Origin of the sequence: Janthinobacterium sp. SUN100 (assembly GCF_030397705.1) — a bacterium.
Lineage (GTDB): Bacteria > Pseudomonadota > Gammaproteobacteria > Burkholderiales > Burkholderiaceae_D > Janthinobacterium > Janthinobacterium kumbetense.
In genome coordinates this window covers 397104-454250 of the sequence record NZ_JAPUBU010000002.1, presented here as the reverse complement: position 1 = coordinate 454250, position 57147 = coordinate 397104, and the positions used below count along the sequence as shown (strand labels likewise).

The following is a 57147-nucleotide window of genomic DNA, read 5'->3' as shown; positions in this document are numbered from 1 at the left end:
TTTTCAAGGCCCCCGTGGCACTATTGGCTTAACTCTTCCCCGGCGCCACGACCGCCAGGAATATGGTTTCATGCAGTCCGTGTTGTTATTAAACAAGAGGAGACATCATGCAATTGACCACCGTATTCCTGCGCCAAGCCGCAGCCGTGATCGCGGGCAGCCTGCTGGCCGCCAGCGCGTTTGCGCAATCCGTCTCGTTCGTCGAGCCCGTCGATGGCGCGACAGTGAGCAGCCCGTTCAAAGTGAAATTTGCCGTCAGCGGCATGGACGTCAAGCCGGCCGGCGACATGACGGCCAAGACGGGCCACCATCATTTGCTCATCAATATGGGGCCGATGAAGGCGGGCGAGATGATACCCATGGACGATAAACATTTGCACTTCGGCAAAGGACAGACGGAAACGGACGTCACCTTGCCGCCGGGCCAGTACACCCTGACGATGCAGTTCGCCAACGGCGCGCACCAGTCGTATGGGCCGGAGTTGAGTAAAAGCATCAAGGTGACGGTCAAGTAAGCCAGGCAAATAAGCCAGGCAAATTCATCTGTTTCAGTAAAGGCCAGGTTCCAGCGATGGGGCCTGGCCTTTTTCATATTGTTGCCTCTTGTCATTATTGTGTCATATAGTCGGCGTATGCTGGCCGGTGGCCTAACTTTTGATGAGCGGATATGACGAAACAATTCTCCCTTTCCCGGCAACTGGCGCAGGCGCTGCTGTTGGTGGCTGGCGTGGCGGCGAGCCAGGTGCATGCGGCCAAGGCCGTTCCTGCTGTTTCTGCCGGTGCGGCGCAGCCGAAGCTGGTGGTGGTGCTGGTAGTGGACGGCTTGCCGCAAGAGCAGGTGACGCGCTACCGCGACCAGTTCGGCCAGGGCGGTTTCCGCCGCCTGCTGGAGCAGGGCGCCTGGTTCAGCGATGCGCACCAGGCGCATGGCATCACGGTCACGGCCATCGGCCACTCGGCCGTGCTGTCGGGCGCTTACCCTTACCAGCATGGCGTGATCGGCAATAACTGGATCGATCCCGTCACGAAAAAATCCGTGTACTGCACCGAAGACGGCAATTTCCATTACATCGGCGAAGACACGCAGCCCGACGACGGCACGGCGCCGACCAAGCTGCGCGTGAGCACCCTGGGCGACGAGTTGCGCTATTCCACGGGCGACAAGGCGAAGGTCGTCACGGTGTCGGGCAAGGACCGGGGCGCCATCCTGCTGGCCGGGAAAACGGGTACGGCGTATATGTACATGGAAAAGACGGGCAATTTTGCCAGCAGCACCTACTATATGCAGCAGCACCCGCAATGGGTGCAGCGCTACCAGGCCGCCAAACCGCAGGACCGTTATTATGGCAAGAGCTGGACGCCGCTGCTGGCCGATTCTGCCTATGCGCGCGATGCCCGCGATGATCTGGTGCCGGCCAAGCCGGGCACGCGCAACACCTTCCCGTTTGCCTATTACAGCGACAGCGGCAAGCTCGATGGCGAGTACTACAGCCGCCTGAAGGCCGGTCCCTTCCTCGATGAACTGACCCTGGAATTCGCCCGCGCCGCCATCGATGGCGAAAACCTGGGCCACAACCCGGCCGGCGTGCCCGATATCCTGGGCGTGAGCCTGTCCGCGCACGATTACGTGAATCACGCCTACGGCCCGGAAAGCAAGATGTCGCACGACCACCTGCAGCGCCTGGACCGCATGCTGGCCGGCTTCTTTGCCGACCTCGATAAAAAAGTCGGCATGGACAACGTGCTGGTGGTGCTGACGGCTGACCATGGTTTTGCCAACGTGCCGGAATTTGCCGAAACGCGGGGCTTCTCGGCCAAACGCATCGACGGCGCCAAACTGGTCGATGCCTTGAACCAGCACCTGGCGACTAACCTGGGTATCGATAAACTGGTGACGACGTCGTCGCTGCCGAATATCTACCTCGATTACGCGCTGGCGGAGAAGGGCGGCGTCAATCGCGCCGCCCTGGAAGACGCGGCGGCCCGCTTCCTGCTGCAGCAGGACGGCCTGGCGCAAGTCTACACGCGCACGCAGATGGAAACGGGCGCCGTTGCCACGCGCATGGACACCCTGATGCGCCGCGCCTGGAACCGCCAGCTGTCGGGCGACCTGATGGTCGTGACAAAGCCGGCCTGGTACTTCGGCAAGGGCGCGGGCGGCACTTCGCACGGCACGCCGTACACCTATGACACCAACGTGCCGCTGATGGTGTTCGGCCCCCGCTGGATCAAGCCGGGCGCCTATGGCCAGTATGCGGAAGTGGTCGATATCGCGCCGACCCTGGCGCACCTGCTGCGCATACGCCAGCCGTCGGCGTCGGAAGGGCGGGTGTTGATGGAGGTGGTGCGGTAGTTCAGGCATAGAGGTGTATCGTTGATGTAAAGGCCAGGCTTGCGTTTTCACGGAAGCCTGTTTTTTTTATTGATTTAAGAGTTGTAAGTCGACAAATATCAATAGGCACGCAAAGTTCTTGACGGATAGTGAAATTTCTTTATTTCACGATGAGGACGTCAATGAACAGTTCACTATTCAAATGTTGTTGTATGGCATTGATGTGGATTTTGCTGCCGGGGTGCGTCGTGCCACACTTCGATCATGCCTCATATGACTATTATTATGCCGTTCCCTTGAAGGCCGACAAGCCGTGGCTAAGTCTGAGCAACGGGCTTGATCTGCATGCCTATAACAAATGTGAACATAGTGAAGTGCCGCCAAAATGTGACCCGCCGGGTTTTTGGGTGATGGAGCGACCGCAGAAGCCGGATTGGCATGAGATAGGTCGCTACAGAGTGAGCGTGTGGCATCCCGGCAAGTTGCAGTTTCAACCAATGCTTTCGGCCTATGCCAACACGACGTATCGTGCAGTTAGTCTTGTTAAAGAAGAATCACGCAAAATATATTTGCTTCGGCCTGGGTTTGGCGGTGACGAGCGCCGATCACTGGAAGGAAACGACGCTGGTGTTGTTGCAATCGATTTGCGGCCAAACGCATTATGTAGCACGGATGAGCCTGTACCACGCCTTATTGTCTTTGATGCCGATAATATATGGGTATTTGCGGAGTATGAATCAGACTGCCGAAAGGATCTGCAGGCCGATTTCGCCCCGCTTGATATATTGAACTTTGAGGACAGCGATCAGTTTAATGCTATTTTGCGTAAACCGATGAAACTGTTTTACCTCAGCTCCAGCGTGGTAGGTCAGTCAGATTTTGGTCAACCGCGCACGGTTTTACGGGATGCTGATCTCCCGAATGAAAGTACGCGCAAGACCGTGCGCTTGTCCGAGGTCGTCCGATTACAGAGCACGATGTTCCGGCTTGAGACCACACCGGCGCCACCTCTGTTGCCAGTACCGGATTATCCCAATTTTTATTGTCACTACTCAGATACGGTTATTGGTTTGAGAATGATATTTTTTGATGGTGAGAAACCATACCCCGACCTTAAATATTGTCGGCCATTTCGCGGGAAATGACATAGGCTGCGTGCTTTACAGTAGCCAATCAATCGGCAGCACCGACAGTATCGCCACCCCCAGGCGCTTCCACACGCTGGCGCCCGGCTCCGTGTCGTAGCGCGTGCTGGCGCCGCTGGCGTCGCGGGCGATCCAGTACAGCGCGCCGTCGTCGCCCAGCAGTACCTGGTAGGCGCGCCGCGGGATGGTGGTGCGCATGGCTTGCCCCAGCTGGCTGGCCAGCGCGGGGCTGTCGATGACGAGGCCCATTTCCGTGTTCAACTCGATCGAGCGCGGGTCGAAGTTGAACGAGCCGACAAAGATGCGCCGGTCGTCGACGGCAAAGGTCTTCGCATGCAGGCTCGATGCGGAGCTGCCGAAGCGGCCCGGCTGTTCGCGCGCATCGCCGGCTTCCCACGAGCGGCGCGACTCGTACAGCAGCACACCCGCTTCCAGCAGCGGTTTTCTCCACTTCGCATAGCCCGCATGCACGGCCGCCACGTCGGTCGCTTCCAGCGCATTCGTCAGGATGCGCACGCCCACGCCTTTTCTTGCCAGGTCGGCAAAGGCCTGGGTGCCGGCTTTGCCGGGCACGAAATACGGCGACACCAGGTCCACTTCCTTTTCCGGCACGCCCAGCAGGTTTTTCAGGTTGTCCGCCACGCCCGTGCCTGGCCGGGCCTTGTCCAGCACCTTGGCCGGGTCGTCGCTGACCATGCGCGTCCTGGCCCATTCGAAGGGCAGGGTGCGCTCCATCATCTGCCGGACGAAGGGCGAGGTGCGCAGCGCCTGCACGTATTCCTCGGCTGCCTTGGTATCGTCGATGCGGTCCGCCTCGGCGGCGATGGTGGCCGCGTCGCCCTCGACAGGGCTGGTCAGCAGCAGGCTGGCGGGGTAGGCCGAGGCGCTGTTCCAGTAGCGGTCGAAATCGCGCGAAACGTCGTCGACGACGGGGCCGACGGCCAGCACGTCAAGGTCGGCGAACAGCACGTCGCCGGCCGCGCCAAAATATTCGTCGCCCACATTGCGCCCGCCGACGATGGTGGCCTGGTTATCGGCCGTGAACGATTTGTTGTGCATGCGCCGGTTGAGGCGGGAAAAATCGGTGGCAAAGGCCAGTGCGCGCGGCGCGCGGGGCATAAAGGGGTTGAACAGGCGGATTTCCAGGTTGTGCTGTTTGCCCAGCATCGCCAGGGTCTGGTCCAGGCCCGCCGTGTTGTTATCGTCGAGCAGCAGGCGCACGCGCACGCCACGCTCGGCCGCCTGGCGCAGGGCGTCGAACAGCAGGGTGCCCGTGATGTCCTTGTGCCAGATGTAGTACTGCACGTCCAGGCTGCGCTGGGCGGCGGCGGCCAGCAGGGCGCGCGCGGCAAAGGCGTCGCGTCCATCGGCAAGCGGGTAAATGCCGGACACGCCGGGATGCTGCGCCACCATGGGCGCAATGGCCGTGGCCAGCTGGGTGTGCTTTGTGTCGGCGATGACGCTGGATGCCACGCGGCCTTCCAGCGAAGGCAGCGAGGCGCAGCCGGCGAGGACGGCGGACAGCAGCAGTGGCAGCAGCAGCCGGGTGGCGCTGTGGAAGGGAAGTGCTTGGGCGGGCATGGCGGGCTTTCATCGGGTTGCCCCGATGTTAGCAGATGCGCATGCCCGCACGGGGCAAGGTGTTACAACTGTTCCAGCGCGATCAGCTCGGCCACCGTCTGGCGGCGGCGGATCAGGCGGGATTGTTCTCCGTCGACCAGGTATTCGGCCGCATGGGGGCGGCTGTTGTAGTTCGACGACATCGACGCGCCATACGCACCGGCGCCTTCGAAGACGACGTAGTCGCCCACCTGCGCTGCCGGTAGCAGCCGGGTTTCCACCACGCCGCCGTCGCGCTGGGTGAAGACGTCGCCCGATTCGCACAGGGGGCCGCCGACCACGGTGGCGCGCTGTGTGTCCAGTGCGCGGCCGTCATGCGCGATGACCGACATTTCATGGTAGCTGCCGTACATGGCAGGGCGCATCAGTTCATTGAAACCCGTATCGAGCAAGGTGAAGTGGTTGCCGCCCATTTGCTTGGTGGCGCGCACTTCGGCCACCAGCAAGCCCGCGTCGGCCACGAGGAAGCGGCCCGGTTCGATTTCCAGGTGCACGGGATGGCCCAGGTGCGCCTCGATCTGCTTGCGCGCCGCATTCCACAGCTGGAAGTAGTGGTCCGTGTCGACGGGTTGCTCGCCTTCGCGGTAGGGCACGGACAGGCCGCCGCCCGTGGAAATGGCTTCGATGTCGTGGCCCATGTTTTTCACCAGGTCGACCATGGTGCCGCAGACGGTTTCCAGGTGGCTGTAGTCGACGCCGGAGCCGATGTGCATGTGCAGGCCCACCAGGTGCAGGCCATGCGCGCGGATGACGGCCAGCGCCTCCGGCAGCTCGTCGTGCCAGATGCCATGCTTGCTGTTTTCGCCGCCCGTATTGGTCTTGTTGCTGTGGCCATGGCCATAGCCGGGATTGATGCGCAGCCAGACGCGGTGGCCGGGCGACACTGGGCCCAGCTGGCGCAGCATGTCGACGGAGCCGCAATTGACTTCGATCTTTGCCGCCGCCACGCGCGCCAGGGTGGCGCGGTCGAACAGGTCGCAGGTGAAGACCACGCCGGCGGCGCCATTCGTTTGCGCCGGCGCAAAGCCTGCCTGCAGCGCGCGCTCGATCTCGCCCAGCGAAACGGCGTCCACGTGCACGCCCGCTTCGCGCATCAGGGTCAGCAGGTGGATGTTCGAATTGGCTTTTTGTGCGAAGCGCACCGTGTCGAACTGCGCCAGCTGCGCGATGCGCGCGCGGATGGTGGCCGCGTCATACACCCACAGGGGCGTGCCGTGTTCCTGGGCGAGTTGGGCGAGGGTCTGGTCGGTGACGGGCTTCATCGTGTGCTTTCGGTGGAATGAGGAGATAGCGCATGATGGCTGATTGTACTTCGACTATAAAATATCTATTTGGGCCTACCTTATTCATTTATGATATGACCATGACTATCTCCCTGCGCCATATCGAGGTCTTTCGCGCCATCATGACGACGGGCAGCGTGACGGCCGCCGCCGCCATGCTGCATACGTCGCAGCCCACCGTCAGCCGCGAGCTGGCGCGCCTGGAACACTTGACAGGCCTGACCCTGTTCGAGCGCGAGCGGGGGCGGCTGCGCCCCACGGCCCAGGCGCTGCAGCTGTTCGAGGAAGTGCAGCGCGCGTATTTCGGCCTGGAGCGCATCGTCAGCACGGCGGCGGCCTTGCGCCAGTTCGACCAGGGGCAGCTGTCGATCGCCTGTCTGCCCGTGTTTTCCCAGTCGCTGCTGCCGCAGGCGTGCAAGCGTTTCGTCGCCGATTTTCCCAAGGTGAGCATCAGCATCACGCCGCAGGAGTCGCCGCTGCTGGAAGAGTGGCTGTCGGCGCAGCGCCACGATATCGGCCTGACGGAAGTGGGCAATGCGCCGCCGGGCACGGCGCTCGATACCTTGATGTCCGTCGACGAAGTGTGCGTGCTGCCCGACGGCCATGCGCTCGCCGGCAAGGCCGTGCTGCAGCCGGCGGACTTCGCGGGCCAGCCTTTCATCAGCCTGGCCGCCGTCGACCCCTACCGTCAGCAGATCGATGCCATCTTTGCGCAGGCGGGCGTGGAGCGGCGCATGGCGCTCGACACGCACAGCGCCGCCTCCGTGTGCGCGATGGTGCGCGAAGGCGTGGGGCTGGCCATCGTCAATCCGCTCACGGCCCTCGATTATGCGGGGCAGGGCTTGCAGATCCGCCGCTTCGGCGTTTCCTTGCCGTTCACGGTGAATCTCGTGAAACCTTTGCACCGGCCCCTGTCGCAACTCGTCGCCCTGTTCGAGCAGGCGTTGCATGCGCAGGCGGCGGAGGTGAAAAGGCGCTTGCTGCAGCTGTGACGGTGCTTGTGGAGCGGCGGCGGTCAACAGAGTAAAATGGCGTTTTACTTATTCAAGCCTGATTACTTCGATGACCACAACCGCTACTCCTGTCCGTACCCGTTTCGCTCCCAGCCCGACTGGCTATCTGCACCTGGGCGGCGCCCGCACCGCTTTGTACAGCTGGGCGTATGCCCGCCACTTCGGCGGCACCTTCGTGCTGCGCATCGAAGACACGGACGTGGAGCGTTCCACGCCGGAAGCCGTGCAAGCCATCATCGAAGGCATGAAGTGGCTGGGCCTGGACCACGACGAAGGCCCGTTCTACCAGATGCAGCGCATGGACCGCTACCGCGAAGTGGTGGCGCAGATGCTGGCCGAAGGCACTGCATATCACTGCTACTCGTCGCCGGAAGAAGTCGAAGCGATGCGCGAGCGCATGCGCGCCGCCGGTGAAAAGCCGCGCTACGACGGCACCTGGCGCCCGGAGCCGGGCAAGACCCTGCCGGCCGTACCGGCCGACCGCAAGCCCGTCGTGCGTTTCAAGAACCCGCTCGACGGCGACGTGACGTGGGACGACGTGGTCAAGGGCACGATCACGATTTCCAACCGCGAGCTGGACGACCTGGTGATCGCCCGCCCTGACGGCACGCCGACATACAACTTCTGCGTGGCCGTCGATGACTGGGACATGCAGATCACGCACGTGATCCGCGGCGACGACCATGTCAACAACACCCCGCGCCAGATCAACATCCTGCGCGCCATCGGCGCACCGCTGCCGCTGTATGGCCACCTGCCGATGATCCTGGGCGCGGACGGTGAAAAGCTGTCGAAGCGCCATGGCGCCGTCAGCGTGATGGATTACCCGGCGCAGGGCTTCCTGCCGGAAGCGATGCTGAACTACCTGGCGCGCCTGGGCTGGAGCCATGGCGACGATGAAGTGTTCTCGACCGAGCAGTTCTGCGAGTGGTTCAACCTGAACCACCTGTCGAAATCGGCGGCCCAGTTCAATAATGAAAAACTGGCCTGGCTGAACAACCACTATATCAAGCAGGCCGACAATACCCGCCTGGCCGACCTGGCGCGTCCGCAAATGGTCGCCGCCGGCGCCGTCTTCGAAGGCGCGCCGGACCTGGCGCAAGTGCTGGGCATGATGAAAGAGCGCGCCAACACCGTCAATGAGCTGGCTGCCGCCTCGATGCTGTTCTTTCGCGAACCGCAGCCGGAAGCGGAACTGGTTACGCAGCACATCACGGATGCCATCAAGCCCGTGCTGGCGCAGTTTGCCGAGCGTATCGCCACGGTGGAGTGGAGCAAGGAAGCCGTCGCCGCCATGATCAAGGAAGTGCTGGCTGCGAACACCATCAAGATGCCGCTGCTGGCCATGCCCTTGCGTTTGATCTTGACGGGCCAGCTGCAGACGCCTGCCATCGACCAGGTGGTGGTGATGTTCGGCCGCGAGACCGTGCTGGCGCGCCTGGCAAAGTGGCTGTAATCGCCGCGCCGAATTGAGCGTGTAAATACGGTGCGGAAACCTCCCCTATGAAAAGTTGCTCATAGACGAAAAAGGGTATTTGCAGAGTGAAACTTCTTTGCTATACTCTTGTTTCTGCACCAACGGGGGTATAGCTCAGCTGGGAGAGCGCTTGCATGGCATGCAAGAGGTCAGCGGTTCGATCCCGCTTACCTCCACCAGCAGCAAAACCGCAGTCAGGTTTTGTTAGTCGTTGAAGTGGTGCAGATATTGTTTGGAAGTTCCGCGGTCCCCATCGTCTAGAGGCCTAGGACATCACCCTTTCACGGTGAGTACAGGGGTTCGAATCCCCTTGGGGACGCCAGGTAGTTGTGGTATAGTAGTGGCAGTTGTTTGTACTGATTGTTGTAAGTTCAGGCCCGTAAAAAGCGGAATCTGGATGGAAAGCAAGTAGTGGAACAAAGTCGCCAAGTGCGGCTTTTATTATTTCTGCGCCCGGGGGGTATAGCTCAGCTGGGAGAGCGCTTGCATGGCATGCAAGAGGTCAGCGGTTCGATCCCGCTTACCTCCACCAACAGCGCAGAAGTAAGGTGGTAAAACTGTAGTACCGAGGTCCCCATCGTCTAGAGGCCTAGGACATCACCCTTTCACGGTGAGTACAGGGGTTCGAATCCCCTTGGGGACGCCAGTTCAGTCTGGTGTTGTAGTTGTAAAGAAGTAGCAGTGTTTCTGCGCCCGGGGGGTATAGCTCAGCTGGGAGAGCGCTTGCATGGCATGCAAGAGGTCAGCGGTTCGATCCCGCTTACCTCCACCAACAGCGCAGAAACAGGTGGTAAATGGAAATGAATAAATCAAAGTCGCCTTGAGCGGCTTTTTTTATTTCCGAAGCATTTGTTGTTATGCCTTTCAGGGAAGTATGGTTTAACTGTTGGGGTGTTTGTATGGCAGGCAAGAGGCGAGTGTTTGATCCCACTTGCGTTTGCCAATGGGGTGGAAATGGAAATACATCAAAGTCGCCTCGGGCGGCTTTTTTTGTACCTATTGGTTGCATGGGTATAACTGACAGTGATTTGCGGAGTGGTTACATTTGGCAGGCGGCTTGATTTCATCATGCCCGCGGATAAAAAATGGACCATTACACTGAGGAGACAGGATGCACCGCGTATTTGCCAGTTTTTTTCTTGCCGCTGTTATTCACGTTCCCGTGCACGCGGAGGCGTCGCCTGCGGCGAAATTCGATCCCGGTGCTCTGAAGTTGCAAAAGGGGCCGTTCAATGACGTGCTGGTGCTCGGTTCGCCCCATTTGGCGCAATTGCCAACATCGATTGATCCGTCTCAATTGAGCTTGCTCAACGAGCGCCTGGCGGGCTGGCGGCCGGATGCGATCGCGATCGAGGCGCTTTCCGGCTTGCAATGCGCTTACCTGCGCGCCTATCCGCAGCGCTATGACGATACGGTGAAAGCGTATTGCTATGATACTTCCGCCGCGCGGGCCGCCACGGGGCTCGATGTGGTAGCGGCCACGGCGCAGGCGGAGCGTTTGCTGGCCGCCTGGCCGGCGGCGCCGTCCGCCGCCCAGCGGCGCACATTGGCTTCCCTGTTCCTGGCCGGTGGCGAGCGTGCATCGGCGCTGGTGCAATGGCTGCGTCTGCCCGCGGATGAGCGGCGCGCCGGTGACGGCGTGAGCGAGTCCCTGGCCGCGAACCTCAATTCCCTGCTGGGGCAGCGCAACGAGAGTTATCAGATCGCTGCCGTGCTGGCGGCGAAGGGTGGGCACGAGCGGGTGCATGGCATGGATGACCATACGTCCGATATGCCTGTCGACGATGAAAAGGCGTATGCCAAGGCGATCAGGGCGGCCTGGAATAATTCCTCTTCGGCCGAGCGCAAGCGCATCCATGCCGGGTTTGAGGAGCAATGGAATACGCCCGCCGGTGTGCTGGCGATCTACCGCGCGTATAACGGACGCGCAGAGGCGGACCTGGCCTTCCGCGGCGACTTTGGCGCGGCGCTGGAAGAGCCGTCGCCGCAGCGTTATGGCCGCAACTACGTGGCATCCTGGGAGGTGCGCAACTTGCGCATGGCGTCGAATATCCGCGAAATCATGGCGGCGCGCCCGGGCATGCGCGTGCTGGTCATCGTCGGCGCATCCCACAAGGGCTACCTGGAGGCGTATCTGAATCAGATGCATGACGTGCGCATCGCCAATGCGGACGATATCTTGCGCTAAGGAATGCTTTTGCCGCGCCAGACGGTTGGCGCGGTTTCCCCCGCGTGTCTGGCGTACCGCCGCTGCCATATCTTCCTGCCATCATCCTGTCTCCATAGGGGGCGATGATACAAATAAGGTGGAAAAAAGAAGGCCAGCAGTTGATTTCGTGAATCGCTTCGTGTTAAACTTCGCGCACGCTTTTTTGAGGGGCTAAGCAAAGCCTTCAACGAAGAGTCCGCTGAGAGTAAAGCCAGCACAGGTCCCCATCGTCTAGAGGCCTAGGACATCACCCTTTCACGGTGAGTACAGGGGTTCGAATCCCCTTGGGGACGCCAGGATTTAGTTGTAAAGTAAGAGTGCAGTGCTGAATGGGCCTGACAAGTCAGGCTTTTTTTGTTTCTGCAATATTGCTGCAGTACCGGGTCAGGATGCAAATAGTGCATTCAGGACAGATTTCTGTCCCCATCGTCTAGAGGCCTAGGACATCACCCTTTCACGGTGAGTACAGGGGTTCGAATCCCCTTGGGGACGCCAGATTCGCAAGCAGTAACAGGTCGGGATGCGGAATAGTGCATTCAGGACAGATTTTCTGTCCCCATCGTCTAGAGGCCTAGGACATCACCCTTTCACGGTGAGTACAGGGGTTCGAATCCCCTTGGGGACGCCAGACCGGCTGAATCAGCCAACAAAAAAGCCGCCTGGTAACAGTGCGGCTTTTTTGTTATGGGCTGCCATGCCACATTTTTCTCTTCCCCTTTGAATATGCCATTAGCTACCGATCGCGCGCCAACCTTGGCCATCTTCTGCAAAGTCGTCGACAACTACGGCGATATCGGCATTTGCTGGCGCCTGGCGCGGCAGTTGAGCGGCGAGCATGGCGTGGCCGTCACCCTGTGGGTCGATGATTTGCCGAGTTTCCGGCGCATCTGCCCGGAAATCGACGTGACGGCGTCAGTGCAGCAGACCGGCGGCGTCACGGTGTGCCACTGGCGCGACCAGGAGGGCGCATTCGCGCCGGCCGACGTCGCCGACATCGTCATCGAATTCTTTGCCTGCGACATTCCTCCCGGCTATATCGCCGCCATGGCGCAATGCGCGCCGCATCCCGTGTGGCTGAACCTGGAAGGCTTGACGGCGGAAGAGTGGGTAGAGGGTTGCCACGCGCTGACGTCGCCGCGCCACGGCATGATCAAGCATTTCTTCTTTCCCGGCTTCACGAACAAGACGGGCGGCTTGCTGCGCGAAGCGGCGCTGGACGAGAAAAGGCTGGCGTTCCAGGCCGATGCGGGCGCCATGGCGGCATTCCTCGGGCAATTCGGCGTGACGGCGGCGGAAATGTCCGCCTTGAAAATATCGCTGTTCTGCTACCCGTCCGCCCCGGTCGCCGAGCTGTTTGCGGCCTGGCAGGCGGGCGGCGAGCCCGTGACGTGTCTGGTGCCGGAAGGCGTCGCGTTCGATGCCGTTCAGGCGTTTATCGGCGACGATGCGGCGCTGGCCGGTGCGGCGCGCACGCGCGGCGCGCTCACCGTACGGGTGTTGCCGTTCGTGCCGCAAGACGATTACGACCGCCTGCTGTGGGCTTGCGACGTCAATCTCGTGCGCGGCGAGGATTCCTTCGTGCGCGCGCAATGGGCTGGCCTGCCGTTTCTCTGGCATATCTATCTGCAGGATGAAAATTTGCATCACGTGAAATTGCGCGCCTTCCTGCAGCGCTATGCGGCCGATGCGGACGGCGCCATCGACAGCCTGGTGCAGGCGGCGCTGGCCTGGAATGGCGCCAGCGCGGATGCCTTGCCGTGGGCGCAGTTGTGGCCCGCTTTGCAGGCCGACCTGCCGCGCATCCGGGCGCGCGCGCAGGCCTGGCAGCGGCAGATGCAGGCCAATGGCGATCTGGCAAGTAACCTGCTGGCGTTCGCTGGCGCGACGAGATAGGCGCTTGCCAAAAATTAAGGTAAAATGCCCGGTTATTTCTAACGTATTTTTAACCGATCAAACGCAAGCTTGCGGCGCCGATGGCGCACAGGCGGCAGATGGTCTTCATGCAACCCACTTTTTACGTACATTCCTATGAAACCCGCAAAAGAAATTCGTGTTGGCAATATCATCATGGTCGACAGCAAGCCAATGATCGTGTTGCGTTCTGATGTCAACGGTTCGAGCCGCACGGGCTTCACCTACAAATGGAAGATGAAAAATCTTCTGACGAACACCCCGATGGAAAACGTGTTCCGCGGCGACGACAAGTTTGACGTTGTTGTTCTGGATAAAAAGCCAGTGACGTATTCGTACTTCGCCGACCCGCTGTTCGTGTTCATGGACACCGAGTACAACCAGTACGAAATCGAAGAAGAAAACCTGGGCGAAGCGCTGAACTACCTGAAAGATGGCATGGAATGCGAAGCCATTTTCTACGACGGCAAAGCAATCTCCGTTGAACTGCCTACGACCATCGCCCGTCAAGTGGTGTACTCGGAGCCAGCGGTCAAGGGCAATACTTCGGGCAACGTCCTGAAAGAAGCCAAGATCGAAAACGCCATCGACGCACACCGCCACACCGTGCAAGTGCCGCTGTTCGTGGCACAGGACGACGTCATCGAAATCGACACCCGTACCAACGAATACAAGCGTGTCGTACGCAACTGATAGATTCTTGCACTGCGCTGCGCGCATGGCCCGGCAGATGCCGGTCTGGTTTGCCTCAGTGCTGGATCACCAAGAAACGCTGCCTTCGGGCGGCGTTTTTTTTGCTTAAAAAATAATTCCCTTCAACAACAATTGTGTTGCAAGGACTGCTATGCTATGGCTACAACATTATTGCGGTAGAAACATTGAAGTTTCCTGGAGATAGCATGCAGCGCAGTCAGATGTTACGCAGTGGCGCGTCCCGGGGCGTGGCGCGTCCCGTATTGGCCCGTGCCACGGCGCCCGCCAGCCCCATGGCCCACCTGCTCGATGCGGGCGTGTTGCCGCAACAGCAGATGATGCAGGCGGGCAAACTCAGTTCCCATGCGCTGACGTCGCAGTACCTGGGGCGCATCCGTTCCCTGTGCAGCATCGGCGCGCGCGCCTATCCCGGCATTGAAATCAACCCCGATGCGCTGAAAATCGCCCTGGAAATGGACCGCGAACGGCAGGTGCACAAGGTGCGCGGCCCCTTGCACGGCATTCCCGTCGTCTTGCGCGACAATATCGCCACGGGCGACCGCATGAAGACGCGCACGCAGGCGCCCCTGGCCACGCATGCCAGCTGCGATTCCTTTGTGGCGGCGCGCTTGCGCGCGGCCGGCGCCGTCATTATCGGCAAAAGCAATTTGCGCCAATGGGCCGCCGTCAGCGTGCCGCATGCGAGTGCCAGCTGGGCCGGGCTGACCATCCTCGCCGTCGACAGCGCGGCGGACGGTTCCATCGTCGCGCCGGCTTCAAACTGCGGCCTGGTCGCCATCAAACCCACGGGCAGGACTGCCGCGGGGCAGGGCGGCGAGCCAGCCACGGCCGGACCGATGGCGCCCAGCGTGCGCGAGGCGGCCTGGCTGCTCGCGGCCCTGAGCGGCGAACGCCTGGCCGATGGCGTGGTGTTGGATGCCGCCGGCTTGCATGGGCGCCGCATCGGCGTGGCGCGCAGCCTGTTCGGCCTGTGCGCCGGGACCGATGCCGTGATCGGGCAGGCGCTGCTGGCGTTGTGCGAACAAGGGGCGGAATTGATCGAGATGCCGCCCGCGCCCGAACCCGGCGGCATCGAAGCGCTGCTGGACTCGCATAGCCTCGATGCGCTGGTGGGGCCCACCTGCCATGGTGTGGCGCAGGCGCCATCGGCCTTGCCGCACATCACGGTGCCGGCCGGCGTGGCCGGGGGCTTGCCGGTCGGCTTGTCCTTCATCGGCCCTGCGCACGGCGACATGCAACTCATCGCGATGGCGTATGCCTATGAGCAGGCGACTTTGCACCGGCGCACGCCAGCGTTGCCGTCGAGCATTACCCTGGCGTTGCGCCTGCCATGATGATTTTTTTCGTTTTCTTTCGATAAACTATGCTTGCAACCTTGCTGCTGACTGCGGCCGTGACGGCCATCCCGACTCCTTTTGATGCCGCGCAATTGTCTGGCAGCTGGTCCGACAGCGTCAATACGAATAGCGTTTGTGAAGAAGCGCGGCACTTTACGCGCATGCAGCTGTCTGACGATCATCAGCGGCTGGCGATCTTCAGCGACCGGACGTGGAAAAGCAAGCTGGGTGAAACCAACCGCTTTGCCGCGACGGTGGTGGCGGAAACGGAGCGCAGCCTGACTTTGCGCTATGACAATGAAACCCGCCTCAATGCCGCTGGCAAGCTGGTGGAGTGGCAGTTGATCATCGTCGCGCCCGGCGTGTACCGCTGGCGCGAGACGGGATGGGCGGAAGGCAAGGTCAACGGGGTCGTCGGTATCCGCTGTTCTCCCTGAGACGGGCGCACAAGCATGCCATTCTGCTATGCTGCCCGCATTACTGTATGCTTTTAGGAGATTGCATGTCCGCACGTTTGTTCCTGCCCCTGTTCCTGGGCGCCGCCGTGGCGCTGGCCACCCTGCCGGCGCACGCGCGTACGCCGCAACTGTCGCTGATCGAGCAGGCGCAAAGCTGCGACGGCGGCCACACCTGCCCGTACTTCCCCGACGTCTACAAGGCGGACTATGCCTTTCGCAAGGCCTTCAATATCGGCCTGAAGAAGGCTGGCCTGAAGCGGCAGCGCTGGGTGCCGAATGGTGTGGCGAGCCCGCTCAAGCCCGTCGAGATCGACGGCAAGGCGCGTCTGCTGAGCAGTGTCTGCGAGCCGCACAATTGCGGCCACCGCTACTCCATCCTGTACGACCCGGCCGAGCGCAGCATGACGGGCGTGTATATCGGCAGCGATGGCAAGGGCGGCTCGCGCACCGTCTACTTCGGCGAACCCAGCATCGCCGAAGCCGACCTGTTGTTCAAGAACTGATGCACGCGCCACTGCGCATTTCCAGCGAACGCGGCGAGCTGGACGTGGCCATGATCCACCGCTACCGGAGCGAGCAGTCGTACTGGAAGCGCGGCGTGGCGCTGGAAACGGTGCGCAAGGGCATCGCCAACGCGCTGTGTTTCGGCGGTTATGTGGATGGCCAGCAAGTGGCGTTCGCCCGGGTCATCACCGATTACACGGATTTTGCCTACCTGCGCGACGTGTTTGTGCTGCCGCAATACCAGCGGCGCGGCTATGGCAAGCAGATCGTGGCCGCCGCGCTCGACGATGCGCGTGTGCGCGATGTCGTCTGGATGCTGGGCACCGATGACGCGCATGGCCTGTATGCAAGCTTTGGTTTTGCGCCACTGGAGGCGCCACGCAAGTACATGCGCCGTCCTGCGGCGTGAGAATTATCAAAACAACCTTTAGGTGTCAAGAGAACTATTAACATTATTGTACGCAATAATGTTGCATTGATAATGACATTATGTCATTATGCGCGCTCTGCAGCTTACGCAGCGGTGCGTTGCTGGTGCTGTGCTTTGCCGTCGCTACCTGGCGGGGCAAAGGTGGTGAGCGGTCCGATTGGTCGTCCCTGGCACGTTTTCTCGTCACTTTAAAGGAATACATCATGAAACAATATGGCGCCGAATTTCTCGGCACGTTCTGGCTGGTCTTCGGCGGTTGCGGCAGCGCTGTGCTGGCCGCCGCCTTTCCCGGCCTTGGCATCGGCTTTGCCGGCGTAGCGCTGGCCTTTGGCCTGACGGTGCTGACCATGGCTTACGCCATCGGTCACATCTCGGGCTGCCACCTGAATCCTGCCGTCTCGATCGGCCTGTGGGCCGGCGGCCGCTTCCCAGCCAATCAACTGTTGCCATACATCATTGCGCAAGTGCTGGGTGCCATCGTGGCCGGCGGCGTGCTGTACGTGATCGCCAGCGGCCAGGCCGGTTTCGATGTCAGCAAGGGCTTTGCCTCGAACGGCTTCGGCGCCCATTCGCCGGGCGGCTATTCGATGCTGTCGGCGCTGGTCATTGAAATCGTGCTGACGATGTTCTTCCTGATCGTGATCCTGGGCGCCACCGACAAGCGCGCACCGGCCGGCTTCGCCCCGCTGCCGATCGGCCTGGCGCTGACCCTGATCCACCTGATCAGCATTCCCGTCACGAATACCTCCGTCAACCCGGCCCGCAGCACGGGCGTGGCCCTGTACGTGGGCGACTGGGCCACCGGCCAGCTGTGGCTGTTCTGGCTGGCACCCATCATCGGCGCCTTGCTGGGCGCGCTGGCCTACCGCTTGATTGCTGGCGAAAAAGAATCAGCTTGAACATGAAAAAAAAGCAGCCCGCGGGCTGCTTTTTCATTTAGTCGGCGGCGCGCCACTCGCTCAGGTAATGCTGCGGCGTACGGCCCAGGATGCGGCGGAACATGGCGCTGAAGGCGCTGGGGCTGGCGTAGCCCAGCGCATAGGCGATGGCCGCCACGCCTTCGCCCCGGTCCAGGCGGCAGAAGGCCTCGGCCAGGTGGACTTGCTGCAGCCATTGGCGGTAGTGCAAGCCCGTTTCCTTGGGGAATAAGCGGATCAGGGTGCGCGCGCTGGCGCCCGCATCCTGCGCCCAGTCCTCGATGCTGCGCCGGCTGCCGGGCGCGCTCATGATGGCCGAGCAGACGGCCACCAGGCGGCGGTCGCGCGGCCAGGGGATGGCGATGGGCACGGTATCGGCCGCCGTCAGCTCCGACAGGATCAAATGCGCCAGCCAGTCGCCGCGGCCCGCCAGCGCATATTCGATCGGTTCGGCCAGCAAGGCCAGGATCAGCTCGCGCAACAGCCGGCTCACTTCCAGCACCTTGCAATCGGCGCCATATTGGGCCGCCACCTGCGCATCGATGTACACGGTGCGCATGCTCAGTTCGCTCAAGATGTGGACTTCATGCACCACGCCCACGGGGATCAGCAAGGCGCGCCGCGGCGGCAATATCCACACGCCGTGCTCGGTGGAGACGCGCATCACGCCTTCCGTCGCATACAGCAGCTGCGCCCGCACGTGGCTGTGCGGCGCCGTATAGTCGCCCGCCGCATATTGTTTGGACATGGCCGTCACGGGGCGCGGCACGTGCTGGTAGTCGTGCGAGCTGGTGCTGCGGCTGAACGGCACGCCATCGGGATGGGTCTGGGCGGGTTGCTGGGTGTACATGTGGGGCGCGGGCTTGTCTCTTGGTTGTCACTTGGGCGACGATTATTGGAAGTTATCAGTTCAGTGACCATACTATACTGGCTTCTTTGCCGGGCCGCCCGCCGTGCCCGATTATTGCGGATGACACATGCACACAACCACACCAGCCCCAGCATTGGCCACGCCCGTGCCGGCGGCGCCCTCGCTTCATAGTTCCCAACAACAATCCGGTCTGGCCATGCACATCCTGGGCGCCGTTGCCTTCGTGCATTTGCTCAATGACTTGATCCAGGCATTACTGCCGTCGATTTATCCGATGCTGAAAGCCGAGTTTTCACTCAGCTTTACCCAGGTCGGCCTTATAACCCTGACGTTCCAGTGCACGGCATCGTTGCTGCAGCCCTGGATCGGCTTGTACACGGACCGCCGTCCGCTGCCGTTCCTGTTGCCTGTCGGCATGTGCTTTACCCTGGCCGGCGTGCTGATGCTGTCCATCGTCTCGACCTTCCCGACCCTGCTGATCGCATCGGGCATGATCGGCGTCGGCTCGTCGACTTTCCACCCGGAAGCCTCGCGCGTGGCCCGCATGGCGTCGGGCGGACGCTACGGCTTTGCCCAGTCGCTGTTCCAGGTGGGCGGCAACGTCGGTTCCGCGCTGGGGCCGCTGCTGGCGGCCGCCGTCATCGTGAATCGCGGGCAGGGCAATATCGCCTGGTTCAGCTTGCTGGCCGTGCTGGCCATCGGCGTGCTGTACAAGGTCAGCCACTGGTATAGCGGCCACCTGGCCAGCTTCAAGCCAAAGGCGGGCGGCCATGGACCGAACTTGTCGCGCAACAAGGTGATGGGTGCCTTGGGCGTGCTGGCCTTGCTGGTGTTCTCGAAATACATCTACATGGCCAGCCTGTCGAGCTATTACACGTTTTATTTGATCGACAAGTTCCACCTGTCGATCGGCGCGGCGCAACTGTACCTGTTCCTCTTCCTCGCCGCTGTGGCGGCCGGCACCTTCATGGGCGGTCCCATCGGCGACCGCATCGGCCGCAAGCGCGTGATCTGGATTTCCATCCTGGGCGCCGCGCCATTTACCCTGCTGCTGCCGTATGTCGACCTGTTCTGGACGGCTGTATTGACGGTGATCATCGGTTTCGTCATTTCTTCCGCGTTTTCCGCCATCGTTGTGTTTGCGCAAGAACTGGTGCCGGGCAAGGTGGGCATGATCGCGGGGATCTTCTTTGGCCTGATGTTCGGCGTCTCCGGCATCGCAGCGGCCGCCATGGGCCACCTGGCCGACGTATCGGGCATCGCCTATGTGTATAAAATCTGCTCCTACCTGCCGCTGCTTGGCATCCTGACGGTGCTGCTGCCGCATATCGAGCAGGCGAAAAAATAAGACAGTGGCGCCGGCGGGCTTGACGGCCAGCCGGCCCGCATGCGATATTCTCTTCATGATTTCTTCCATCTTCCATCCAGTCCTTGCATACCGCCGCGCCGCCGCTGCGCTGTGTCCGTGTACCTGGCTTCGTGAGGATGCGGCCCGGCGCCGTTAAATTTTTACTCCTCATTCCGATGGCCACAGTGTTGAAAAACCTGTGGCCATTTTCTTTTTCCGCAGCGTTCACGAGAGTCCCGCATGACACTACACCTGTACGACACCTATAGCCGCAGCCTGCGCCCCTTCGACCCTCTCGCCCCGGGCCAGGCGGGCCTGTATGCCTGCGGTCCCACCGTCTATGACTACGCGCACATCGGCAACCTGCGCACCTATCTGTTTGTCGACGGCTTGCGCCGTGCGCTCGAGTTCAATGGCCTGCAGGTGCGCCACGTGATGAACATCACGGACGTGGGCCATCTGACGTCGGATACGGACAGCGGCGACGACAAGGTCGAGGCCCGCAGCGCCCGCAGCGGCAAGTCCGCCTGGGATATCGCCGCCGAATTTACCCGCGCGTTCGAGGGTGATCTGCGCCAGTTGAATATCCTGCCGCCCACAGTCTGGTGCCGCGCCACCGACCACATCGCGGAGCAGATCGACTTCATCCTCGACCTGGAGGCAAAGGGCTATACCTACCGCACGGACGACGGCATCTATTTCGATACGACGCGCCAGGACGGTTATGGCAAGCTGGCACGCCTGAATCGCGACGGCCTGCAGGCGGGGAAACGGGTAGACCTGGGCGAGAAGCGCGACATCTGCGACTTCGCGCTGTGGAAGTTCAGCGGCGTGCCGGGCCAGCGCCAGATGGAGTGGGACAGCCCGTGGGGGCTGGGTTTCCCCGGCTGGCATATCGAATGCTCGGCCATGGCGGAAAAACACCTGGGCGCGTATTTCGACATCCATTGCGGCGGCGAAGACCATGTGGCCGTCCACCACAGCAACGAGATCGCGCAAACGGAAGCGCGACACGGCACGCGCCTGGCGAATTTCTGGCTGCATGGCGCCTTCCTGAAAACGCAGGACGCGAAGATGTCGAAATCCTCGGGCGATTTTTTACGCCTGCACAGCCTGGTGGAGCAGGGTGTCGATCCGCTGGCCTACCGCTACCTGTGCCTGGGCGCCCACTACCGCAGCAGCCTCAATTTCACGGACGACGCCCTGCGCGCCGCCGCCAGCGGCCTGGCGCGCTTGCGCTCTACCGTGCATGGCCTGGGCCAGGCGGATGGCGAGGCCGATCCTGCATGGCATGAGCGCTTCATGAGCTGCGTCAACGATGACCTGAACTACCCGCGCGCGCTGGCCGTGGCCTGGGAGCTGCTGAAAAGCGAGCTGCCCGACGGCGTGAAAAAGGCCACGATGGCCCGCTTCGATACGGCCCTGGGACTCGATCTGCTGGCCTGGCAGCCGGCGCAGGTGGCAGTGCCGCAGCAGGTGCAGGCGTGGATGGCGGAACGGGCTGCCGCCCGCCTGGAGCGCGAGTGGGCCGAGGCGGACCGCTTGCGCGCACTGGCGCGCGCGGCCGGCTATGAGATCGACGATACGCCGCAGGGGCAACAGGCGCGGCCTTTGTGAAGATGTCCTGCATAATGGCCGCCTGATGAAACTGGAGATGCCGTGAAGCGTCGTTTGCTGCTATTGAGTTGTTGCCTTGCCTTGTCGAACTCCGTCCAGGCGGCCAGCGCCTGCCCCGGTTTTCCCGCGCTGGCTACATCGAGTGAGGCGCTGCTGGCGCAAGTGCGCGCACTGCCGCCCGTCGGCGTCGACCGCGAACGGCAGGCGTGTGCGCCGGCGACCGTCATCGATTTCGCCTACAGCGGCGGAGTGCTGTGCAGTTTTGGTGGTGAGGTGGAGGCGGCGACGGCCGCCGTCACGCGCCTGGCTGACGGCGGCGAACTGGTCGAATACCTGTATCTGTTCCCGTATGCGCCGGCCTCGCACGTGCGCCTGCTGGTGCTGCTGGCCGCGCGTTTTAATCAAGTCGACAAGGCGGCTTGGCCCGGCTTCCTGCAAGGTGCGCCGCCAGGCAAGGAAACCACGGCCCTGTTCACCTACGGCGGCTTTTATATCTCGTTGGGCAAGCCCACCGAAGGCGATCCGGCCGAATGGTATTCGAATGTGATCTTTGAAAAGGTGGATAAACCTGCGCTGGGCGTGCGCAAAGTGTGCCAGGAGGAGCGCGATGCTTGAAGCAGGCGCCTTTCCGGCGGCATTGGCCGGCACTGTGGCGCAGCTGCGGCCCGCGCTGGGGAGTAGCCAGGCACACCCGCCATTTGCCGTATGCCAGGATGGCGAGGCATTGCTGATCCCGACGCGCACGTATTACGACCGCCAGCGATTGCTGGCCTGTACGCAGCTGCCCGGCGACGCGGGCGTGATCGCCCTGTGCCTGGGCACGCGCCACCACGATGGACATCTGCGCGAAGCGTGTTTAAAACAGCTGTTGCTGCAGGAGCGGGCGTGGACGGTGCCGTTCGTCGTGCACCTGTGCTGTGAATACGTGCTGGAGATCGTCGAGAGAATCGGGGCGGCGCTGCCGGCCTGGAATGCACAGGCGCTGGCGCGCTACCTGCGGGAGAACCCCGCGTATGTGGATACGCTGGAGCGGCGCGCCGTCAGCTACTGGAGCTGTTACTACCGCGAGCAACACCCCGCATGGGACGATTATCCGGGACGCAGGGCCATGGCGGCCCTGCGGGCATTACAGCGGCTTACGCCTCGATAAAGCGCATCTTGAAGCTGCGGCCCTTGATGTTGCCGAAGTCGCGGCCCAGGGAGTTACCGGCGTTGAGGCGCTTGAAGGCCGCTTCGGCCACCTTGCGGTCGAGCGCCACGTAGGTCATGAACTCGAACACGTTGATCTTGCCCACTTGCTCCTTGGTGAGGCCCGCGTCGCCCGTCAGCGCACCCAGCAGGTCGCCCGGGCGCAGCTTGTCCTTCTTGCCGCCCATGATGCACAGGGTGATCATCGGCGCCGGCAGCGCTTCCATCCCGTCATCTTCCGCCAGTTCCTTCAGGTCGTGCCATTCGGCGGCGCTGTTCTGGTATTGCTCGATCAGCTTGACCCATTTTTTCTCGTTCGGCGCGCACAGCGACAGGGCCAGGCCCTTCTTGCTGCCGCGGCCCGTGCGGCCGATGCGGTGGATGTGCACTTCCGTGTCCTTCGACACGTCGACGTTGATCACGGCACCCAGGTCGGAAATATCGAGGCCGCGCGCGGCCACGTCGGTGGCCACCAGCACGGAGCAGCTGCGGTTGGCGAACAACACGAGGATTTCATCGCGCTCGCGCTGTTCCAGTTCGCCGTACAGTGCCAGCGCGGAAAAGCCTTGCTGGCGCAGTTCTTCGGCCAGTTCGCGGCAATGCACCTTGGTGTTGCAGAAGGCCAGCGTCGATTCCGGCTTGAAGTGCTTCAACAGCTTGCCGACGGCGCTATTGCGTTCGTCGAAGCCGATTTCATAGAAGCGCTGCTCGATCTTGTCGTTGTCGTGCTGCGCTTCGACCGTCACTTCCAGCGGGTTGACGAGGAACGACGCCGTGGCGCGGCGGATGTCTTCCGGATACGTGGCCGAGAACAGCAAGGTCTGGCGGCGTACAGGGCAGGCGCTGACGATGCCGGCGATTTCCTCGTAAAAGCCCATGTCCGTCATGCGGTCCGCTTCATCGAGCACCAGCGTTTGCACGTGATTCAGGTTGATGGTGCCGCGACCCAGGTGGTCGCGCAGGCGGCCCGGCGTGCCGACGACGATGTGGGCGCCGTGTTCCAGCGAAGCGATTTGCGGGCGCATCGGCGCGCCGCCCGTCAGGGTCAGGATCTTGATGTTGCCGGCCGCGCGGGCCAGGCGGCGCAATTCATTGGCCACCTGGTCGGCCAGTTCGCGCGTCGGGCACAGCACCAGGCCTTGCACGGCAAACCAGGCCGGATTGAGCTTGTGCAGGATGCCGATGCCGAAGGCGGCCGTCTTGCCGCTGCCTGTTTTCGCCTGGGCGATCAGGTCGCGGCCATCGAGCACCGCCGGCAGGCTTTGCGCCTGGATGGTGGTCATCTCGTGGTAGCCGAGCGAGTCCAGGTTGGCCAAAAAGGCGGGCGTCAGCGGCAGGCTGGCAAAGGAAGTGGTGGTGTCAGTGGTGGTGTTCATAGGGGCGGAGCCGGTAAAAAGCGGGTGGATGGGCACAGTCTACAGGCGTTCTACGCCCTTGTGCGGATGGTGGTGTGGAAGCCGGCGGCAAACGGCCGCCGGCATGGGGTGTTAATTGTCGGGCGCCCAGATGGGCAAGCCGGTCAGATCGAGGCCGGCGTCGCGCGTCCACACGGGCAGGCCCGTGGCATCGGTCGGCTCCAGCAATTCGAGCTGCACCTGCTTCAAGGCCACCTTGCGCGCACGCGCGCGGCGCTGCGGTTCTGGCGCCGGCTCTGGCGCCTCGGGCGCTGGCGGCGGGCCGAAGCCGGGCAAGTCGATGGTGGCGTTGTCTTTTTTATCTCTCATTTGCTAACCTCTGTCCCTGGCTTGCGATGGCCAGGGGGCGGGCAAGGTGCTGCCCGCCTATGTCTATACGCTTTAACTTCATCCACAAAACAAAAGCCCGGCTACTGGAGTCGGGCTCATTGTTGGGATAACCTGCAGGAAAACTTGTCCTGCGGATTTAAGTGCGGCACGCAGTGTATCACAGGCGTGCCGCACTGTGTGGGGCTCAGCGGAAGCTCAGGGCACCCGTCAGGTCGCCTGGCGGCAGCGCGCCGCGTGACGCGAACGCGTCGTTGCGCACCTTCAGGCCTTCGAGCAGCGGCAAGTCGTGCAGGCGCGTGATCAGGCGCAGGATCGACGTCGTGTCATAAAAACTGTGGTCGACGGCGCCTTTCTTCGCGTAGGGCGAGACGACGATGGCGGGAATGCGCGTGCCCGGCCCCCAGCGGTCGCCCTTCGGCGGTGCCACGTGATCCCACCAGCCGCCGTTTTCGTCAAACGTGATCACCACGATCATGTCTTTCCACTGCGGCGATTCCTTCAGATGCTGGATGACGTTGGCCACGTGCTGGTCGCCCGACTCGATGTCCGAATATCCCGCATGCAGGTTCAGATTGCCCTGCGGCTTGTAGAAGGTCACGGCCGGCAGCTTGCCCGCCACGGCCGCGGCGAGGAATTTGTTCGAGATCGGGCTGTCGCCCGTGCCGCCGTCGCGCAGGTGCTCGGCGCGCGCGGCGGTGCCGGGTGCGAACTGCTTGAAGTAGTTCAGCGGCTGGTGGTGGAACTGGAAATTCGGCTTGCTGCCGCCGCCCTTGTGGTCGAGCGCCGCTTGCCAGCCGCCGCCATACCACGCCCAGCTGACGCCCTTGCGCGACAGCAGGTCGCCGATGGTGTCGTAGGTTTGCGGCGGCAGGGTATTCGCGTCGGCCGGGTCGGCATGCAGCGGGTCGCCATCGAAGGCCGGGCGGATGTAGCTCGGTTGATATGGCGGCGCCATGGTGTTGACGGCATAGCCATCCGGCGTGAGGGCGCCGTCGTTGACGTATTTCGGCTTGCCGTCCAGTGCGGAGGCGGGGCAGTCGGGCGAGATGGCCAGGCGCACGCCTTGCGGGCCGTCGGACAGCACGGCGATCTTTTTCTTCGCCGCCGTCTCGGAAGCATTGAAATATTCGTTGGCGCGGCCCGTGACGAGGAACTGGTGGTTCATGTAGGAGCCGCCGAAGGCCGCCATGAAGAAGTTGTCGCACAAGGTGTACTGTTCGGCGATCTGCCACAGGTTCAGGTTTTTCGACGTTTCGCCGTAGTGGCCCATCACCAGGCCGCCGCTGTCGGCCCACGCGGCAAAGCCGTCGTTCTTGCCGCCGTTGATCTGCATCTGATTGTTATAGAAACGGTGCACGAGGTCGCGCGTGATGATGCTCTCGGGCAGGGGCTTGCCGGCCGCGTCGCTCAATTTGTAGGGCGCGTTGGGCAGGCCGGAAATCTGGTCTTCCTTGATCAGGTAATCGATGCCGCCGATATTCTGCTGGTTCGGCACCAGGCCGCCCCAGATCTTCGGCAGGGTGGCCAGCGGTTTGCCGTCGCGGTCCAGCTGCTGCGCCTGTTCGGCCGTGACGGCGGACAGGGGCGCGCTGGTGCCGGGGAAGTTGGCGAACAGGTTGTTGAAACTGCGGTTTTCCAGGTAGATCACGACCACGTTCTTGACGTGCGCCTTGAGTTTCGCGTCGAGCGAACCCTTGGCGATGGTCTTCCTGGCTGGCGCGGCGTCGGCCAGCGCGGGCAGGCTGGCGGCCAGGCCGACTGCGGAAGCGGCCAGGAAAATGCGCCGGCGCGAGGGATTGGCGGGTTGGTCGGCCGGATCGGCTGGCAGGGCGGGGGCGAGGTCCTTCACACATTCTCCTTGGGTGTCATTCGTTTGCTGGTGCGCGAAAATTGTATCACCGTGGCATGGCAAATGTGAAATTTCACGGCTGCCTGGAGGGCGTCGTCGCCGCATGGCGCTGGCCGTTCGCGTTGCCGCAGTCCTGCGGCAGGCTAAATAATCCATCTGTGTCGCATGGATTCAAGCCTGCCTGGCCTGCGCATGAAAAGATGGGGCTTCCGAATGGCGATGGTCGCCATTCTCGTGGCGCGACGTCCGGCGTCATTGCATGGACGTCTGCGCGCACCCATACACGCAGGGAGGCGCTCATGTGGCTGGTCTTGAAGTTATTGCTGTTTATCTTTTTTGTCCTGCCGCTCGCCTTCGGCTTGACGCTCATTTTTTTACCCTATTCCATTCCCGTTGTCCTGTGCCTTGTGTGGTGGTGGCGGTCGCGTGTGCGCGCGGAGCGCGCGCGGGACAAAGTCGTCAGCGTCGGGGGGATAGAGGGGCGGACGTGGGTCCTGGAGTCGGCGCGCTTCACGATGGAGCTCGATTATGCCAGCGCCCAGCTGCGCATCCGGTCCATGGGCAAGCGCTCCTACGTTACCTCGGGAGCCAAACGTCAGGTGCGGCGCGGCGCTTTCGACGTGTTCTTGCCTGCTGAAAACATTTTCATTTATGCATCTGAAAATATGGTAGAGCATTACCTGACGAAATGGAAACCTTCAGTTGAAATCACCGATCGCGGCTTCGAGCATGTGATCGTGGAAATGGCGGACGGAGTGCATACGCAGGGAACCGGGAAATCTGATTTGACAATCACGTCACCCATATTTTCGGGACATACATTGGCTGGACGGCGCTTGCGCGACAGCGAGGCACAGGGACCGTTTTCGGCCATCTTTCTCCGCATGCCGCTCGCCACGGCCGTGTGTGTCAAGGAAGAGTGGCAAAAGGCCCGTGCGCGGCTGCAGGAGCTGCAGCGCCAGCGCCCGGCGGCGCCAGGCCAGGCATCGACGGGCATATAGAACATTTTAATGTTTCCAAAAATGCCATTTAGTGATGTTTCCATTGTATTATGGCAACTAACGAACGCGGCATCGTGATGCAGGCCTGACCAGGCAGACAGATGCCTGCGGCCCCATCACCGAAGCTACAGGATGCCAGGAATGTCGAACTCTCTTGCGTATCACGTGGTTGTCCATGCACTGGAAGGGCGGGCCGGCTGGACGCCCATGGCGCGCTTCGCTTCGGCCGTCTCGCACGTGATCCAGGGACATTTGCCTTATCAGCGCTACCATGCCGCCGGCGTGGCCAGGAGTCCGAAAGGATCGGCACCAGGCGTCATCGAACGCCTGGTGAATGACTTCCTGGCGACCGACATCAATCCCAGCTATCTGCTGCTCTCCTCATTCCGGCGCGAAGCCGACGTGTTCGTCGCGTTCAATGCCTATAACCAGTCTGCGAACCTGGGTGTGCAGACCAGTCTTGGCGGGCAAGGGGCCGGCAATGTGGCGCGCGGCGCGGCGCGCGCTTCCCGCGTGGCCGCCAGCGACCCCGATAGCTGCCGCCACGGCACCCTTGCCATCATCGACACCATGCTGGCGACCACGCGCGCCAATGCGGCTGCGCCGGACGGCGCACCAAAGCGCAGCCTGGGTGCGCTTGCCCTGTTGCTGGGCATCGAATCGTCGACGGCGGCGGAAGTGGCGTTCGTCTTTGAAAACGAAGGCCACTTCCCTATCGGCCAGCTTGCCGGCAGACTGGGTTGCCATCAGCGCACGCTGGAACGCCGATTGCGCGAAGTGGGCATGACGGCGGAGGCGTTGCGCCAGGCCGCGCGCCTTGTGCGTGCCGCGCATCGGCTGCCGTCCGCCGATAGCCTGACGATGATCGCCGCCGACGAGGGGTTTTCCGATCTTGCCCACATGACGCGCGCCTTTCAGGCTGCGGCAGGCATGCCTCCCAGCTTGATCCGCAAGCTGGGAAAGGGTCAGAACTGATAGCGCACGGTCAAAGCCACCTTGCGCGCCGGGCCATGCATGCCCGACAACCACCAGTCCGACACGGAAGCCGTGTACTGCTTGTCGAACAGGTTGGCCACGTTGACGGTGGCCGACAGCTTGTCGCTGACGTCGTAGCGCGCCATCAGGCTGGCCACCGAGTACGCCTTCTGTTCCCAGTGCAGGGTGCGCTCGACCTGCCACGCATCGATGTCGGAATACACGCGGCTTTGCCAGTTCACGCCGCCGCCCACCGTCAGGCGCTTGAATTCGCCGGGCAGGCGGTAAGTGGTCCACAGTTTCACCAGGTGGCGCGGGAAGGTGGCCAGGATGGTCTTGCCCGTATTGTCTTCCGTCTGGCTATACGACCACGAGGCCGAGATGTTCCAGTCCGGCGTCAGTGCGCCCGTCGCTTCCAGGTCCACGCCCTGGGTCCTGGCGCCCTTGATGGCGCGGTTGGCTGAAATCTTTGTGCCAGGCACGTAATAACCTGGATCCGACTCGGCCAGGTTGTCCTGGCGGATCTGGTACAGCGCGGCAGCCGTGTTCAGGCGGCCATCGAACCAGCCGCTCTTGACGCCTGCTTCCAGGGTCTTGCCTTCGCGTGGCGCCAGCAGCTTGCCATAGCGGTCTTGCGATGCTTGCGGCTGATAGATGGTGGAATAACTGGCGTAGGCGCTGTGCGTGCCGTCGATGTCGAACACCAGGCCGCCATATGGCGTGACGACGCGGCTCTCCGAGGCTGGCGCCGCATTGTAATAGGACTCGGCAGGCGTGTCCGAGATGTAATTTTCGTCGTAGCGCAGCACTTTTGCCCCAGCGATCAATTTCAGGCGCTCGGAGAGATGGAGGCGCGTGGCGGCATACACGCTGGCCTGGCGGCGCGTGCTGTCGTTGGTGCCATAGGTGCCGCCAAACACGGGCGTCGCCGTGCGATTCCAGCGGTACAGGTTGACAGGCGTGCGCTCGATGCTATTGTCGAAACGGGCATCCGTCGTGCTTTGAAATTCGCTGTAGTCCATGCCCAGCACCAGTTCGTGCTGGCGGCCGAATGCGCTGAATGGGCCGCGCACGTTGACGTCCACGCTGTTGACCTGGAGCTGGTAGTCGCGGTAGTCGGCGTTCAGGCGCAGGCCATCGCCCGTGGCCTGGTTGGGCAAGCTTCCGCTGACGTTCAGGTAGACGGAGCGCTCTTCCTGCGACGACTGCACGCGGTTGGCCGAGACTTTCAGCTTCCAGTCGTTCGCCAGCGCGTGTTCCACAGTGGCGAAGACGTCGGTCGAATTGGTGTCGAAGCGATTCGACGTGGCCGCCGGGCTGAAGGAGCGGGGCAGGTTCGTCATGCTGCCATTGCTGTAGAACAGGGGAAAGCCCAGGTAGGACAGGGATCCGTGCGAGCGCTTGCGCTGGTGCGTGACGCCGGCCGTCAGTTTCGTGTCGCTTGAGATGTCCGCCTCGAGCACGCCGTAGACCACTTTCTTGTCGCGGCTGTAGCCGTCGACGATGCTGTCGCCTTCCTCGTACACCGTCACGAGGCGGCCGCGCACCGTGCCCGCGTCGTTGAGCGGGCCGGCAACGTCGGCCATGGCGCGCCGCTCATCGTGGGAACCCAGCTCGCCCTCGACGGACGCCTGGAATTGCGCCGTCGGCTTCTTGCGCACCATGTTGATGGCGCCCGAGGCATCGCCCGCGCCCGTCATCAGGCCCGAGGCGCCGCGCAGCACTTCGATGCGGTCGTACAGCGCCATGTCGGCCAGGCTTTGCGACGGTATCGCATTGAGGCCCATGGTTTCCGAGTGCGTGCTGACGCCATCGAGCTGGTAATTGGTGATCGAATAGCCGCGCGAAGTAAAGCCCGTGCGTTCGCTGCCCAGCGAATACAGCGTGATGCCCGGCGTTTGCGCCATCACTTGCGCGATCGTGCTCAAGCCCTGGTCCTGCATGCGCTGCTGCGTGATGACGCTGACCGACTGCGGCGTTTCCCGGATCGACAGGCCCAGTGGCGTGGCCGTGGCGATCGGCAGGGTGGAGACATACGCGCCCGAGCCTTCGGTGGCATCCTGCTGCGCCTTGACCGACACTTCCGGCATCATCGACAGCGCTTCGCCACCCGCCGCGGCATCGGCCGGGCGCAGCACATAGCTGCCGTTGGCGCTGCGCTCGGCCTTCAGGCCCGTGCCGCGCAGCACGCCGTTCAGGGCGGCCAGCACGTCGTGGCGGCCGCTCAAGCCGGTCGACGTCTTGCCGCGCGTCTGCTCCGGCGTGAAGCTGAGGATGACCCGCGACTGGCTGGCGACCTGGCGCAGCGCCGTCGCCAGGTCGGCGGCCGGCACCTGGAAGTCGAGGCTGGCCGCTGGCGCTGCTGCGCTTTCCTGCGCCAGGGCTGGCGCCTGGGCGTTCAGCAGCAGGGCCGAACCGATGAAGACGAGTTGGATGGCATACGCCATGCGCTTGATGCGCGGCTTGGAGTGAATGGCAAGAGACATGGTTACCTTGTGGTGTAGTCGTCAAAAAGGACGTTGCCTACACAGGTCACGCGAGAAGCGAAAGCGGGTACCTTTTTTTGCGTCGGCCTCAAAATAAATGGTCAGCGCTGCTGGCGCGCTTCCACCTGCACCCAGTAGCGCGTGCGCAGGCGCACGTCCACCGGCAGGGAGTCGGGCAGCGACAGCAGCACGGCGTCCAGGTCGGCCAGCGGGAAGACGCCGGAAATGCGCAGGCCGGCGACGGCGTCGTCGCAGCCCAGCAAGCCGTGGCGGTAGCGGCTCAGTTCATGCAGGAAGTCGCGCAGCGGCATGGCGTCGGCCAGCAGCAAGCCCTGGCGCCAGGCCCAGATGTCGGGCGAAACGGCGTGCGCGGGCAAGACCTGCTGCGCCGTCATGCCGCCGCCCTGGCCAGCGCGGAGGAGCAGATTGCCATCGCCCTGGCGCGGCATCAGCCGGACGGCGCCTTCTTCGACGGCGACCTCGGTGCTGCCGTCCGCCTGGCGCACCGAGTAGCGCGTGCCCAGCGCCTGCGCGCGGCCGTGCGCGGTTTCGACGAAGAAAGGACGGTAGGGCATGTCCGTTTCGCGGGCGGTGGCGATGAAGACTTCGCCCTGCACCAGCTGCAGCAGGCGCTGCGTGCCCGTGTAGCGGATGTTGACGGCGCTGCCGCTGTTCAGGTGAAAGCGGGTGCCGTCGGGCAGGGTCAGCTCGCGGCGTTCGCCCACGCCGGTGGACAGGTCGGCCAGCGCGGCGCGGGCAAAGTCGGGCGCGTATTCCGAGCGCGCGCCGAACCAGCCCGTGAGGCCGATGGTCGATGCCCACGCCAGCAACCGCAGGCTGCTGCGCCGCGAGACCGGAGGCGCGTTGGGGCGTTGCAGCAGCGCCTTGCGGCTGGCCTGCGCATCGAGTTCGCGCAAGCCGCCGCTGACGCTTTCGATGTGCTGCCACGCGCGTTCGTGGTCGGGATGCGCCTGGCGCCACTGTTGCCAGGCCGTTTTTTCCGCCGGCGTGGTGGCACCGCTCATCAGGGTGGCCAGCCATTCGGCCGCCTGCATGGCGATGGCCTGGTCGATGGGCTGACCCTGGGCGTAGACGGTGGCGCCGCGCATGTCAGGGGCCGGCAAAATCGGGCACGGCAAAAAAGCACAGCAGGTTGGCCTTGCTCAGGTATTTTTTGACGGAATGCGTGGTGGTATCCAGTTCGGCGGCGATCTCGGCATAGGTCATGCCGTCCAGGTGGGCCAGCAGGAAGGCGGCCCTGGCCTTGGCGGAAAGCTGGTCCAGCGCGCGGTCGACCAGTTGCAGCGATTCGAGCAGGAGGGACATCGCTTCCGGCGACGGCGTGCAGGCATGCGGCTGGTGCAGCAGGGCGTCGAGGTAGGCCCGTTCGAGCGCTTCGCGCCGGCAGTGGTTGGCCAGCAGGCGTTTCGCGATGGTAGCCAGGAAAGGGCGCGGCTGCGCGATCCCGGCACTGCTGCGCGCAACGAAGATCTTCAGGAAGGTATCCTGCGCCAGGTCGCCCGCCAGCCCGGCATCGTGCAGGCGGCGCTTCAGCCAATGCAGCAGCCAGGAATGGTGCTCGGCATACAGCGACTGGAAATCGGACGGCGGGGAAGGGGCGGACAGCATGCGTGCGGGATGGCTTAATCTAAATGAGAATTGTTCTCATAATAACGTAGCGGCGCCCGCCAGGCAATCGGGAAAACGCGGCGTTGCTGAAATGCGACTGCGCGCCAAGTCGTGTGCGGCGGTGGATTTGCGCCCGCGCACGGCAGATGTAAAAGTTTCCTTGACGCAAGCTTTCATGTGAGAAAATGCGGGCTGTCGATGTGGTGCGGAGCGAAAAATGATGTGGATGGTTGGCGGTGCCCTGGTTCTCCTGGTCGCCCGATTCTTATGGTTGGCCTTTTTCCACCGGGTCAACGCGATGTCGCGCCAGGCGGAACTGATGAACTGGCTCGACATCGGCCGGGTGTCGAATGCCGATGGCGGCAAGGATATTCTGTTGGCGAGAAATGAGCGCGGCGCCCGGATCGACTGGCGCACGGGCGAGGTCTGGCTGATGAATCCCAAGGTGGCCGAGCCGTTTGCTGATTTCCTCGCCGTCGAGCGCTGGCTGACCCTGCGCGACATGCCGCCGGCGGACAAGCCGGCCGCAGCCGCTCCTGCGCCTGCGGAGCCGGAACCCGAAGCGGCGCCGGACGCCGGCCCCGTGCGCGATACCTTGCCGGCCTTCCAGCAAAAGGTCGATGCGTGCCTGGCCAAGGCGGAAGGCGGCCAGGAATTACTGGAAACGAAGCAGGCGTTCGAGGCGGGCAGCGAGCCTTACCTCGAAGCGTCGACGGAATTGAGCAAGACCGCGCTGGAACTGGAAGTGTCGCCGGCGATGGTGGCCACGTTTCATATCAGCGCCTTTGCCGCGCTGGCCGAAACGGCGGGAGCCGACAAGCTGGAGCGGGTGGCGGCCAGCCTGCATGCGGCGGCCAGGCAGATCAGGGCCAGCGTCGCCGTATAAAGGCGGCCAGGAATGAAAAAACCGCTGAATCCCTTGCAGGAATCAGCGGTTTTCAAATATTGGTTGCGGGGACAGGATTTGAACCTGTGACCTTCGGGTTATGAGCCCGACGAGCTGCCAGACTGCTCCACCCCGCAGGCGAATTATAACCGAGTTTGTTGCATTGCGAAAGAGCGGAGCGCAACCGGGGGCATTTGGCTTGCATGGGGGTATTGGCATACCGCGCCGCAATGAAAAAAGCCGCCGACCCCTTTGCAGGAATCAGCGGCTTTCAAATATTGGTTGCGGGGACAGGATTTGAACCTGTGACCTTCGGGTTATGAGCCCGACGAGCTGCCAGACTGCTCCACCCCGCAGGCGAATTATAGCGGGGTTTGCTGCAATGCGCAATGGCCGGGTTTCAGACCCTCGATTATGCCGCCGCCAGGCGCCACAGCGACGTGACTTCCTGCGAGCGGGCCGCGTGCAGGCTGTCCGTCGCATCCTGTGCGCGCGGGTGCGTGGGTTTCACGTCCAGGCGGTCGACGACTTTCAAGCCCGCCTGCGTTATCCATTCGAGCAATTGCGCGCGCGGGCGCAGGCCCAGGTGCTCGGCCAGGTCGGACAAAATCAGCCAGCCTTCGCCGCTTGGCTCCAGGTGGTCGGCCAAGCCGGCGAGGAAACCGCGCAGCATGCGGCTGTCCGGATCGTAGACGGCGTATTCGATCGGCGAGCTGGGACGGGCCGGCAGCCAGGGCGGATTGCACACGATCAGCGGCGCGCGGCCGGCGGGGAACAGGTCGGCCTGCACCACGTCGACCTTGCCCTGCAAATCGAGGCGGGCCAGGTTTTCGCGCGCGCAGGACAGGGCGCGCGGGTCCTGGTCGGTGGCGACGATGCGTTCGATGCCGCGCTGCGCCAGCACGGCGGCCAGCACGCCCGTGCCGGTGCCGATATCGAAGGCCAGCTTGGCGCGCGCGGGCAGCGGCGCGTCGGCCACCAGGCCCACGTACTCGCCGCGGATGGGCGCGAACACGCCGTAATGCGGATGGATGCGCTGGCCCAGGGCCGGCAGTTCCACGCCCGTGCGGCGCCATTCGTGCGCGCCGATCAGGCCCAGCAGCTCGCGCAAGGAGGCGACGAACGGCTCTTCGCCGCGGCCATACGCTTCATTGCAAGCCAGTTTCACGTCCGGCGCGCGGCGCAGCGGAATCGTGTAGTCGGCGTCGAAAGGCAGCAGCAGCATGGCCAGGGTGCGGGCGCGCTGCGACTGGGCCTGGCGGTGCAAATGGAAGGCTTCCGTGGCGGATGGTTCCGGCTTGGCCAGCTTGGCGGCCTTGGCCTTCTTGCTTGGCTTGTCGTTCTTGTGGTCGGCGCGCCGCGCCAGCGCCTGCAGCAGCTGGCGCGCGTTCTGGAAGTCACCGCGCCACAGCATGGCCGTGCCTTCGCAGGCCAGGCGGTAAGCCTGGTCGGCCGTCGTGCGGTCATCGGCGATGACGACGCGCTTGGGCGGCGGCATGCCGCTTTCCGAGCGCCAGCGGGCCGAATGCTCGGCGCCGTTTTCGCTCCAGTGGATCTGCGGGTGGACGGTAGGTGAAGATGTGTCGGACATGGGATTCAATCGATAGAAGGGGGCGCGCGGCATGGTCGCCTGCGCAGGCCATCTTCCATTATACGTCGCCGGCCGTGCTGCTAGCGGTGTCCGTGCCATAGGCGAGGGCCAGCGCACGGGCGCGCGCCTGCTCTTCCGGCGTGGTTTCCACGGCTTTCCTGTCGACTTTGGCGGTCTCTGTAGCATGATCCGGCTGCACCAGCTTGAGCAAACGCAAGCTCAGGCTGCCCGCCAGGTCGCCATCCTTGCCGCTGGCGCTGGCGCCATCGGACGTGCCCTGATAGAGATTGCTTTGCAATTGCTGGCCCAGCAGCTTGAACAGGTCATGCAGGTTGCCGCCGAAGTGCGTGGCGGGCAACTCCCTGGCGGGCAGGCTGGCGTCGTCGGCGGAGCTGGCTTCTTCGTCGGCTTCTTCGTCTGCTTCTTGCGTTTGCTCAAGGACGCCCGCGCTGATGTTCGATTGATATTGCACTTCCACTTCGAAGTCGAAGGTCTGGCCATCGGCCGTCGTGATCTTGCCCTTGCCGATGAAATGCGCGTTTTCATCGAGGCTGAAGGCGGCCGCGCGGCTGCCGCCGTTGGCGCCCGAGACGCTGGCGCTGCCACTGCTGAAGCTGGAACCGGCCTGCAGGTCGACGGAATCGAAGGCAACCGTGGCGCCGTCGCCGAACAGCTGGCGCGTCATGGTGGAGAGGAAATCCTGCGCCACGTCGACGGTCGCGTTACCCAGCGCATCGGTCCGCTGCGACAATCCCTTGGCCGACAGGTCCAGGCCATTTTTCGATAGCGCCACCACGTCCTGCGCCGTGCGCTGCATCAGGGGCGAAGCGGCCAGGCCGGACGCGCCGGCGCCCGCTTTTGGCGGCGCCTGTCCTGCCAGGGGATTGGCGGCGGGCTGGCGCGAGCCGGAAAGGAGGGCGGGGAGCTGGGACATGGTCGGTTCAAATGGGGAAGATAGGCGAATTAACGGCAATATCGCCTCATTCTTTAACCATTAGTGGTGGTGCGACCAGCTACCGTCTGCCGATTCCAGGTAGGACTTGACGGCATCGGCCTGGCCCGTGGCGTGACGCTTGAGTTCGCCGCATGCGCAAATACCCTGATACGGCTGGATATGCGAGCAGGCGGAGACTTTTTGCAGGTAAACCTGCATGGATTTGTGACATTTTACGCACTTGAAGGTGAGGCTGCGGGCGGCTTTCATGGGGTTCCTTGAACTGTTGCGGGGCGTAGAGTTCGTCTACGCGAAGGCGGCGATTTTAACGCACTCCGGCCATGGTTACACGTTGTTGCATCTGCGCCACGCGCACGTCAACTGAATCCGCGCCGTGACGTTGAACGTATATAGGAGGTCGTCTGACCGCCATTGAAGAGGTAGCACCATGGACAAGCGTGACAAGGAAAGGCCTGTACAGCCCGCCAAGGAGCTGGTGAGAAAATGGTTGAAAGCGGAGCTGGAACAGCGCCGGCCCCCGCCCGACCCCGAGCAGATCCGCCGCGAACTGGGCTGGGATCTGCTCAGGCTGGGACGTGAACCGCTGGCGCGCTGACGCCCTTGCGTTAGCGCACCGTCACCACGCTCTTGCCGCCGGACCCAGGCTGCACGAGGATGCGGGTGGCGATGCGCTCCGTCATTTCCTGCACGTGCGAGATGACGCCCACCTTGCGGCCCATCGCTTGCAAGCCGTCGAGCGCATCCATGGCCACGCGCAGGGTTTCCGTGTCCAGGCTGCCGAAGCCCTCGTCGATGAACAGCGATTCCACGCGCACCCGGTTCGAGGACAGCGAGGCCAGGCCCAGCGCCAGGGCCAGCGAGACGAGGAACGATTCGCCGCCCGACAGCGAGTGCACGGAGCGCAGCTCGCCGCCCATGTCTTGGTCGCGCACCATCAGGCCCAGCGACGGGTTGTTCGGGTTGTCGATGCGTTCCAGCTGATAGCGGCGCGCCAGGTGGTTCAGGTGCGCGTTGGCATAGCCGAGCAGCACTTCCAGCGTGAACTGCTGCGCGTAATTGCGGAATTTCTTGCCGTCGGCCGAGCCGATCAATTCATTCAGGCTGGCCCAGCGCCGCTCGATGACGGCTTGCGCCTCGATCTGCGCCAGCATCGCCTGCGCGCCGTGGCGCCTGGCGTCGTCCTGCGCGATGGCCAGGCGCAAGCGCGTCGCTTCCTGGTTGGCCGCCTGGCGTTCGGCGCCCAGCGATTCCAGCGCTGTCTGCAGCACGGCCTCGTCCATTTCCAGCGCCTCCGGCGGCTGCTGCACGTGGGCCGCCAGCTGCTGTCGGCGTTCGGCCAGCACGGAAACGGCCGCCGTGTGGCGGTCGGCGATCACCTGCAGGGCATCGCGCTCGGCGCGCATGGCGTCCATGGAGATGGCCAGGCGCGCGCGCAGCTCGTCGAGCGTGGCGGGCGCGTGGCCGGAGTGACGCTGCCGGAATTGCTGCAGCCAGTCGTGCAGGGCGACGGTGGCGCCGTGTTCCTGTTCGCGCAGGGCGGCCAGGCGCTGCGACAACTGCGCGCACGCTTCGTCGAGGCGCGTGCGCTGCGCGCTGGCCGCGTGGGCCGCCGCCTGCTGCTGCGCCAACTGGTCTTTGGCCTGCGCGATGGCCGCCGCCAGGCTGCGTTCCACCTCGGCCACGCTCTGGCCCTGCCACAGCGCGTTGCGCTCCGTTTGCAGTGCCGTGAGTTGTTTGTCGGCGGCGGCAAAGGCGGCGTGGGATTCCTGCGCCGTTTGCCGTGCCTTGCCGGCGGCCAGCTGCGCCGCTTCCAGCTGCGCGGCCAGGGTCGCCAGCGCGTGGCCGCGCTGATCCTGATCCGCCTGCTGTTTCAGCCACTGCCGGCTTTCTGTTTCGCGCGCCGCGCGGAAGGCGGCGGGGCCGGCGCGCCAGCTGTCTTTCCAGCCTTCGGCGTCTTCCACGTCGGCAAACGCGGCATCGAGCTGGGCCAGCAAGCCGTCAAGCGTGCCGCGCGACGTTTCCGCCTTGTCCAGACTGGCCGCCTGCTGTGCCTGCAATTGCGCCAGACGCGTCTGCGTTTCGGCGACGGCGCTTGTGCAGCGCGCGTGTTCGGCGCCGGCCAGTTCGTGTGCCGCCTGCGCCTGCTCGCGCCGCGCGCCGGCCTGGCGCAGCGCCGCCTCCTGCTGCGCCAGCGCTTGCAGGGCTGCCGCATTGGCCGCCAGCTGCTGCGCGAACCAGTCCGCGCGCTGGTTTGCCGGCGGCAGGTGCAGGGTGTCCGCATGCGGCTGCCATTGCGTGTTCAAGCTGTCGATGGCGGGCGGCAGGATGGCCAGTTCCGCATCCGTCTGCGCCTGTTCGCGCGCGGTCGCGGCCAGCGCCGCCTTGTGCGTGGCCAGCTGCTCCAGATTGCTGCGCGCCTGCGCGCGGCAAGCCAGCACTTCGTCCTGCAAGCTGGCCAGCATTGCCTGCAAGGCGTGGTCGGCGTGGGTGTACGGGTGTTCCAGCGCGCCGCACACGGGGCAGGGCTGCTCGTCCTGCAAGGTGGCGCGCAGTTGCTCCACGCTGGCCGCGCATGCCGCTTCCGCCCCCTTCAGGGATTTTTCCGCCTGCGCCAGGCCCGCTTCCAGCGGCGCCGTCCTGGCCCCCTCCATCGCCAGGGCCGCGCTTTCCGCCTGCGCCGCCAGCGACAGTTGCGCGGCCCGCGCTTGCCCGTGCGCCAGTTCCTGCTGCTTGCGCGCCAGCTCGGTCCACGTCTTTTCCGCCGCATTCAACTGGCGCGCATGGTCTTCCAGCTGGCCGCGCTGTTGCTGCAGCAGCAGTCCATCGATGGCTTGCACGGCGCACTGCGCCTCGCGCCGCTGCGCATCGTGCTTGGCGAGCGTGGCGGCGGCCGCCGTCAACGCGGCCTGTGCCTCCTGGTCCGCGACGCTTGCCGCGCGCACCAGTTGCGCCGCGTCGGCCGCCCTGGCGTCGGCCGCATCGGCTTGCGCGGCCGCCTGGCCGGCCTGGGCGAACAGCTGGTCCGACAATTGCCACGACGCGGCCAGCGCTTGCCAGTGCTGGTGCGACGCCAGCCACAGGCGGCCCGTTTCCTGCTCCGCCTGCATGGCGTGCTGGTGCTGCTGCAGCTCGTGCAAGGTGGCGCGCGCCGTTTCGTTGGCCTGGTCCGCCGCCAGCGCGCCATCCTGCGCCTGGCGGTGGCCAGGCAAGTGTGCCGCAATGCCGGCATCGAGCGCCTTGGCTTGATCGAGCCTGGGTGCCGCGTCGCGTTGCGCTGCTTCCCTGGCTTGCAAGGCCGCCGCCGCCAGCTGCACGCTGGCGGTCAGTTGCGTTTCGCTGGCCACGGCTTGCGCCGCCTGCGCGCGCGACGCTTCCAGCGCGGCGCCGGTGCCTGCGATGTCGTTTGTCAGGCGCGCCACATCGTCGATGAGGGGACGCGCCGGCTGCAGCAATTCCCACTGCGCCAGCGCCGTGCGGCGCGCTTCGGCCGAGGTGCGTTCGGCATCCGCGCCATTGAGCGTCTCTTGCGCCGCCGCTATCTGGCTTTGCAGCTTGTGCGTCTCCTGGTGCCAGCGCTGCTGCAGCTCCAGCACCGCCTTGCGCAAGTCGATGGTTTGCAGGGTGGTGTCGGCAGCGCCGCACAGCGCCTCGGTCTCGGCCCGTTCGTCCGGCGACAGGGGCCGCTGGTCGGCCAGTTTTTCGCCCAGGCGTTCGAGGACCTGCTTTTCCTTTTTTGCCCGCTCGAAGGCGCGCATGGAAATGTCGGTATAGATGCTGCTGCCCGTCAGGGTTTCCAGCAATTCGCCCCGTTCATTGTCTTCCGTCTTGAGGAAGGTGGAAAACTCGTTCTGCGCCAGCAGCACGGCGCGGGTGAACTGGTCGAAGGACAGGCCGATGCGCTTTTGGATCTCTTCCTTGACTTCCGTCTTGGTGCCGCCGATGGGCTGCAGCGCGGGCAGCTGGTGCAAGCTCATGGCGGTCGCCTGCAGCGCCCCTTCGGCCCGGGTGCGCGAGCGGCGCACGCTCCAGCGCGCGCGATAGCTTGCGCCGTCGTTGCCGACGAAGTCCACTTGCGCGTAACCGTCCGGCGTGCCGCGGCGCAGCAGGGTGCGCGTATCCTGGGCGTTGACGGTTTCCTTGCCCACGTCGGGCAGGGCGCTGCCCCGGCCCAGCACCTTCAGCAAGCGCGGCGTGGCGTCGTACAGGGCCAGGCACAGGGCGTCGAGCAGGGTACTCTTGCCCGCGCCCGTGGGGCCGCTGATGGCAAACAGGCCGCTTGATGCCAGCGGCTCTTGCTGGAAGTCGACTTCAAATTCGCCTGCCAGCGAGGCCAGGTTCTTGCCGCTGATTTTCAGTATTTTCATGGTTCTTCAGGTACCGTCAGGCGCCGGGCAGCAGCAGTTCGGCCAGGGCCGACAGTTGTTCGGGCGGCGCTTCCTTGCCGTATTTTTGCAGGTACAGGCGGCGGAAGATGTCGTCGGGCTGCAGCTGGCTCAATTGGTCGAGCGTCATGTTCTCGGGCGCGCTGCTGCGCGCGGCGCTCGACGTTTCGATCTTCGCCAGGCGCACCTGCTTGCCGTCGAGCGCTGTTTCGATGCGCGTGCGCAGGCCCGGTTCCGGCGCATCGAGGCGTACGCGCACTTCCAGGAAGGGCTGCGCTTCCGGTGCTGCGGCGGGCACGTCGAGGGCGGCCAGCTGCGCCAGCACCTCGTCGATGGGCGCCGGCGTGGCGGGCACGCGCAAGAGGGGCACGGCACGCGGCACCTCGATGGCGCGCACTTCGCGCAGCTGTTCGCCATCGATGTCCAGGCACAGCACCTGGTGGCGGTAGTGCACTTCCGCGAAGGACAGGGGAATCGGGCTGCCGCAATAGCGGATATGCTCCTGGCCGCCCACGGCCTGCGCCTTGTGCAGATGGCCCAGCGCCGCATAGGCGATGGCGGCGTCAAAAATCCCCGACGGCAGCATTTCCGTGCCGCCGATGACGATGCGCCGCTCGGAATCGTTCGACATTTCGCCGCCCACCATGTGGCAGTGGCCCATGGCTACGATGGCTTGGCCGGGCTGGCGACGCGCCAGCGCCAGGTCCGCCAGCTGGCGGTACAGCAGGGCGATGCCGCCCAGGTAGGCGTCCTGGGTATCGCCGGCCGGCAGTTTCGGCACGTCGCCGGGACGCAGGAAGGGCACGGCCAGGCACCAGGCTTGCACTTGCCCATCGGCGCCCGTCAAAGGCAGCAGCAGGCGCTCCAGGTCGATCTGGCCATCTTCGTCGCGCAGCAGATGGCCGATCACGTGCGTGCCGTGCGCGGCCAGCAGGGGGCCGGGCGCTTCGAGCCGTCCCGCCGAATCGTGGTTGCCGGCGACGACGACCAGCTGCAGCGCGGGCAGGCGCGCCCGCGCCTGCTGCAGGAAGACGTACAGCTGCTTTTGCGAGGCGGCCGACGGGTTGGCGTTGTCGAACACGTCGCCGGCAACGAGCAGCACGTCGACCTTTTCGGCCACGAGCGTGTCGAGCAGCCAGTCGAGGAAGCGCTGGTGCTCGTAGCCCCGCTCGTAATTGTGCAGGGTCTGGCCCAGATGCCAGTCGGAAGTGTGCAGCAGGCGCATGGTGGGCCAAGGGTAGGGAAGACAGGCGCCAATATAGCAGGAATGATAGGGGTCAGACCCGCGCCATGCGCCAGCGGCTAAATCAAGTCGTCTGCATCCCGGCGCGATAGGTATTCCGGCCATCCTGCTTGGCCTTGTACAGCAGCACGTCGGCCCGCTGCAGCAGCACGGCAGGGGGGATGTCTTCGTCGCGGTAGAAAGCCAGGCCGATGCTGGCGGAAATGCGCACGGTGATGCCATCGAGTTCGAACGGCTGCTGCATGGCGGCGACGATTTTTTCTGCCAGCACGGCCGCGTCCTCGGGCCGGGTGATCTGTTCCATGATGATGGTGAATTCGTCGCCGCCCAGGCGGGCGACGATGTCGGTGACGCGCATGGTTTGCGTCAGGCGCTGGGCGAAGGCGCGCAGCAGCGCGTCGCCGGTGCCGTGGCCGTGCGTGTCGTTGACGGGCTTGAAACGGTCGATATCCATGTACATGACGGCCATCAGGTGCTGATGCTGGCGGCTTGCGTGCATGGCGTCGCTGAGTTTTTGCTGGAATCCGGCGCGGTTCGACAAACCCGTCAGCGCATCGACCTGGGCCAGTTTCAGCAGGCGCTGTTTTTCGCGCTTTTGCACGGTGATATCCTGGCGCATCACGTGAAAGCCCACCACCTGCAGCTTGTCTTCGCCGATCTGCGGGATGTAGATCACTTCCAGGCAGCGCTCGATGCCTTCCTTGTCGTCTTCTTCCTCGAAGCTCAGGGTTTCGCCCGCCAGCACTCTTTCGATGTACGGCGCCACCGTGCGGTAGCGCGCCTCGCCCACCGTGTCGCGCACGCTCTTGCCCAGCGCTTGCCGGCCCGTCAGGCCGAATTCGCGCTCATAGGCGATGTTCAGGAAGCGGTAGACCTGGTCGGCGTCGATGTAGGCGATCATGGCCGGCAGGGTGTCGGCGATGGTGCGCAGGCGCGCTTCGCTTTCCAGCAGCGCCACTTCCGATTCGCGCAGGATGGTGATGTCGTCCAGGCTGCCCACGTAGCCTTCGATCCGGCCGTCGATGAGGATGGGGGCAATTTTGACGGAGACCCAGACCAGCCTGCCGTCGCGGTGCAGGCAGCGCAGGGTGGACTGGAAGGGCGCATGGCTGCGCGTGAGTTGTTCCAGCGCCACGTGCATCAGCGGATAGTCGTCCGGGTGCAGGGCGCTGGTCCAGCCGGCGCCCAGGGCGGCCGCGCGCGGCAAGCCCGTGATCGATTCGAAGGTGCGGTTGACGTAGGTGCAGCGGCGCTGGCGGTCCAGGCGCACCAGGCCGAGGGGGGAAGCGTCGTTGACGGCGGCCAGTTCGGCCTGTTTCTGGCGCAGTTCCAGTTCCTGCTGGCGGCGCTGCGAGATATCCTCGGCGATGCACAGGATATGTTCGATCTGCTGGCGCTCGTCGAACACGGGCACGGAGACGGCGCGCAGGTAGCGCAGGCTGCCATCGAACAGACGCAACGGCTTTTCCGTATGGTCGATGACGCCCCGCTCGGCCAGGATGGCGCGGTCGTCCTCGGCGTCGTGCAGGCCGAAGTCGGGCGGGAAGGCCTGGCAATCGGTCTTGCCGATGACGTTGGCGGCCAGGTGGCCGGTGATGTCCTCGGCCGCCTTGTTCCACACTTCCATCTGGCCGAAATTTTCCGGGCGCGCGCTTTTTACGTAGACCAGCACGGGCAAATGGTCGATCAGCGACTGCAGGAAGCTGCGGTTGTCCTGCAGCGCCAGTTCGTCGTGCTTGCGCGCGCTGATGTCGCGCGAGGTGACGGCCACGCCGTCGGCGATCGGCACCACCTGGTGGCGCAGCCAGCGCGTGCCGCCCGAGGCCAGCGGCAGTTCGAACTCATCTTCCAGCGGCTGGCCCGTTTCCATCACCAGCACGAAGCGCTTGAAGAAACGCTCGCCGCGCAGCAGCGGTATCAGCGGCAGCACGCGCTGGCCCAGCAGTTCGGAGCGCGGCTTGCCCAGCATGTCGGCGGCGCGCTCGTTGATGTCGGCAAAGGTGAAGTCTTCCACCGGCTTGCCCGGCGCGGCGCGCCAGGCTTTCAGCAGCAGCACGGCATCGAGGCTGCCCTGGTGCGCCGCGCGCAGCAAGGCTTGCGTTTCCGTGGCCTGGCGGATGCTGCGGCGCAGGCGCGCGCTCTGGCGCATCAGCAGGGTCGTAAAGCCGGCAATGAGCACGCTGGCGGCGAGCAGCGCGCCGACATATATCAGGCGGCGGTGTTCGAAGCGCGTCAGGGCCACGGCGCGGCTCACGCCCACCACGGCCAGCAGCGGGTAGCGCGGCAGCTCGTGGTAGCTGTAGATGCGGGACGTCGCGTCGACGGGCGGCTCGATCAGCAATTCTCCGGCGGCGTGCTGCGGCGGTCCCGGCATGCGGAAGTCGATGCGGTCGCTGAGGATCAGTTGCTCGCCGATGCGCCCCGCCGTCAGGCCGCTGTCGCGCGCCACCAGCATCAGCGCGCCCTGTTCATCGAGGTTCAGGCGGTCGTAGTCGTCGACAAAATACGTGGGGTCGACGAGGATGACGATGGCGCCGGCAAAGCGGCCTTGCGCATCGTTCAGGCGGCGCGCCAGGCGGATGGTCCAGTGCTTGCCGCCCGCGTCGAGCATGGGCGTGTCGACCAGGGCCGTGTCGGACGCATTCGCGGCCAGCGCCCTGAAAAATGCCTGGCCGGCCAGGTTTTCCGGCAGGTAGGCGTTGGCGCTGTCGAGCACATTGCCCTGCGCATCGACGAGGGCGATCGGCAATGCCAGTTTCGACGGTAGCACGCTGTCGAGCAGGCCCTGGCGGCGCGTGAATTCATTCAGGCGCAGGCCGCCGTCCGTTTCCTCGTATTTGAGCTTGAACAATTGCGTGGCGTGATCCGTCTGGCGCAGGGTGAAACTGGTATGGTCGGCCAGGGTCCGCGCCAGCGACTGGCTGACGGCCACGGCGTCGCGCACGGCGCTGGCCCGCTCCTGGCCCACCTGGTAAAAGACGGCCGCCCACAGCGCCAGCAGCAGGATGAGCGCGAACAGGGGCACCAGGCTGAGACGGTACAGGCGGCGGGCAAGGCGTTGCAGGGGTCTTGTTATCGCTATCACGGGCGCTTGCAGGCTATATTCATGGAAAAGGGGAGGGGCGGCGTGGCGCGCATGATAGCCGAAATCGGCCGCCTTGCGCGTCAGCGTGTTGCCGCCGCTGCCATCGTCTGTTCGCGGTCTGTCGCTGGCCTTATTTTGCTTTAAATCAAGTAGCCGTGGTGCCGCGCACGCTAAAAAAAGCACGCCGGCGGCGACACGGGCTGGCGCCGTGGCAGAAAAAGTACAATTGCGCCCCCATCCTCATTAAAATGGATGCTTCTTCCTCCCATATCGAAAGTTGTCATGCAGAGTAAAAAGCCCGACGCGGCAAGACTGGACAAGATCGTGGCTGAAGCGCGCCGCGCCGCCGACCAGCGCGAGAGCGGCTACCGCGAGCGTTCGCTGAAGATGTACCCGTGGGTCTGCGGCCGCTGCATGCGCGAATTCACGCGCGCCAACGTGCAGCAGCTGACGGTGCACCACCGCGACCACAACCACGACAACAATCCGCCCGATGGCAGCAACTGGGAACTGCTGTGCCTGTATTGCCACGACAATGAGCACTCGCGCTACCTGGAAGCGGACCGTGGCGCCGGCCTGCTGTCGGCCGAGGTGGCGCCCGCCACGCACAATCCCTTCGCCGCGCTCGCTGGCCTGATCAAGAAAAAGGACTGAGCGGCCCGTCCGCTTCCCACCCCATGCGCATCTTGCTGACCGAAGACGACCCGCAGCTGGGCCGCGCCACGCAGATCGGCCTGGAACAGGCCGGCCACGCCGTCGACTGGGTCACGAGCGCCGAACATGCGCACACGGCCGTGCGTCTGCACGACTATGGCTGCATTTTGCTCGACCTGGGCTTGCCGGGACAGGATGGCATGCAGGCGCTGGGCGTGCTGCGCGACAATGGCTACAGCGGCGCCGTGCTGGTTGTCACGGCGCGCGATCAGGTGGGCGAGCGCATCGCCGGGCTCGACGCGGGCGCCGACGACTTCATCGTGAAACCGTTCGACCTCGACGAACTGGCCGCGCGCATCCGCAGCGCCTGCCGGCGCGCCGCGGGCCGCCTGCGCGAGCACCTCGTGCACGGCGACCTGGTGCTCGATATCGCGGATCGGCAGGTGACGCAAGGGGGATTGCCCGTGATGCTCACGATGAAGGAGTTTCGCATCCTGCAATTGCTGCTGGAACACGGCGGCCGGGTGCTGAGCCGGGAACAGCTGGAGAAAAACCTGTACAGCTGGGGCGATGAAGTGGAAAGCAATGCCGTGCAAGTGCATATCCACCACCTACGCAAGAAGCTGGGGCGGGACTTGATACGCACCGTGCATGCGATCGGTTATTGCATTGATAAAGCGCAAGCGGCCTGATGGAAAAACGGGCTACCCTGAGGCAGCCCGTTGGCATCGATGATGCGGCTGGATTAGCGCATCAGAAATCGACGGTGGCCGACAGCCACAGACGGCGGCCGTCCAGGCTGTTGACATAGCGGTTGGCGTAGGTCAACGTTGGCGCGCGGTACGGCTGGTAGTCGACGAAGTCCTTGTTGAGCAGGTTGTACACGGCCGCGTTCAGGGTGACGCGCTTGCTCAGCTGGTAGCTGCTGCCCAGGTGCAACATGGTGTAGCCCTTGTAGTCGCCCAGCGCGGCCTTGGCGGCGCGCGTGGAAGCGGAGGTGCCCGGATCGCGGAAGCGTTCGCTGCGGTACTCGGCGCGCAGCCAGCCGTTCCATTCGCGCGAGATATCCCAGCTCAGGCGCGCGTTGACGGCGTGCTTGGGCGTGTCGCTCAGGGGCTTGCCGGCGTTGCTGCCGCTCTTCTGTTCGCTTTCCGTGTACGTGTAGTTGGCGCTGGCCGACAAGGTCTTGCCCAACGGGAAGCGCGTATTCAGCTCGACGCCGCGCGTGACGGCCTCATCCACGTTGACCGACTGGCCGAACGCATCGACGTTGGGCCAGTTGCCGAAGCTGACGCAGCCGGGACGGTTCGGCGAGGGACGGTAATCGCAGTTGACGAGGCCCGTGCCCGTCGTGATCTTGTCCTTGAATGCATTGTTGAACAGGGAGCCGCTGGCGGTCCAGCCGGCCAGGTTGTCGAAATACGCGCCGATTTCCGTCGTCGTGCTCGTTTCCGGCTTCAGGTTCGGGCTGCCGACGAGGGGGATCGTGCCCTGGCCGCCGAAACCGTTGATGCCTGGCGACAATTGTTCCACGCGCGGCGTCTTGTAGCCCTTGCTGACGCCGCCCTTGACGGTCCAGCTTGGCGTCGCGTTCCACACGGCATAGGCGCGGGGGCTGGTCTGGCCGCCGAAGATGCTGTGATCGTCATAGCGGGCGCCGAAGGTCAGCGCAATATTCTCCAGCACCTGCCATTCGTCTTCCACGAACAGGGCTTTTTGCGTGAATTCGAATTTCTTTGGCGCCACGCCATCCGTCATTTCCGCTTTCCACCATTGCGCGCCGACGGTGGCCATGTGTTTGCCCAACGGCAGGACCAATTTGGTGTCGAACACCTGGCTTTCCACTTCCAGGGTGCGCGCGCTGCCGGCGACGGCGCCTGGCGTGCCTGGCGGAATCGTGCGGCCCAGGGTTTCCGTCTTGTTCACCATGTAGCTGCTGTCCAGGGTGCCGAAGCCGAAGCGGCCCGTGTGCGACAGGGTCCACTGGTCGCGGTTGTATTTCTGCTCGGGACCGTAGCCGCCCTGCAAGCCCAAGGTGCCCAGTTGCTTCTTCGAATTGTCGTAGGTCTGGCGGCCCGCATCCGCGTCGAGGATGACGGTATGGAAACGGTTGGGTGTGAACGCCAGGCGCGCGCCAAAGTTTTCGATGTCCGCGCGCACGGGGTTGGCGCCCATGCTCGGCACATTTTCCGCACCGGCCGCGTCGTTGTAGCGGATGTTGGCTGCATCGCGGCGTTGCTTGCTGCCGCGCAGGGACAGGCCCAGCAGGTCGGTGGCAATGGGGCCGCTCAGGTAGAAGCGGCCGCTTTTCACGTCGCCGAAATCGGACTCTTCCTGCAAGGTGTAGTCGGCCGAGATGGAACCCATCCACTGCTTGCCCACCTTGCGCGTGATGATGTTGATCACGCCGCCCATGGCATCCGAACCGTACAGGGTCGACATGGGGCCGCGGATGATCTCGATGCGTTCGATGGCGGCCAGCGGCGGCATGAAGCTCGTCTGCGTGCCGCCGAAGCCGTTTGGCGTGACATTGCCGGCCGCGTTCTGGCGGCGTCCGTCGATCAGTACCAGGGTGTAGTCGCTGGGCATGCCGCGGATGCTGATGTTCATGCCGCCCGTCTTGTCGCCCGCCGCGCCCACGTCGATGCCTTCCACGCTTTCCAGCGCCTGCGTCAGGTTGCCGAAGCGTTCCTTCGACAGTTCTTCACGCGTCAGCACGGTGATCGAGGCGGGCGCCTGCTTGATATCCTGCTCGAAACCGGAGGCGGAAACCACCACTTCCGGCATGCTGGCAGGCGTGCCCGTCTGGGCGTGGGCCGGCAGGCAGGACAGGGCGGCCAAGGCCAGGGCCAGGGTGGTGGGACGCGGCAGGCGCGCGCGGCGGGGGCTGTTGGACATGCAAACTCCTGAGGGTGAATGAATTATTGGTCTGTATTGTTTAGGTAATGGGAATCATGAAAGCAATAAGAATCATTTACAATTGCAGGCATGGCTTCCCAAAAAATATTTCGCTCCGGATCTTGCGCAGAAGTTCTTAAGAGATTCTTAACGGCTGGCGGCGGCGTGAAAAGCTGGTCGCTGCGGCGCACCCTGCTGGCCGTGCTGCTGGGCCTGACCCTGGCCCTGTGGGTGGGCAGCGCCGCCATCGTCTACGTGGAAGCGCGCCGCGAAAGCCAGGAATTGTTCGACCAGTCGCTGATCGAGACGGGCCATTTGCTGCTGTCGCTGGTGGAAAAGGATGCGCGCGAGCATGGCTTGACGGGGCCCATCGACCTGCCGCTGCGCGGCCATCCGAATCCCCACCAGTATTTGCTGTTCAAGGTGCGCGACGCGCAGCAGCGCGTCCTGTACCGCAACGACGCGGCGTCCGACATCGCCCTGTCGCGCAGCGCGCCGGACGGCCTGTCGTGGACCAGCATCGGCGGCCAGCGCTGGCGTCTGTTTTCGCTGTGGGACCCGCAGCGCAGCCTGCAACTGCTGGTGGCCGAACCGACCAGTCACCGCGACGACATCAGCCGCGGCTTCTTTTACCGCATCGCGCTGTTCGGCCTGCTGCTCGTGGCGTTGGCCACCATCGCCATCTGGTGGAGCATCCACCGCGTGTTTCGCGTGCTGCAGGCGTCCGCCGACGAAGTGTCGGCGCGCACGCCCGACGAACTGACGGACGTGCATGTGCACGGCGCGCCCTCGGAGCTGCATCCGCTGCTGCTGGAAATTAACCGCCTGTTCGGCAGGGTGAGGCACAGCCGCGACAACGAACAGCGCTTCACGGCCGATGCGGCGCACGAGCTGCGCACGCCGCTGGCCGCCATCAAGACCAATCTGCAAGTGCTGCAGCGGGCCCGCAGCGCGGACGAACGCGAGGAATTCATCGCCGCCCTGGGCGCCAGCGTGGAGCGCGCCACGCGCCTCGTCAACCAGTTGCTGGCGCTGGCGCAGCTCGATCCGCAGTCGCAGGCAGAGACGGCGCTGGCGCCGGGCGACCTGGCGCACGTGCTGGCAGCGCAGGGGGCGCAGTGGCAGGCGCTGGCCGCGCAGTACCAGTTGTCGCTGGCGGTCAACGTTGCGCCGGCGCCCTGCGCCCTGCATGCGGACAGCCTGCAGGTGTTGCTGCGTAACCTGGTCGACAATGCGCTGCGCTATACGCCGGCGCCGGGCGCCATCGAGATCAGCTGCGGCGTGGAGGCGGGGCACAGCTACCTGCGCGTGGCCGATACGGGGCCGGGCATCGCCGAGCAATGGCACGCGCGCGTGTTCGAACGCTTCGTGCGCCTGGGCGGCAGCCAGGTTCCCGGCAGCGGGCTGGGCCTGTCCATCGTGCGTCGCATCGCCGAGCGGCATGGCGCGCAGATTATCCTCGGCGCCGGACTGCAGGGCCGGGGGCTGGCGGTGACGGTCGTGTTTCCCGCAACGTAGCGGGCGCGATCCGATAGCGATAAAACGCCCAAGGCGTGTGCAGAATGCGGTATCTTTCTGTTATGCACAGCCCACACCAGCCCATTCCTTTCGATCCCCCCGCTTTATCGCTGGCCGCCGCGCGCGCGCTGCACCTGGCCGCGCAGGGCTTGCTGCAAGCGCGGCGCAAGAAAGCCGTGAAGGCGGACGTGCTGGCCGCCGTGCGGCAGATGGGCGTGCTGCAGATCGACACCATCCACGTGGTGGCGCGCAGCCCCTACCTGGTGCTGTGGAGCCGCCTGGGCGACTATCCGCAGCCGTGGCTGGAGCAGCTGCTGGCCGAGGGCGCGCTGTTCGAGTACTGGGCGCACGAGGCTTGCTTCGTGCCCATCGAAGACTATGGCCTGTACCGCCACCGCATGCTGGATCCGGCCGCCATGGGCTGGAAATACTCCGTCAAATGGATGGCCGAGCAGGGCGAGGCCGTCGCTTCGGTGCTGGAACACATCCGCGCCAACGGCGCCGCGCGTTCGGCCGACTTCGAGCGCACGGATGGCCAGGCGGGCGGCTGGTGGAGCTGGAAGCCGGAAAAGCGCTCGCTCGAAGTGCTGTTTACGTCGGGCGTGCTGATGATCGCCAAACGCCACAATTTCCAGCGCTATTACGACCTGGCGGAAAGAGTGCTGCCGGACTGGCACGACGGCTTGCTGCCGTCCGAGGAGCAGGTGCGCCGCCGGCTGCTGCTGGCCAGCGTGAAGGCGCTGGGGCTGGCGCGGGCCAGCTGGATCAGCGACTACTTCCGCACGAAGCAGTCGCGCGCCAGCCTGGCGCGCGATCTGCAGGCGCTGGTGGACGAGGGCGCGCTGCTGCGCTGCACGGTCGATGGCTGGAGTGATGCCGTGTACGTGCATGCCGGGCATGGGGACTTGTTGCGCGACGCGGCGGCCGGCAAGCTGGCGCCCACCCTGACGACGATCCTGTCGCCGTTCGATCCCGTCGTCTGGGACCGGCGCCGCGCCCTGGAATTGTTCGGCTTCGACTACCGGCTCGAATGCTACACGCCGGCCGAAAAGCGCCGCTATGGCTATTTCACCTTGCCGATCTTGCGCCGCGGCGCGCTGGTGGGGCGCCTGGACGCCAAGGCGCACCGCGCGCAGGGGCGCTTCGAGATCAAGTCGCTGGCGCTGGAAGACGGCGTGCGCCTCAGTGCCCGCCTGGTGCAGGACGTGGCCGGCGCCGTGCAGCGCCTGGCGCTCTGGCATGCCTGTCCGGATATTGATATTGCGCAGACGCAGCCGGCAGCCTTCGGCGCGCTGCTGGCCCAGGCCCTGCTCGACGGCGGCGCTGCCGCAAGGCGGGCCGCATGATGCTGCCACCGGCTCCTCCCCAGCTGCTCGACGCCGATGGCGTCCCCTGCTTTGGCCGCTACACGGGGCAATTGAACGCGTTTGACTGGGCCGCTCTGGCGCCGCCCCACGCGCGCGGCGCCCTCTGGCGCCTGTTCCACCACAAGCGCTGGCATTATGTGGCCCTGTCCACGCCCACGCTGTTCTGCGGCGTGGCCATCGTCGACCTGGGCTGGACCAGCACGGCCTTCGCGTATGCCTTCGACCGCCACAAGGGCAAGATCGTGGCCAGTTTTTCGCAGGATGGCGTGCCGGGCTTGAGCGCCACGGTGGCGCCGCATGCGGGTGCCGGCAGCCGTTTCCGCTTCCTCTCGCAAGTGATCTCCATCGAGGCCCAGCCCCAGCAGCGCTATCGATTGCTGCTCGATTGCGGCCATTTCGGCATCGATGCGGAATTCGGCCCGCCCGTGGCGCCCACCTTGCTGGCCGTGGGGCCCGTGGGCGAGGGCGGCAGCGTGCATGCGACGCAAAAGTCGGGCGGCTTGCCCTTGTGGGGCAGCGTGCGCTGCGGCGCCATGGGCTACAGCTTGGACGACGGCGTGGCCAGCTTCGATTATTCGAACGGCTTGCTGGCGCGCGAAACGGAATGGCGCTGGGCCTCGGCGCACAGCCTGGACCTGGGTTTCAACCTGCAGGCCGGCTATTTCGGCGCGCATGAAAACGTGCTGTGGCTCGATGGCCAGCTGTATCCGCTGGGCCGCGCGCATTTCGACTTCAATCCCGACAACCCGCTGGCGCCGTGGCATGTGTGGACGGACGACGATTTGCTGGACCTGCACTTCAAGCCCGAGGGCGCGCGCCGCGAGGATAAGAATCTGTGGATCGCCGCCAGCCGCTACATCCAGCCCATCGGCACCTTCAGCGGCTGGGTGCGCACCAGCGCGGACTCTCCCAAGCGCATCGTGGCGCAGCTGGCCGGGGTGACGGAAAGCCACCGCTCGCGCTGGTAGGGGCGCGCGGGTTTTTCGTGAAATGCAGCGCAAGATCAAATTTTTTTGGCAACGCATCCCTTACACTGGCGCGTAGTCGCTCCGGCAATCCCGCTTCGGCAATCCATGAGGCCAGAACATGAGTATCCGTAATCTCGACAAGCTGTTCAAGCCGGCCTCGGTGGCCCTGATCGGCGCCACGGCGCGCGAACGCAAGCTGGGCGCCATCGCCCTGTACAACCTGCTCGGTGGCGGCTACCAAGGAGACATCTGGCCCGTCAATCCCAAGTATGACGAGCTGATGGGCCTGAAATGCTACCGCAAGCTGGCGCAGCTGCCGAAAGCGCCGGACCTGGCCATCATCTGCACGCCGCCCGCCACCATCACGGCCCTGATCCGCGAACTGGGCGCGCTGGGCACGCGCGCGGCCATCGTCATGACGTCCGGCCTCGACCCCGTGCGCGAGCAGTCGCTGCGCCTGGCCATGCTGAAGGCGGCCAAGCCGCATTTGCTGCGCATCCTCGGCCCCAACAGCATGGGGCTGCTGGTGCCGAAACTGGGCTTGAACGCCAGCTTCGCCCACGTGGGCGCAACCAGCGGCAAGATCGCCTTCGTGTCGCAATCGGGCGCGCTGGTGTCGGGCGTGCTCGACTGGGCCAACGCGCATGGCGTGGGCTTTTCCAAGTTCATTTCGCTGGGTGCCAGCTACGATGTCGATTTCGGCGACTTGCTCGACTACCTGGCCGGCGACATCGACACGGCCGCCATCCTGCTGTACATGGAAGATATCCAGGCGGCGCGCAAATTCATGTCGGCGGCGCGCGCGGCCGCGCGCAGCAAGCCAGTCATCGTCCTGAAAGCGGGGCGCGAGGCGGAAGGCGCGGCCATGGCGGCCTGGCATACGGGCGCGCTGGCCGGTTCCGACGCCGTGTACGACGCGGCCATCCGCCGCGCCGGCATGCTGCGCGTGTATTCGGCCGAGGAATTGTTCGACGCCGTGGAAACCCTCACGCATATCCGTTCGCAGCGCGGCGAGCGCCTGGCGATCCTGTGCAACGGCGGCGGCCTGGGCGTGATGGCCACCGATGCGCTGGTGAGCAGCGGCGGCAAGCTGGCCGACCTGTCGCCGGACACCGTCATCGCGCTGGAAAAGGCGCTGCCACGGGGCTGGTCGCACGACAACCCCGTGGGCTTGCCCGGCGACGCGGCCGTGCAGCGCTATGCCGACGCCATCAAGCCGCTGCTCGACGAGCCGCAGGCGGACGCCTTGCTGCTGCTGCACGCGCCCACGGCCATGGTCTCGTCGATCGACATCGCCGAAGCCGTCACGCCGCTGATCAAGGCCACCTCGCGCACGGTGCTGTCGTGCCTGCTGGGCGGCACCACCGTGGCGCCTGCGCGCCAGGTCTTCAACCGGGCCGGCATTCCCACCTACGACACGCCGGAAAAGGCCGTACATGGCTTCATGCAGATCGTGCAGTACCGGCGCAACCAGGAAACCCTGATGCAGGTGCCGGCGCAGCTGCCCATGTCGGCCACGCCGCGGCGCGCCAGGGTGCGCGAAATCGTCGCCGCCGCGCTGGCGGCCGGCCAGACGGTGCTCGGTGAATGCCGCTCGAAGGAAATCCTGGCCGCCTATGGCATTCCCGTCGCCACCACGCGCATGGCGGCCGACGTGGAAGAGGCGCTGGCCGTGGCGGCCGACATCGGCTATCCCGTCGCGTTGAAAATCCACTCGCCCGACATCGCGCACAAGTCCGACGTGGGCGGCGTGGCGCTCGACCTGGACACGCCCGACATCCTGCGCACGGCCGCCGCCGCCATGCTCAAGCGCGTGCGCCGCATGCGTCCCGACGCGCTGATCGACGGTTTTACCGTGCAGCAGATGGCGCGCCGGCCGCAATCGCATGAACTGATCGTCGGCGTGACGACGGACGCCGCCTTCGGCCCCGTGATATTGGTGGGGCAGGGCGGCATCGCCGTGGAAGTGACGGCCGACCACGCCATCGGCTTGCCGCCGCTGAACATGGTGCTGGCGCGCGACATGCTGGCGCGCACGCGCGTGTCGAAGCTGCTGGCCGGCTACCGCAACCAGCCGCCGGCCGACATCGATGCCATCTGCTACACCCTGATCCAGGTGGCCGAACTGGTGGCCGACATCGGCGAGCTGGCCGAACTCGACATCAATCCCCTGGTGGCCGATGCGGATGGCGTGATCGCCCTCGACGCGCGCATCCGCCTGCAGCCGGGCCAGAAGCGCGACCGCCTGGCCATCCGCCCGTATCCGCAGGAGCTGGAAGAGCAGGTGACGTGGATGGACCAGTCCATCCTGCTGCGCCCCATCCGCCCCGAGGACGCGCCGCAGCACATGGACCTGTTCCACGCGCTGGACCCGGACGACGTGCGCCTGCGCTTCTTCACGTCCATGCGCGAGCTGCCCGTGTCGCAGCTGGCGCGCCTGACGCAGATCGATTACGACCGCGCCATGGCCTTCATCGCCACGCACACGGGTCCGGACGGCAAGCCGGAAACCCTGGGCGTGGTGCGCGCCGTGGCCGACCCGGACAATATCCACGCCGATTTCGCCATCGCCGTGCGCTCGGCCCTGAAAGGCAAGGGACTGGGACACATCCTGTTCGAGAAGCTGGTCGACTATTTCCGCAGCCGGGGCACGGAAGCGCTGGTGGGCGAGGCGATGGCGCGCAACAAGGGCATGCAGCGGCTGGTGAAAAGCTTTGGCGGCGAAGTCACGCCGTCGGAAGAGCCGGGCGTCGTCAACTTGCATATCGGCTTGCGCGCGCCGTAAAAGAAAGCGCGGCTGGCCAGCCGCGGGTTTGTGCAGGATCAAACCGGCCCCTGTCGGTAGTCTTTACACTTTCACTTCCAGGATGACATATCCAGCGCGTTTTCGGGAGTGAGTGCATGCTTACTGCAACATATATATTGGTTTCCCTGTCGGTGGAACAGGCCAGCATCCGCATGAGCTTGTTGGCTTTTCAGAAATACATGCAGGTGCAATTGCGCCAGCAAAGCAGGCTCAGTTTGGCGCAACTGCAGTACACGGGCGACTGGCTGAACCGGTTGTACCAGGGGAGCTATTGGCGCAAGGTGGAGATGTACCTGATTCCCGCCATCCGCCAGGCCGCGCCCCATGCGGACGGCTTGCTGGACGAGTTGAACGGCTTGAACCACGCGGCGCTGGAAAGCATCAATGTCGTGCAGCAGCGCGCGGGTGCCGCCATCGACCATTCCGAATTACAGGCCGAGCAGCTGTGCGCCGCCATCGACGCCTTTTGCGCGGCCTTGCTGCAGCGCCTGGAAAAGGAAGAGCGCGAACTGTTCGCGCTGGCGCGCAAGGTCATCGTCGGCGAAGCGTGGTTTGCCATCGCCTACCAGTTCCTCGCCCACGATGCGCGCGCGCAGGAAGCGCGCCGTGGCAAGGCGCAAGTGCTGCCCTTTGTTTTGCCAGCGCCTTTGCCGGCGCCCTTGCCTGCAGCCGGCGGCGCTGAAACGCTGGCGGATGGTGCCGCGTCCGCGCCGCCCGCGCCGGCACAGCCGCTGCGTGCGCAGGCTTGAACGGGTAGCGAGCGCACACCCCGCCAGGCGGTGTTTGCCGGAGGCGTTTTCGCGAGGGCGGCTGGCACACCGTCATAGGGCAAAAATCCAGGGAAAAGATTCGGGAAAGATTCGGAAAAGATTCGCTTTATTCATTTGATAACTTGTTCAGTCCTGTCCGATGCAATACCCTGGGCTTTGTTATGATGGTGGTTTTGATCCACGCGAAACCCGTCATGTTCGAATTTCTCTTCAAGCGTTCTGCCAGCAAGACTGCCGTACCCGACCCTGTCGTGGCAGAACAGGCCGCCGCCTCGGCGCAGAGCGCATCGCGCCGCGCCGAACAGGTGGCGCGTGCCCATGCCGTGGCTGGCGACGAGGCTGCCGCCTTTGAATTCATCGTGTCCAGCGAATTTGCCGATGCCCGTCTGATCGCGGCCGAACACGTCCACGCCTTGCCCCTGCTGGAAAAAGTCCACCACGCCATGCGCAACACGGACCGCCGCGTGGCCAAGCTGATGCAGGGCCGCATCGACCTGATCCGTCATCAGGCTGCCGAGACGCAACGCGCCCAGGCCAGCATCGACACGGCCCAGCGCCTGTTGAACGATGAAAAGCTCAGCCCCAACCAGGTAGCCGAACTGGACCGCCAATGGCAAGTCATCAAGGCCACGCCGGAGCTGGCGACCGCCTTTGCCGCCGCGCGCGCCGCGCTGGCCGCCCGCCTGGAAGCGCAAGTGGTGCTGCAGCGCGCCGTGATCGACGCCGTCGCCGCCGCGCGCGCGTTGGCCAGCAATGGCCAGTCCGCCGGCGAGCTGGCGCAGGCGCTGGCCCGCCTGGACGGGGAACATGCGCAGCATGCGCAATCACCCGAGCGCGGTTCCTTGCCGAAACACCTGGAAAGCGATTTCATCCAGGCGCGCGAGCAGGCGCAGTCCGCCCTGCAAGCCCTGCAGCAACACCAGGCCGTGTTCGACGCGCGCCAGGCCGCGCTGGCGGAATGGCTGGCGCAGGACGCCGCCACGCTCGACGTGGATACCTTGAGGCGCGCATGGCAAGCCCTGCCGCGCCTGCCCGAGTCGCCCTTGTCCGACAGCTTGCAGCAGCAATTTGCGGCCGTGCTGGCCAGCGCGCCGGCGCCCGTGCAGGCGGCAACGCCAGAGGCCGCACCAGCCCATGCGGACCCGGCGCCGCGCAAGCCGCGCCAGGAACACGCGCCCGTCTCGAAAGAAGCGACGGAACAGTTCTTCAAGACGCTCGACGCCATGGAAGCGGCCCTGCAGGATGGCTTGCTGCACGTGGCTTCCGAGCATGACAAGACCTTGCGCGATAGCAAGCATGGCCGCTTGACGCCTGCGCAAGCGGACCGCCTGGCCCATGTGCGCGGAGAATTCAAGCGCCTGGCCGACTGGGCGCGCTGGGGCGGCAACGTGTCGCGCGAGGAATTGGTCAAGGCGGGCGAGGAATTGCCGGCGCAGGAACTCCCAATGGCCGAGCTGGCCAAGAAAGTGGGCAGCCTGCGCGAGCGCTGGAAGTCGCTCGATACCTTGTCCGGCCCGGCGCCGAAATCCCTGTGGGAACGTTTCGACGCCGCCTGCAGCCTCGCGTATGCGCCGGCGGCCCAGCATTTCAAGCAATTGGCGGAAGAGCGTCACGGCAACGCGGCCAAGGCCCAGGAACTGATCGCGGAAACGGCAGCCCTGGCGGCCGAAGAAAGTACCGACTGGAAACATGTCGCCTCCGCCTCGCAGCGCCTGCGCCAGGCCTGGACGCGCCTGGGCACCATCGACCGCAAGGAAAAGAAACGCCTGGATACGGAATTTGGCGCCGCGCTGGACGCCCTGTCGAAGCCGCTGGACACGCAGCGCCAGATCGAGACGGCGCGCCGCGAACAATTGATCGTCGAAGTGGGTCTGCTCAAGCCATCGGAGCGCAACACGGTCGACATGCTGAAAGCCTTGCAGGATAAATGGCAGGAACTGGCGAAAGCGCTGCCGCTGGAGCGCC

Annotated in this window: 45 protein-coding genes and 10 tRNA genes (1 of these 55 cut by a window edge); 37 read left to right on the top strand and 18 right to left on the bottom strand. The window is 64.4% G+C overall.

The window, feature by feature from the left end; translation table 11 throughout:
• Window positions 1-107: 107 nt before the first annotated feature.
• The 3 genes from O0881_RS14290 to O0881_RS14280 all read left to right on the top strand — a co-directional run bounded on the left by O0881_RS14290 (window position 108) and on the right by O0881_RS14280 (window position 3477).
• Entirely contained in the window at window positions 108-515 is a 408-nt protein-coding gene (locus tag O0881_RS14290; RefSeq protein ID WP_152257152.1) for a DUF4399 domain-containing protein, read from the top strand.
• A 152-nt stretch (window positions 516-667) separates the two neighbouring features.
• On the top strand, window positions 668-2353 hold the full coding sequence (locus O0881_RS14285) for an alkaline phosphatase family protein (RefSeq protein ID WP_289911854.1): 1686 nt from the start codon (window positions 668-670) through the stop codon (window positions 2351-2353).
• 191 nt (window positions 2354-2544) lie between these two features.
• Complete coding sequence (locus tag O0881_RS14280) at window positions 2545-3477, top strand: hypothetical protein (RefSeq protein WP_289911853.1); 933 nt, start codon at window positions 2545-2547, stop codon at window positions 3475-3477.
• Between the two features lie 15 nt (window positions 3478-3492).
• On the opposite strand, the gene O0881_RS14275 is transcribed toward O0881_RS14280, so the two are convergent.
• Entirely contained in the window at window positions 3493-5058 is a 1566-nt protein-coding gene (locus tag O0881_RS14275; RefSeq protein ID WP_289911852.1) for a phospholipase D family protein, read from the bottom strand.
• A gap of 62 nt (window positions 5059-5120) precedes the next feature.
• On the bottom strand, window positions 5121-6359 hold the full coding sequence (lysA, locus tag O0881_RS14270) for a diaminopimelate decarboxylase (protein WP_289911850.1): 1239 nt from the start codon (window positions 6357-6359) through the stop codon (window positions 5121-5123).
• Between the two features lie 101 nt (window positions 6360-6460).
• On the opposite strand from lysA, the gene O0881_RS14265 reads away from it, so the two are divergent.
• The 18 genes from O0881_RS14265 to aqpZ all read left to right on the top strand — a co-directional run bounded on the left by O0881_RS14265 (window position 6461) and on the right by aqpZ (window position 17332).
• Window positions 6461-7372, top strand: a complete 912-nt coding sequence (locus O0881_RS14265) for a LysR family transcriptional regulator (RefSeq protein ID WP_099668160.1) — start codon at window positions 6461-6463, stop codon at window positions 7370-7372.
• A gap of 70 nt (window positions 7373-7442) precedes the next feature.
• Entirely contained in the window at window positions 7443-8849 is a 1407-nt protein-coding gene (gltX, locus tag O0881_RS14260; RefSeq protein WP_289911849.1) for a glutamate--tRNA ligase, read from the top strand.
• 124 nt (window positions 8850-8973) lie between these two features.
• Window positions 8974-9049 (top strand) — tRNA-Ala (locus O0881_RS14255).
• A 67-nt stretch (window positions 9050-9116) separates the two neighbouring features.
• A tRNA-Glu gene (locus tag O0881_RS14250) sits at window positions 9117-9192 on the top strand.
• A gap of 134 nt (window positions 9193-9326) precedes the next feature.
• Window positions 9327-9402, top strand: a tRNA-Ala gene (locus O0881_RS14245).
• A 38-nt stretch (window positions 9403-9440) separates the two neighbouring features.
• Window positions 9441-9516 (top strand) — tRNA-Glu (locus O0881_RS14240).
• A 50-nt stretch (window positions 9517-9566) separates the two neighbouring features.
• Window positions 9567-9642: transfer RNA gene (locus O0881_RS14235), tRNA-Ala, on the top strand.
• A 339-nt stretch (window positions 9643-9981) separates the two neighbouring features.
• Window positions 9982-11058 carry a DUF5694 domain-containing protein gene (locus tag O0881_RS14230; protein ID WP_289911847.1) on the top strand — a complete coding sequence of 359 codons (1077 nt, stop codon included), beginning with the start codon at window positions 9982-9984 and terminating at the stop codon, window positions 11056-11058.
• A 241-nt stretch (window positions 11059-11299) separates the two neighbouring features.
• Window positions 11300-11375, top strand: a tRNA-Glu gene (locus tag O0881_RS14225).
• Window positions 11376-11498: 123 nt separating this feature from the next.
• Window positions 11499-11574 (top strand) — tRNA-Glu (locus tag O0881_RS14220).
• A gap of 57 nt (window positions 11575-11631) precedes the next feature.
• Window positions 11632-11707 (top strand) — tRNA-Glu (locus tag O0881_RS14215).
• A gap of 95 nt (window positions 11708-11802) precedes the next feature.
• Entirely contained in the window at window positions 11803-12972 is a 1170-nt protein-coding gene (gene earP, locus O0881_RS14210; protein WP_289911846.1) for an elongation factor P maturation arginine rhamnosyltransferase EarP, read from the top strand.
• A gap of 135 nt (window positions 12973-13107) precedes the next feature.
• Window positions 13108-13683, top strand: a complete 576-nt coding sequence (locus O0881_RS14205; protein ID WP_034758247.1) for an elongation factor P — start codon at window positions 13108-13110, stop codon at window positions 13681-13683.
• A gap of 206 nt (window positions 13684-13889) precedes the next feature.
• The gene (locus tag O0881_RS14200) at window positions 13890-15038 is read left to right on the top strand and encodes an amidase family protein (protein ID WP_289911843.1); all 1149 of its coding nucleotides are present in this window, start codon (window positions 13890-13892) and stop codon (window positions 15036-15038) included.
• Window positions 15039-15067: 29 nt separating this feature from the next.
• Window positions 15068-15478 (top strand): hypothetical protein, encoded by a 411-nt coding sequence (locus O0881_RS14195; protein WP_251351828.1) that lies wholly within the window; start codon window positions 15068-15070, stop codon window positions 15476-15478.
• A gap of 65 nt (window positions 15479-15543) precedes the next feature.
• On the top strand, window positions 15544-16002 hold the full coding sequence (locus O0881_RS14190; protein WP_289906600.1) for an Ivy family c-type lysozyme inhibitor: 459 nt from the start codon (window positions 15544-15546) through the stop codon (window positions 16000-16002).
• Entirely contained in the window at window positions 16002-16412 is a 411-nt protein-coding gene (locus O0881_RS14185) for a GNAT family N-acetyltransferase (RefSeq protein ID WP_289911842.1), read from the top strand. Before O0881_RS14190 ends, O0881_RS14185 begins: the two co-directional genes overlap by 1 nt.
• A 224-nt stretch (window positions 16413-16636) precedes the next feature.
• Window positions 16637-17332, top strand: coding sequence for an aquaporin Z (gene aqpZ / locus O0881_RS14180; protein ID WP_289911840.1), 696 nt, complete (start codon window positions 16637-16639; stop codon window positions 17330-17332).
• Window positions 17333-17369: 37 nt separating this feature from the next.
• Here aqpZ and O0881_RS14175 read toward each other — a convergent pair whose 3' ends face one another.
• Window positions 17370-18200, bottom strand: a complete 831-nt coding sequence (locus O0881_RS14175; RefSeq protein ID WP_289911838.1) for a helix-turn-helix transcriptional regulator — start codon at window positions 18198-18200, stop codon at window positions 17370-17372.
• Window positions 18201-18417: 217 nt separating this feature from the next.
• Here O0881_RS14175 and O0881_RS14170 point away from each other — a divergent pair, with 217 nt between their 5' ends.
• The 4 genes from O0881_RS14170 to O0881_RS14155 all read left to right on the top strand — a co-directional run bounded on the left by O0881_RS14170 (window position 18418) and on the right by O0881_RS14155 (window position 22336).
• Window positions 18418-19569: an MFS transporter gene (locus O0881_RS14170; RefSeq protein WP_289912232.1), complete on the top strand. Its 1152-nt coding sequence runs from the start codon at window positions 18418-18420 to the stop codon at window positions 19567-19569.
• A 240-nt stretch (window positions 19570-19809) separates the two neighbouring features.
• A complete protein-coding gene (cysS, locus tag O0881_RS14165) occupies window positions 19810-21186 on the top strand; it encodes a cysteine--tRNA ligase (protein ID WP_289911837.1) in 1377 nt (458 codons plus the stop codon).
• A 42-nt stretch (window positions 21187-21228) separates the two neighbouring features.
• Window positions 21229-21801: a hypothetical protein gene (locus O0881_RS14160; RefSeq protein ID WP_289911836.1), complete on the top strand. Its 573-nt coding sequence runs from the start codon at window positions 21229-21231 to the stop codon at window positions 21799-21801.
• Window positions 21794-22336, top strand: coding sequence for a hypothetical protein (locus O0881_RS14155; RefSeq protein ID WP_289911834.1), 543 nt, complete (start codon window positions 21794-21796; stop codon window positions 22334-22336). Before O0881_RS14160 ends, O0881_RS14155 begins: the two co-directional genes overlap by 8 nt.
• Here the strand turns inward: O0881_RS14155 and dbpA are convergent.
• The 3 genes from dbpA to O0881_RS14140 form a co-directional block, all read right to left on the bottom strand.
• The gene (gene dbpA / locus O0881_RS14150) at window positions 22323-23750 is read right to left on the bottom strand and encodes an ATP-dependent RNA helicase DbpA (protein ID WP_289911832.1); all 1428 of its coding nucleotides are present in this window, start codon (window positions 23748-23750) and stop codon (window positions 22323-22325) included. The two genes, O0881_RS14155 and dbpA, sit on opposite strands and share 14 nt — an antisense overlap.
• 111 nt (window positions 23751-23861) lie before the next feature.
• A complete protein-coding gene (locus O0881_RS14145) occupies window positions 23862-24098 on the bottom strand; it encodes a hypothetical protein (protein ID WP_077402076.1) in 237 nt (78 codons plus the stop codon).
• Between the two features lie 205 nt (window positions 24099-24303).
• Window positions 24304-25968 (bottom strand): acid phosphatase, encoded by a 1665-nt coding sequence (locus tag O0881_RS14140; RefSeq protein ID WP_289911830.1) that lies wholly within the window; start codon window positions 25966-25968, stop codon window positions 24304-24306.
• A 56-nt stretch (window positions 25969-26024) separates the two neighbouring features.
• On the opposite strand from O0881_RS14140, the gene O0881_RS14135 reads away from it, so the two are divergent.
• Window positions 26025-26969: a hypothetical protein gene (locus tag O0881_RS14135; RefSeq protein WP_289911829.1), complete on the top strand. Its 945-nt coding sequence runs from the start codon at window positions 26025-26027 to the stop codon at window positions 26967-26969.
• Window positions 26970-27110: 141 nt separating this feature from the next.
• Window positions 27111-27944, top strand: coding sequence for a helix-turn-helix domain-containing protein (locus O0881_RS14130; protein WP_289911828.1), 834 nt, complete (start codon window positions 27111-27113; stop codon window positions 27942-27944).
• On the opposite strand, the gene O0881_RS14125 is transcribed toward O0881_RS14130, so the two are convergent.
• The 3 genes from O0881_RS14125 to O0881_RS14115 all read right to left on the bottom strand — a co-directional run bounded on the left by O0881_RS14125 (window position 27935) and on the right by O0881_RS14115 (window position 32059).
• Window positions 27935-30430 (bottom strand): TonB-dependent receptor, encoded by a 2496-nt coding sequence (locus tag O0881_RS14125; protein WP_289911826.1) that lies wholly within the window; start codon window positions 30428-30430, stop codon window positions 27935-27937. The genes O0881_RS14130 and O0881_RS14125 overlap by 10 nt on opposite strands.
• Before the next feature lie 101 nt (window positions 30431-30531).
• Complete coding sequence (locus O0881_RS14120; protein WP_289911825.1) at window positions 30532-31539, bottom strand: FecR domain-containing protein; 1008 nt, start codon at window positions 31537-31539, stop codon at window positions 30532-30534.
• A gap of 1 nt (window position 31540) precedes the next feature.
• Window positions 31541-32059: a sigma-70 family RNA polymerase sigma factor gene (locus tag O0881_RS14115; protein WP_289911823.1), complete on the bottom strand. Its 519-nt coding sequence runs from the start codon at window positions 32057-32059 to the stop codon at window positions 31541-31543.
• Window positions 32060-32378: 319 nt separating this feature from the next.
• On the opposite strand from O0881_RS14115, the gene O0881_RS14110 reads away from it, so the two are divergent.
• Entirely contained in the window at window positions 32379-32945 is a 567-nt protein-coding gene (locus tag O0881_RS14110; protein WP_289906610.1) for a hypothetical protein, read from the top strand.
• A 60-nt stretch (window positions 32946-33005) separates the two neighbouring features.
• Here O0881_RS14110 and O0881_RS14105 read toward each other — a convergent pair.
• The 5 genes from O0881_RS14105 to O0881_RS14085 form a co-directional block, all read right to left on the bottom strand.
• A tRNA-Met gene (locus tag O0881_RS14105) sits at window positions 33006-33082 on the bottom strand.
• A 142-nt stretch (window positions 33083-33224) separates the two neighbouring features.
• A tRNA-Met gene (locus O0881_RS14100) sits at window positions 33225-33301 on the bottom strand.
• Window positions 33302-33357: 56 nt separating this feature from the next.
• Window positions 33358-34536, bottom strand: a complete 1179-nt coding sequence (locus tag O0881_RS14095; protein ID WP_289911822.1) for a class I SAM-dependent methyltransferase — start codon at window positions 34534-34536, stop codon at window positions 33358-33360.
• Window positions 34537-34594: 58 nt separating this feature from the next.
• Window positions 34595-35470, bottom strand: coding sequence for a hypothetical protein (locus tag O0881_RS14090; protein ID WP_289911821.1), 876 nt, complete (start codon window positions 35468-35470; stop codon window positions 34595-34597).
• A 60-nt stretch (window positions 35471-35530) separates the two neighbouring features.
• The gene (locus O0881_RS14085; protein WP_034755039.1) at window positions 35531-35740 is read right to left on the bottom strand and encodes a hypothetical protein; all 210 of its coding nucleotides are present in this window, start codon (window positions 35738-35740) and stop codon (window positions 35531-35533) included.
• A 178-nt stretch (window positions 35741-35918) separates the two neighbouring features.
• Here O0881_RS14085 and O0881_RS14080 point away from each other — a divergent pair, with 178 nt between their 5' ends.
• Entirely contained in the window at window positions 35919-36086 is a 168-nt protein-coding gene (locus O0881_RS14080; RefSeq protein ID WP_289911820.1) for a hypothetical protein, read from the top strand.
• 10 nt (window positions 36087-36096) lie between these two features.
• On the opposite strand, the gene O0881_RS14075 is transcribed toward O0881_RS14080, so the two are convergent.
• From O0881_RS14075 to O0881_RS14065, 3 genes are all read right to left on the bottom strand, one after another.
• A complete protein-coding gene (locus O0881_RS14075; RefSeq protein WP_289911819.1) occupies window positions 36097-39855 on the bottom strand; it encodes an AAA family ATPase in 3759 nt (1252 codons plus the stop codon).
• Between the two features lie 16 nt (window positions 39856-39871).
• Entirely contained in the window at window positions 39872-41098 is a 1227-nt protein-coding gene (locus tag O0881_RS14070) for an exonuclease SbcCD subunit D C-terminal domain-containing protein (RefSeq protein ID WP_289911817.1), read from the bottom strand.
• Window positions 41099-41180: 82 nt separating this feature from the next.
• Window positions 41181-44201, bottom strand: a complete 3021-nt coding sequence (locus O0881_RS14065) for a PAS domain-containing protein (protein WP_289911815.1) — start codon at window positions 44199-44201, stop codon at window positions 41181-41183.
• Window positions 44202-44483: 282 nt separating this feature from the next.
• Here O0881_RS14065 and O0881_RS14060 point away from each other — a divergent pair, with 282 nt between their 5' ends.
• Together O0881_RS14060 and O0881_RS14055 are read left to right on the top strand one after the other, a co-directional pair.
• Window positions 44484-44855 carry a YajD family HNH nuclease gene (locus O0881_RS14060; protein ID WP_034755042.1) on the top strand — a complete coding sequence of 124 codons (372 nt, stop codon included), beginning with the start codon at window positions 44484-44486 and terminating at the stop codon, window positions 44853-44855.
• 23 nt (window positions 44856-44878) lie between these two features.
• Entirely contained in the window at window positions 44879-45547 is a 669-nt protein-coding gene (locus tag O0881_RS14055) for a response regulator (protein WP_099664720.1), read from the top strand.
• Window positions 45548-45608: 61 nt separating this feature from the next.
• Here the strand turns inward: O0881_RS14055 and O0881_RS14050 are convergent, their stop codons facing one another.
• Window positions 45609-47753, bottom strand: coding sequence for a TonB-dependent receptor (locus O0881_RS14050; RefSeq protein ID WP_289911814.1), 2145 nt, complete (start codon window positions 47751-47753; stop codon window positions 45609-45611).
• 165 nt (window positions 47754-47918) lie between these two features.
• Between O0881_RS14050 and O0881_RS14045 the strand changes: the two genes are divergently transcribed.
• From O0881_RS14045 to O0881_RS14020, 6 genes are all read left to right on the top strand, one after another.
• Complete coding sequence (locus O0881_RS14045) at window positions 47919-49271, top strand: ATP-binding protein (protein ID WP_289911813.1); 1353 nt, start codon at window positions 47919-47921, stop codon at window positions 49269-49271.
• A 62-nt stretch (window positions 49272-49333) separates the two neighbouring features.
• The gene (locus O0881_RS14040; RefSeq protein ID WP_289911812.1) at window positions 49334-50617 is read left to right on the top strand and encodes a crosslink repair DNA glycosylase YcaQ family protein; all 1284 of its coding nucleotides are present in this window, start codon (window positions 49334-49336) and stop codon (window positions 50615-50617) included.
• Window positions 50614-51606 (top strand): DUF2804 domain-containing protein, encoded by a 993-nt coding sequence (locus O0881_RS14035; RefSeq protein ID WP_289911811.1) that lies wholly within the window; start codon window positions 50614-50616, stop codon window positions 51604-51606. Before O0881_RS14040 ends, O0881_RS14035 begins: the two co-directional genes overlap by 4 nt.
• A 118-nt stretch (window positions 51607-51724) precedes the next feature.
• Complete coding sequence (locus O0881_RS14030) at window positions 51725-54391, top strand: bifunctional acetate--CoA ligase family protein/GNAT family N-acetyltransferase (protein WP_289911809.1); 2667 nt, start codon at window positions 51725-51727, stop codon at window positions 54389-54391.
• 116 nt (window positions 54392-54507) lie between these two features.
• Entirely contained in the window at window positions 54508-55161 is a 654-nt protein-coding gene (locus O0881_RS14025; RefSeq protein ID WP_289911808.1) for a hypothetical protein, read from the top strand.
• Window positions 55162-55376: 215 nt separating this feature from the next.
• A protein-coding gene (locus O0881_RS14020; RefSeq protein WP_289911807.1) for a DUF349 domain-containing protein crosses the window boundary here: on the top strand, window positions 55377-57147 show its 5' portion. Its footprint extends 809 nt past the window's final position; only the first 1771 of its 2580 coding nucleotides appear in the window; it begins with the start codon at window positions 55377-55379; the stop codon falls past the right edge of the window.

Excerpts from the sequence above, each read along its gene's own strand:
- O0881_RS14290 (WP_152257152.1), top strand. The coding sequence starts at position 108 with ATGCAATTGACCACCGTATTCCTGCGCCAAGCCGCAGCCGTGATCGCG.
- O0881_RS14285 (WP_289911854.1), top strand. The coding sequence starts at position 668 with ATGACGAAACAATTCTCCCTTTCCCGGCAACTGGCGCAGGCGCTGCTG.
- O0881_RS14280 (WP_289911853.1), top strand. The coding sequence starts at position 2,545 with ATGGCATTGATGTGGATTTTGCTGCCGGGGTGCGTCGTGCCACACTTC.
- O0881_RS14275 (WP_289911852.1), bottom strand. The coding sequence starts at position 5,058 with ATGCCCGCCCAAGCACTTCCCTTCCACAGCGCCACCCGGCTGCTGCTG.
- lysA (WP_289911850.1), bottom strand. The coding sequence starts at position 6,359 with ATGAAGCCCGTCACCGACCAGACCCTCGCCCAACTCGCCCAGGAACAC.
- O0881_RS14265 (WP_099668160.1), top strand. The coding sequence starts at position 6,461 with ATGACTATCTCCCTGCGCCATATCGAGGTCTTTCGCGCCATCATGACG.
- gltX (WP_289911849.1), top strand. The coding sequence starts at position 7,443 with ATGACCACAACCGCTACTCCTGTCCGTACCCGTTTCGCTCCCAGCCCG.
- O0881_RS14230 (WP_289911847.1), top strand. The coding sequence starts at position 9,982 with ATGCACCGCGTATTTGCCAGTTTTTTTCTTGCCGCTGTTATTCACGTT.
- earP (WP_289911846.1), top strand. The coding sequence starts at position 11,803 with ATGCCATTAGCTACCGATCGCGCGCCAACCTTGGCCATCTTCTGCAAA.
- O0881_RS14205 (WP_034758247.1), top strand. The coding sequence starts at position 13,108 with ATGAAACCCGCAAAAGAAATTCGTGTTGGCAATATCATCATGGTCGAC.
- O0881_RS14200 (WP_289911843.1), top strand. The coding sequence starts at position 13,890 with ATGCAGCGCAGTCAGATGTTACGCAGTGGCGCGTCCCGGGGCGTGGCG.
- O0881_RS14195 (WP_251351828.1), top strand. The coding sequence starts at position 15,068 with ATGCTTGCAACCTTGCTGCTGACTGCGGCCGTGACGGCCATCCCGACT.
- O0881_RS14190 (WP_289906600.1), top strand. The coding sequence starts at position 15,544 with ATGTCCGCACGTTTGTTCCTGCCCCTGTTCCTGGGCGCCGCCGTGGCG.
- O0881_RS14185 (WP_289911842.1), top strand. The coding sequence starts at position 16,002 with ATGCACGCGCCACTGCGCATTTCCAGCGAACGCGGCGAGCTGGACGTG.
- aqpZ (WP_289911840.1), top strand. The coding sequence starts at position 16,637 with ATGAAACAATATGGCGCCGAATTTCTCGGCACGTTCTGGCTGGTCTTC.
- O0881_RS14175 (WP_289911838.1), bottom strand. The coding sequence starts at position 18,200 with ATGTACACCCAGCAACCCGCCCAGACCCATCCCGATGGCGTGCCGTTC.
- O0881_RS14170 (WP_289912232.1), top strand. The coding sequence starts at position 18,418 with ATGCACATCCTGGGCGCCGTTGCCTTCGTGCATTTGCTCAATGACTTG.
- cysS (WP_289911837.1), top strand. The coding sequence starts at position 19,810 with ATGACACTACACCTGTACGACACCTATAGCCGCAGCCTGCGCCCCTTC.
- O0881_RS14155 (WP_289911834.1), top strand. The coding sequence starts at position 21,794 with ATGCTTGAAGCAGGCGCCTTTCCGGCGGCATTGGCCGGCACTGTGGCG.
- dbpA (WP_289911832.1), bottom strand. The coding sequence starts at position 23,750 with ATGAACACCACCACTGACACCACCACTTCCTTTGCCAGCCTGCCGCTG.
- O0881_RS14145 (WP_077402076.1), bottom strand. The coding sequence starts at position 24,098 with ATGAGAGATAAAAAAGACAACGCCACCATCGACTTGCCCGGCTTCGGC.
- O0881_RS14135 (WP_289911829.1), top strand. The coding sequence starts at position 26,025 with ATGGCAAATGTGAAATTTCACGGCTGCCTGGAGGGCGTCGTCGCCGCA.
- O0881_RS14130 (WP_289911828.1), top strand. The coding sequence starts at position 27,111 with ATGTCGAACTCTCTTGCGTATCACGTGGTTGTCCATGCACTGGAAGGG.
- O0881_RS14125 (WP_289911826.1), bottom strand. The coding sequence starts at position 30,430 with ATGTCTCTTGCCATTCACTCCAAGCCGCGCATCAAGCGCATGGCGTAT.
- O0881_RS14120 (WP_289911825.1), bottom strand. The coding sequence starts at position 31,539 with ATGCGCGGCGCCACCGTCTACGCCCAGGGTCAGCCCATCGACCAGGCC.
- O0881_RS14115 (WP_289911823.1), bottom strand. The coding sequence starts at position 32,059 with ATGCTGTCCGCCCCTTCCCCGCCGTCCGATTTCCAGTCGCTGTATGCC.
- O0881_RS14110 (WP_289906610.1), top strand. The coding sequence starts at position 32,379 with ATGAACTGGCTCGACATCGGCCGGGTGTCGAATGCCGATGGCGGCAAG.
- O0881_RS14095 (WP_289911822.1), bottom strand. The coding sequence starts at position 34,536 with ATGTCCGACACATCTTCACCTACCGTCCACCCGCAGATCCACTGGAGC.
- O0881_RS14090 (WP_289911821.1), bottom strand. The coding sequence starts at position 35,470 with ATGTCCCAGCTCCCCGCCCTCCTTTCCGGCTCGCGCCAGCCCGCCGCC.
- O0881_RS14085 (WP_034755039.1), bottom strand. The coding sequence starts at position 35,740 with ATGAAAGCCGCCCGCAGCCTCACCTTCAAGTGCGTAAAATGTCACAAA.
- O0881_RS14080 (WP_289911820.1), top strand. The coding sequence starts at position 35,919 with ATGGACAAGCGTGACAAGGAAAGGCCTGTACAGCCCGCCAAGGAGCTG.
- O0881_RS14075 (WP_289911819.1), bottom strand. The coding sequence starts at position 39,855 with ATGAAAATACTGAAAATCAGCGGCAAGAACCTGGCCTCGCTGGCAGGC.
- O0881_RS14070 (WP_289911817.1), bottom strand. The coding sequence starts at position 41,098 with ATGCGCCTGCTGCACACTTCCGACTGGCATCTGGGCCAGACCCTGCAC.
- O0881_RS14060 (WP_034755042.1), top strand. The coding sequence starts at position 44,484 with ATGCAGAGTAAAAAGCCCGACGCGGCAAGACTGGACAAGATCGTGGCT.
- O0881_RS14055 (WP_099664720.1), top strand. The coding sequence starts at position 44,879 with ATGCGCATCTTGCTGACCGAAGACGACCCGCAGCTGGGCCGCGCCACG.
- O0881_RS14050 (WP_289911814.1), bottom strand. The coding sequence starts at position 47,753 with ATGTCCAACAGCCCCCGCCGCGCGCGCCTGCCGCGTCCCACCACCCTG.
- O0881_RS14040 (WP_289911812.1), top strand. The coding sequence starts at position 49,334 with ATGCACAGCCCACACCAGCCCATTCCTTTCGATCCCCCCGCTTTATCG.
- O0881_RS14035 (WP_289911811.1), top strand. The coding sequence starts at position 50,614 with ATGATGCTGCCACCGGCTCCTCCCCAGCTGCTCGACGCCGATGGCGTC.
- O0881_RS14030 (WP_289911809.1), top strand. The coding sequence starts at position 51,725 with ATGAGTATCCGTAATCTCGACAAGCTGTTCAAGCCGGCCTCGGTGGCC.
- O0881_RS14025 (WP_289911808.1), top strand. The coding sequence starts at position 54,508 with ATGCTTACTGCAACATATATATTGGTTTCCCTGTCGGTGGAACAGGCC.